This is a genomic window from bacterium (assembly GCA_020444065.1).
Lineage (GTDB): Bacteria > Sumerlaeota > Sumerlaeia > SLMS01 > JAHLLQ01 > JAHLLQ01.
Genome location: JAHLLQ010000009.1, coordinates 1 through 57,671 on the forward strand (window position 1 = coordinate 1; position 57,671 = coordinate 57,671).

The window sequence follows — 57,671 nt, forward strand, 5'->3', positions numbered from 1 at the left end:
TTGGTGGATGTGGGGACGTTTTGGGCGTTTGGCTGGGAGGCTGAGGCGCGGGGTGTTTACTCCAAACCGATCTGGCGATACGCCTCTTCCAGGACTTCCGCGCTTTCCATGAGTTTCTCGTGCTCGGGTTCGGCGAGTGTGAGTTCGAGGTGTTCGACGGCCCCGGCGCGGCTGATGAGCGTGGGGATCGAGAGGCAGACTTCGTGCAGTCCGTACAGGCCGTGAAACTGGCGGCTGACGGTGTAGAGAGAATGCTGCGAGTGCGAGAGGGATTCGGCCAGGCGCACCGTGGCGAGGCCGATTGCGAAGTGCGTGGCGCCTTTGCGTTCGATGATTTCGTAGGCGGCGCGGCGCACGTCTTTGCTGATCTCGCGCTTCTGATCATCGCCGAATGGAATGCCGTGCAGGCGACAGTATTCTTCGACGTGAAAGGCGCCTATCATAGCGCGGCTCCAGACCATGACTTCGCTGTCGCCGTGCTCGCCGATGACGTAGCCGTGCACGTTGCGCGGTGCGATGCGGCAGTGCTGGCTGATCAGTTGGCGGAATCGTGCGGTGTCGAGCACCGTGCCCGAGCCGAACACGCGCGAGGGCGGCAGGCAGGAGAGCTTCAGCGCGACGCGCGTCATGATGTCGACGGGATTCGTGACGATCAGGAAGAGCGCTTCGGGGTTGTTGACGGCCAGCCTTGGGAAGAACGTTCGATAGATGTCGACGTTGCGGCGAACGAGATCGAGGCGGGACTCGCCGGGCTTCTGGGCCACGCCGGCGGTGATCACGACCAGGTCGCAATCGGTGAGGTCGGGGAGATCGATAACGCTCAGCGAAACGTTTTTGGAGAACGGGACGCAGTGCTGGAGGTCCATCAATTCGCCTTCGGCGCGACGGCGATCCATATCGACCAGCAGGATCTCGTTCGCGACGCCGGCCTGGATCATCGCATAGGCGGTGGTGGAACCCACGGCGCCGACGCCGACGATGGCAATGCGTTCGATTCCACGACTTGGTTTGGCGAGCATTCACGCCTCCTGACACCGGAATGCCGCCCTCACCCAATTCCCAAAAACGTTGATAGCAATTCCCTCGCCCGCACGGCAAGCGTAAGGCTGAGATCGGTTATTGCTCTTCGGTCGTGCGGATGGATTCGAGTCCGAAGAATTCGGCGCAGGCGGTGTTGCGCCAGTGCTCGGGGTCTTCGGTGATATCGTCGAAGTGAATCGTCTCCGGCTCGTCTTCGATGGGCGCGACGACGAGGTTCATTTCGCCGTTGGCGAGCGCTTCCTCGATACGGGCGTAGCGTGCTTCGAGCAGTTCATCGTACGGGGTGGCCTTGCCGAGCGATTTCGCCGCTTCGATCGGATTGTCCGCCGTGCCGAGCAGACCCGCCAACAGGATCAGTCGTCCCGCCAACTGCACGTGCTTCCAGTGAGGGATTTCTTCGAGGGCGGAACGACGGCGCCACAATTCAGCTCCGGCTGCGAGCGATGCAAACGCACCCAGCAGGAAGAAGAAATAGATCACGCCGAGTGTACGATCCGGCGGATCGTCGCCAATGCTCCACGCCGCGGGGAAGAAACCCGCGTACCCGATTCCAACCGCAACGACCGGCATTGCCCAGAGCATCCAGCGCGGGCAGTTTGCGAGATACTGCGCCGACCAGCGGATCGCAAACGGCAGGGCCAGGATGCATGTGCCGATCAGAACGGGCTCGAACAACCAGGCGAGGATGTACTCCGTACCAAACGAAAAGGTCATACCCAGTGCACCGAAGATTCCGGGGTGGGACTCGACGGCTTCCATGCGTTGCGAATTACCCGGCGCGAGGATGACGATCGCTGCGCCCATGCCTGCTGCGAGCAATGCGGCAAGCCAATGGTATCGCGACTCGGCCCGCAGATAGAACTGCGCCGCGGTTCCGAGGGTCAGGATTCCACAGAGCAGGAACATGGTGGTTTCGTTCATTCCCGCCGTCAGGATTGCCAGGACGATGATCGGGATCGGCAGCCACTTCGGCGGCGAGTTAGCGGCTCGCACGAGCGTGGCGAGAAGCAGAAGCACGAGGATGCTGGCGGCGGTGTATGTTCCGGCGCCTTCGACCCAGTAGAAGGCCTGCGGAGGACCTGGGACGCTTGCCAGGAAAATGACCAGCGCTCCGGCGGCGGCGATGAGGATTTCGCGGCGGGACGCGAGGTTCCCGGCAAGTGTGCGAATCAGCACCCAGATCCCCCCGAACATCCCGAGCAGGTGACCGACCGGGACGATCCAGTAGAGATCGGGATCAAGCTTCGTGATTCCGAGGAATGCTGTGATCAGGATCGTCGAGGCCCATCGTCCGGACCATTCGAGGTACCAGTATTTCTGGACGGCCAGGAAGCCGTGCTCGCGGACACTGGCCGCGTAGGCGAAGTCGTCCGCCATCGGGTGACAGAAGAACGCCAGGATCAGGAACATCGCCGGAATGATCACGTACAGCGCCAGAATCACGGTGCGTGGGAGCTTTCGGGCGAAGAACTCGGCTGTCGGATTCGGCGCGGCCATTCGGTTTCCTTTCGTTGAGGAAAGGAGTAGGTGGGCCGCCGTACCGCCACAAGGAAAAGACGGCGGGGGAGGAGGGCCTCCTCGATGGGGTGCTTACTCTTGCGTCGCGATGCTCTTCTGTTCCTAATGGAGGTACGAACGGAACCCGAAGCGAAAGGACGGCAGGTCGGCCGGGCCCGCCGGTGAGAGCACGATGCACCGAAACTACCGAGTCAGCGATCTGGATCCGCGGCGGCTGTACGTCCTGCCGCTGGGGGTCGGGGATGCCTTCACGAGCCTGTTCTTCCACACGAGCTTCCTGCTGATCGCCGAGGGGAGGGTGGTGCTGGTGGACTGCCCCGCGCCGCTGCGGCGGATGGTGCACGATGCCGCACGGAAGGCTCGTCTGGACCTGCAGGTGCGGGACATCGATCACGTGATCCTGACGCATATGCACGGCGACCATTGCAACGGGCTGGAGGAGTTTGCGTTCTATAAGCGCTTTGTTCTCAATGCCCCAAAGCCGCATGTCTACATGCTTCCGGAGGTCGAAAAACCTCTGTGGGAGAAGCGGCTGTCGGGCGTCCTGGAGGAGATATCGATTCCCGGCACCGATGTGCCTGCTCGTCGGAAGATGGACGACTACTTCCAGATCCACCATTGGGAAGAGGATGAGTACCAGCACCTCGCCGAGATCGGGTCCGAGCTTGAGTTCGTGATCCGCCGAACGAAGCACTTCATCCCGTGCTTCGGGATGCGCGTCCGGCTGCACGATTTTTCCGTCGGGTACAGCGCCGACACGGCTTACGACCCGGAGCACATTGACTTCCTGAAGAGCGCCAACCTGATCGTCCACGAGACGGGGCATGGCTCCGGACATACGCCGTTGGACAAGCTGGCTGCTCTGCCCCACGATATCCGTTCAAAGATGTCCCTGATTCATGTGCCCGACGATTTGAACGTCTTCGATTGCAGCATACCCGTGATGAGCGAGGGATCGCTGTACGAAGTTGGCTCCGGACGCGATCCAAAGATTATCAACGAGGTCGCACAGCCTACCTGAGGCTGTCGACGATTGAGGAGAGGTAGTGGTCATGACTCGTCAAGTTCAGCAGACTTTCTACGTGGTGTTGCCCCATCAGCCGCCCGATGTCGGTGGGTCGGTGCGCCCGATCTCGCGCCTGGTGAAGGAAGAGGAAGAGCAGATCCGGCAGCGTTTGCTGATCCCGACGTTTCAGATCTTCCGACGCTATGCGAATCGCTCGAACGCCGAAGGTTTCCGGAATCAGCTGCACGCGCTCGGCGTAGAGACCTTCATCGTGTCGGACACGGAGTTGAAAGGGCACCTGTTCCTGTGGGCGAAGCGCGCCGACCAGGGCGCGGGCGGGCTGGCCATTCGCGACTTCAGCGATCAGCCGCTGTACTGTCCGTTCGAGGACTTGCGCGCGATCACGATCGGAACGGTGCAGCGCGAGGATGGCTCGAAGGTTCAGGTCATCGATTTGCAGAGGAAGTCCACACCGATCACACCGCGTATCGATACGTCGCTGTTCGATTTCGGCGCGATGATGAACCGCCAGGACGCCGGTGTGGAGCAGTTCCTGGAAGTGATCGAGACGGCCGCCGACATCAAGGTGGATCGGGACTTCGATGCCATCGCCGACCACATGCCCCAAGTGCGGGAAGCGTTGGCCTCGCATCCGGGCGAGTTTCCACCGGCGGCCGATGCTATCGAGGTCGCTTATGATCGGCCGTACATGAAGAGCTACAATCTGTACAGCTTCCTGTACCGCGCGCGGCTGATCAAGATGGACGAGTTGCAAGCGGGCGACGATCCTACGGGGAAGCACCGTCAACCCTAGCACATCGGAAAATGGAATCTATTCAATCAACTCCCGGTGCCTCTTCCCTCCTGATTTTGGCCGCGGCCGCCGGGCTGCTTTTCCTGCTGATCGTGGTGGTGGCGCTGGCGGTGTTGCTGCGTCCGAAACCACGCGAGGAATTTCCCTATGTGACCCAGCCGGTCATGACGGATGCCGAGCTGGCGTTCCACCTGGCGCTGGCGGACTGCGTGCCGACGGATACGATTCTGCTGTCCAAGGTGAGACTGGCGGATTTCCTGGAGGTGAAGGCTCAGCCCGGGGAGCACCTACGTTACTTCGGCCGGATCTCACAGAAGCACGCGGACTTTCTGCTGATCGATGCGGCGAGTTCGGACCCGCTGCTGGTGATCGAACTGGACGATGCATCGCATCGGCGATCGCAGCGCACGATCGACAGCGATGCATTCAAGGACAAGGCCTACGCCGCGGCAGGCATACCGATCCTAAGAGTGCCGGCGGCGCGACGGTACGACCGGGCCGATCTGGAAGAGAAGATCGCCGAAGCGCTGGAGGCGTGAAGGTCGTTAGCGGGGAACGCGTAGAAAGCCCATCCTAAGCAGGAAGAGGTTCCCATGAGCGAGCACGATGCCGGCGTTCCGTCACCGCCGCCGACGCCCTTCGAGCAGGAGCCTGACGGACCGGTTCCCCCTCTCGTAAGGGAGGATGCGCCGGTTGCGGAAAGTCAGCGCATCGACAGCCTCGATCTTGTGCGCGGCGCCGCGGTTCTCGGTATTCTGATCGTTAACGGGCTGAGCTTTGGAATGCCAACAATGTCCTTCTCGATTCCGGGCATCTGGGAACCGGCGGGTGGGATACACGCGATCGCATTCGCCTTTGTCTACCTCTTCGCGCTCGGGAAGTTCTTCTCGCTCTTCTCGATGTTGTTTGGCGCGGGCTTGTGGCTACAGACGAACAAGACGCTGCGAACGGGTCATTCGCCGGCGCCGATTTACTTGAAGCGCCTCGCCGTTCTGCTCTTCATCGGACTCATACATGCCTTTCTGATCTGGCACGGCGATATTCTCGTCGTGTACGCCGTGGTGGGCCTGATCGTGTTCCTGTTACGGAAGCGCTCGAACAAGTTTCTGCTTTGGACGGCGGCGATTCTGCTCATCGCGCCGATCTTCTGCTGCAGCGGTCCGCTCAGCCTTGGAGGGGCGGTCAATACAGAGGCCCAGCGTCTCAACATCCGCCACAAGGTCGCCGATATGGACGATCCGCCGCTGGAGTGGAAGGTTTTCCTGGAGGAGCACTTCCCTTCGAACTGGTCGGTGGCGGAGCCTTTCCTGGATGAACCCTTCAAAGAGCGAGTGGCATTGTATGGCCAGTATTACATGACGCCGCTTGGCGCCTCGCTGGAGGCGCACACTTTCGCCGATGGCCCCTGGGGAGAGATCATGGCGTTTCGAGGAATCTCGACCGTTTTCTTCTGGGTCGCCGGCGTTCTGATGTTCGGCTACTCGGTGCTGGCTTACATGCTGTTGGGGATTGTCCTGATGCGGAGTGGCATCTTCTCCAATCCGGCCGCCCATAAGCGCCTTCTCGAGCGGCTTGTGGTGTGGGGGCTTCCGATCGGATTCGGCATTCAGCTCGGTGCGCTTTACCTGGCCTACACGGACGATCCTGGATTCCACGCGCTGGCCGGCGCAATCCAGCCTCTCGGGGCAATCGGCATGACCGGCGCGTATTTCGGGATTCTGATGCTTGCCTGCCGGAGTGAGAAGTTCCTGCGCGTCATGGCGCCGCTGCGGGCCTGTGGGCGGATGGCATTGACGAACTACCTGATGGATTCCGTTGTCTTCACCCTGATCTTCTATTCGTATGGCCTTGGGTACTTCGGGCAGTTCGGTCCGGCGACGATCCTGCTGTTTGTGCTGGGAATGTGGATCGTTCAACTGACCCTGAGTCCACTGTGGCTGAAGGTGTTCCGCTTCGGTCCGATCGAGTGGCTGTGGCGCACGATCACCTACGGCCACTTCCAGCCGATGCTCCGTTGAGTCAGTAAGTCAGCAGGCCTGACGGTGCGGGTTCGGGCACGAATTCCAGATCGGCGATCGCGGGCACGTGATCGGACGCGACGGAATCGCTTGAATACAGGCCGTATTCAGTCAGGACATCGTTCGGAATATCCCGTGTGTAGAGACAATAGCTCTTCTTCAATGTCGCGGCATCTTCGCCAACGAGGATGAAATCCAGCTTCCCAGGGGCAAAGGATCCGTTCGGGTTCTGCCATGTGAACGCCTCTCGGGTGTGCGTGTGGCGCAGGGGAGCCGAAGTCAGAGAACCACGTTCGCGGGCGGGGGAGAAGTTCGGCCCATACGTAGCTTCGTTGATGAACGTGCCGTCTCGCAGAGTCTCCAACTGCCGCACGTAGCCGACCATATTAAAATCCCCGACCATCACGACGGCCTCATCTCCGGAGGTTGTGAATGGTCCTGTGTTCTCCATTGCATTACGCCAAACTTGAGACATTCGATCGTGTTCGCGGTCCCTGCCCGAATTGTCCTCGCAGCACGGTGTGTGTGCGTTGATCACAACGAGATCGCGGTTCGAGATCCCCGGCGGAAGGTCGATCAGGCTGACGAGGTTTCCATCCGAAGCCACCGAAGCTGCGATCGGCCACCGACTGACCGTGATGCAATCACTTACCTCGGCTGCGTACCAGTTGCCCTCGAGGGCATCGGCGACGAAATCGCGCGTTGTGGCAGCGGACCACCGGTAGACCTCTTGGAAGTTCACGATGTCCGGTTGCGTGGCCTGCAGGATTCGAGTGAAAGGTGCGGGATTCGAGTCCGGCGAGTCGCTGTGGACATTCCAACTCAGGATTCGGACGTCCGTGGCATCGATGCGGTCGATCGTGATTGGCTCGGCATCCGGCGCCCCTGTCGCAAATGAGTAGGAGACCGTGCCGGTATCCGGCGCGTAGTCACTCGAGCCAATCGCGAAGTAGAAGGAAACTGAGTCCGAGCCCTGAAGCGGCATTCGATCCCGTTCGAAGGCGATCTCGAATTGTGAGGCGGAATGGGTCGGGGCGCTGCGCACGCCGAAATCATTCTGCGAGGACCACACGGGCGATGTCGGTGTCTGGTAGTAGTAGATTCCCCGGTATCCGAAATAAGCGATCAGATCCGCCCCGATGCCTCGGGTTTGGAATCCCGTTTCGGCAGAGCCATCCGCATCGAGGAAGAGTTTCAGTTCATTTCCGGCCTCGGAACTGGGGTCGTTTTGGAGGATCGTCTCTCGGGTCACATCGACCCGGAAGTAGAGGAAGTCATCGTCGTTTGCTACGTAGATGGTGCCAAGATCCTGACCGGTGGATTCCAGGGCGTCGTCGACGACGGGAGTAGCGGCTCCCCAATCGTCGAACTGACCATCAACGATGATCGGAAGCGCTTCGGCGTGGAGTAGTAGCGGTTGGCAAGCGAACAGGCAGAAAAAGGTCAGCGCGATCCGGTTTGGTAGTGCCAATATGTACTCCTGTCTGTGTGGAACTCGTTCGCAGGAATTCTGTTCCGGCTTGGCGCCAAACAATTGTTTTGCTTGAATTCAGTGCGGCGGATTCTTCCTAATCACGAGGAACGAGAGAAGTATATACCCGTGTCGCACTTTGTGAAGCGGAATATTTGGGTGAATCGGATCATCGGGGCGGCGAAACCAAGATGAGAGGATCTCGCATTGTCTGGGTGTTGAGGTGGATGGCGGTGCTTATGGCACTCGTCTTCGTGGGGTGGGGTGCGGCTTTGCTGCGAGGAGCCCAGCGTGAGAAAGCCCAGGTTGCAGAGGGGGCTTTACTCGCGAGCCGCCTCGACTCCGTTCAGAGTAGCGTTCGGAATCTGAACCGCGCGCTGCGTCCTGCCTCAGGTCTTAATTCATCAAATATCGACGAGACCTGGGACCGCGCGCACGGGGAGTACGCTGCGGCCGTCGAATCTCTCGCGTCCGACTCGTCTTTCTTTCCGGCAATCTCGGAAACGGTCGGTGAGATGAACGACCATGTGGTCGCCATGTCCGATCTCTATCCCGAGGCGGCGGCCTTCCGCTTGGGAGATGCTTCTGAGCGAGAATCGGAGGAGAATTTCCTGCTGGAAAGCGCACTGGCGCTCGATCGCGTGAACGACGCTACCAGTGAGGTCCGTCATCAGATGGGGCTTCTGTCGGTCAGTCTCGATCGGCGTTGGAGTCGACTGCGCACCATCGTCATCGTCTCATGTCTTCTGGCGCTTTGCCTGGGCATTATGCTGCTGATTCACCAGCGGGATCTCGATCGACGCATGCGAGTGGAGCACGATCTGCGAAGCGCGCTCGATTTCAGCGAGGAAATTGAACGGCTCGGGCACGCCATCAACGGCAACACCGAGATTGAGAAGATTCTGGATCACGTTTGCCAGGCCGTGCTGCGGCACTGCGGCATTCCCCACGCTTCGATCATCTACCGTTCGCCGTCTACACACCAACTTACAGAAAGCGTGACGACCGTTCCAGAGCAGCAGGCCGCCGGCGTGACTGTCCACAAGGAAGTGCGAAGCGAAGGCGGGCGCACGCAGCACATTCTGAAGAATCGCGAACGCATCGTGATGGAAGACATTGCGAACGATCCGTTCGAGCAGACCGATCATCTCTCGAATCGATTTGGCATGCGCTCCTACGTTGGGATGCCGGTCGAAGCAGGCGGCGAAGTGCTTGGCGTCATGTACGCCATGTCGCGGGAACCGAGGTCGTATGACAGCCGTGTGCTGCGGCGACTCGAGCAACTGGCGACGCAGGCCGGTGCCGCGTTGAGCAACGCACATCTCTTCTGGGAAGCGAAGCAGCAGAACCTGAATCTCGAAGAAACCGTTCGGCAGAGGACGCAAGACCTGGAGCAGGCGAACGTCGACTTGCGCAATGAGATTACCGAGCGAACGCGCACTGAGCAGGAACTGGAGTCGTCGCTCTCGATCCTGCGTGGTACCCTGGAATCCACTGCCGACGGCATCATGGTCGCCGATAAGAACGGCGATGTCGTGACGTTCAATCGGAAATTCCTGGATATGTGGCAACTCCCCCGCGACCTGGTAGAAGAGGGCGGTCACTTGAAGGGAATGGAGATTGCCAAGGATCGATTGGCCGATCCCGAGGGGTTCATAAAGCGCGTTCAGGAATTGTACGAGAATCCCGAGAAGGAAGCGTGGGATACGCTGACCTTCGCGGACGGGCGGATCATCGAGCGCTACTCGCTGCCGCAACGCAGCGGAGGCCAGATTGTCGGGCGCGTGTGGAGCTTCCGCGATATCACGCAGCGCCGCCGGGCCGAGGAGCGTTTGGCCTTCCTGGCCTATCACGATGCGCTGACGGAGCTTCCGAACAAGGCGGCGTTCGTCGAGCGCCTCGAAAAGGCGGTGCGCTCTGTGCGCGCCGGCGAGGAAGCGGATTTTGCCGTCCTGTTCCTCGATCTCGATCGCTTCAAGCTGATCAACGACGCGATGGGGCACATCACAGGCGACAAGTACCTGATCGCGGTTTCGCGCCGGTTGGAACGTTGCGTTCGCCCAGGGATCGATATCGTGGCGCGCTTCGGCGGGGATGAGTACACGTTCTTCCTCGACGGCGTTCGCGATTCGATCCAGGCCGGACAACGGGCGGATGAAGTGCTCGAGATTCTCTCCGAGCCGCTCGACCTGGAAGGTCACGAAGTCTATCCCACGGCGTGCATTGGGATTGCATTGGCAACGATGGGTCACAATACGGCCGAAGATATTCTGCGCGATGCGGACACGGCAATGTATCGCGCGAAGGCGCTCGGGAAAAACCGTTACGCGATCTTCGATCGTCAGATGCACGATCACCTGCTCCAGATGTTGGCAGTCGAAACCGAATTGCGGCGCGCCATCAGTGGCGGCGAGTTGCGGACTCACTACCAGCCGATCGTCGATCTTGAGGAACGACGCGTTGCCGGCTTCGAAGCGTTGGTGCGTTGGGAGCATCCCGAGCGCGGCGTGATTGCACCGACGGATTTCATTCCAATGGCCGAGGAATCCGGGCTCGTGATCGAAATCGGCGAGTGGATGCTCTCCCAGGCCAGTCGCCATCTGGCGCACTGGCACAGCGGCCGAAACGGAAAACCGCTGCCGTACGTGACCGTGAATATTTCCGGGATTCATTTCATGCAGCGGGACTTGCTCGACGTGATCGAGCGTTCGCTTGAAGAAAGCCGCATCCCGCCGAACTTCCTTCGTATCGAGTTGACGGAGAGCGTCTTCATGGAAAGTGCCGAGTGGACGAGCGACATGATCGGGCGCCTGAAGGCGATGGATCTGAAGATCCTGATCGATGACTTCGGCACGGGCTACTCATCGTTGAACTATTTGTATCGCTTCCCAATCGATGCGTTGAAGATCGATCGCAGTTTTGTCAGCAGCCTCGGGCGCGACAACGATGCGTACGAGATTGTTCTCGCGATCGCGACGCTGGCGAGAGCGCTCGGTATGGATGTGATTGCAGAAGGTGTCGAGACGCCGGAGCAGATGAACATCATCCGCGAACTGGGCATTCGTTACGTGCAGGGATTCCTGATTTCGCGTGCCGTCCCGATGGATGAAGCCGAAGCGCTCCTCGACAACTTGCCGGCGTTGTACTGACGTTACGAGCCGGAGGCCGGCACCTCTTCTTCCAACGGCGGGAGTTCCTGACGTTTCGCGACCGCGAGCCCGCCCTTCGGATCGATGCGATAGATGCGCACCATGTCGTCCATATAGATCAGAACCGGCGCATCGATGGACTTCTGATACATCCAGACTTCCGGCGTTTCGAGGGCGCGCAGGACTTCCCGGCGAAGTCGTGGATCGTGGCGCAGCAGTGCTTCGTGAACCACGATGTACCGCACATTGAGTCGTCTGAGCGATGGGCCGATGTGCAGCGGCGACCAGTCATGTACCCATTTCATCTTCACAAGCGACACGCCGGGGAAGTACGTTGCGACTTCGATCAGCTTGAGATTCTGCATCGACATGCGCGAGTCCCAACCCCAGAGCACGCCCTTCTGGTGCTGGGTCCCGTAGTACATCGACCAGTGCTGGCCGCGGATGTATGGAATGTCCATGACGCCAAAGAGCCCGGGTTGTTTCGCAATCTGCTGGAGGGCGGGGATCTCGGCGGGATACATGAAGCGCTCCGGCCAGTTTCTGGGTGTGATCTCGATGCAGTGGGCCATGATTGCGAGCATCGCCAGGAGGGCGCGCTCCCAGCGGCGTTTCAGAAGTCGGCAGGCGAACAGGATTCCGTAGCCGGAAAGGAATGAGGTCGCGAGTTGCCCCGTGATGGCAAAGCGGCGGATCTCGCGCATGGCGCCGAAGATCGGCAACTTCATGAAGGCCATGAACGGTCCGGGAATGAATGCATGATCGGGCCGAGGATCCGTCCAGGACATTAGCGGTCCCATGGCAAGCAGATGCGCCGTGATTGCCAGCGCCAGAAGGAAGCGCGTTTCCGGTCGTTTTGTACACAGCCCGAGAAGAGACAGGATCAGCGCGACCCATCCGATGTACGATGCGTACCGGAATCGCAGCTCCGGCGGCGGCTCCTCGTCATTCGGTTCGTAAGCCGGTTGGGACTCGCGATATTCCTTTGCGAGTTCCTTTGTCAGATTGCCGACATAGGGATTGAACGTTGGCGGTAGGATCATTTCGGACAGGGTCGCGCTGCCGTATGGAGCATGTTCGACGAGGTTGCCTTGGCCCGAGATCAGATCGCCTTTGAATGCGTTGTAGTTCTCGGCCAGTAGAGGGCCGGTCAGTAGTGCGGCGATGGCAGCGGCGGCAAAGACCTGGCCGATGGGGCGCCACTTGCGCGCAATGGCCCGGTCGCACAGGAAGACGAAGCTGATCGTTCCGACGTGTGCCAGATTCTGGACGGACAGCCAGGTCGAGAAGCCGGCAGCCAGCCCGGCGAACAGCGTCCATCCCCAGGCGCGGCGACGGTCTTCTTCGCCGCGAAGTCGAAGGATCGCGAAGAGGAAAAGGACGTTGCCTTCCATAGCCGACAGCCAGGGGACGGCGTGCAACTCGGCGTATCCGCCGCTCCATCCGGCCATCCAGCCGAGGACGACGGCCGGAGCGAAGCGCTTGTCGAAGAGCCGACGCCCGACGAAGAATCCAAAAAGTCCCACCGTCACGGGCGTTGAGAGGACGATCAGGTTGTTCGCGAACCAGGGCTTCGCGCCGCCGCCCAGAAGCGCCGCCAGCATTTCCTTCAGCAGGCCGTTAGACATGTGGGCGAGGGGCATCCCAAAGGGGTAGAGCAGGCGAGGGAAGAACCAGATGGAATCGGCCCGGCCGGCCAGGACCTCTCCGAACCACCAGATGCGGTAGGCGGCGTAGGAGCCTTCCATCGGGACAAGGTTGTGAGCCAGGAAACCGGTGGCCTGGGGCAGGAAAAACAGGACCAGGACGGAGTAGATCACCGCGACCGCCGGGTACTGAAACCAGGCGCGATCGTACCAGCGGAGTTTGGACACCGTCTCATCCATAGGCTAGTCGATTCAGCCCGCGGGCGTGCGGGTGTCAAGCCCCCCAACCGGCAATTGACCCCCGGGACGGGTCGTGCATAGGATTTGCTCAACAATGGGCAGCCCCCTCTCAGGGGCATGCGGGACTGCTCCTAGCGCGCCTGAGACCCAGGCCTGGAGCACTGAAGAGAGGATACTTATGTCGGATTTTCGATCCATCCCGGAGGTCTTGGAGACCCTGAAGGCCGGGCGGATGGTGATCATAGTAGATGACGAGAATCGCGAGAACGAAGGCGACTTCGCGGTCGCGGCGGAGTTCGTGACTCCGGAAGTCATCAATTTCATGGCGAAGCACGGCCGCGGGTTGATCTGCGTGGCGGCTCCTTCGGAGCGCCTGGAGGAGCTTGATCTGCCTCCGATGGTACCGCGGAACACCTCGAGCATGCGGACGAACTTCACGATCTCCGTCGATGCGACAGACGCCGGCACCGGGATCAGCGCCGCCGATCGGGCGAAGACGGTTCGCGTGTTCACGAATCCTGACGCTCGGCCCCAGGATCTGCTTCGCCCCGGGCACATTTTCCCGCTGGGCGCGCGCGATGGCGGAGTGCTGGTTCGCGCCGGACACACGGAAGCCATCGTGGACCTGTGCCGACTGGCGGGGGTCTCGCCGATCGGTGTGATCTGCGAGATCATGAACGACGACGGGACGATGGCGCGCCTGCCGAATCTGCGCGAGATCGCTCACAAGTATGACATTCCCCTCGTTGCGATCCGTGATCTGATTTCGTATCGTTCGCAAAACGAGACACTGGTTAATCGCGTCGTGACGACCCAGATTCCGAATCCGTACGGGCTCTGGAACGTGCACATGTACGAGAATCTGCTGAACGGCGAGGAGCACATCGTTCTCGAGCTGGGCGAGCCGGCCAAGCAGGAGAGCGCCCTGATCCGCGTGCACAGCAAGTGCTTCACGGGCGACACGCTGTTCTCGTATCGGTGTGACTGCGGCCCGCAGCTCGAGGCTGCCATGGCGCGCATTGCCGACGAAGGCCACGGCGTGATCATTTACATGGATCAGGAAGGCCGCGGGATCGGCTTGCGTCACAAACTGATGGCTTACAATCTGCAGCAAAAGGGCCTGGATACCGTTGATGCGAACCTGCACCTGGGCTTCAAGCCGGACATGCGGGAGTACGGTATTGGCGCGCAGATTCTGCGCGACCTGGGCCTGGAACGCATTCGCATCATGACGAATAACCCGACGAAGATCGTCGGCATCAATGGGTTTGGCCTGGAGGTTGTCGGGCGCGTTCCGCTGACCGTCGGCCATCATCGTTTCAACGAGGAATACATGCGGACGAAGAAGGAGCGGATGGGGCACATGCTTGACCTCAGCCTCGATACCTGTTCCAACACGATTCCGGACCCGATGCGCGAGATCGAGCAGGGCGAGAAGTTCAGCTCTGAGGACGCGCCGCATCCTGAGACTTCGAATCCTCAATAATCAAAGGAACCAGTCATGCCCAAAGAACTGCACGGCGATCTGAATGCCACGGGAATGCGCTTCGCGCTCGTGGTCAGCCGCTTCAACTCACTGGTGACGGATGAATTGCTGAAAGGCGCGATGGATTCGCTGACTCGTCATGGGGCGAATCCGGACGACCAGCTTGTCGTCTGGGCCCCGGGCGGATGGGAACTTCCCCTGACGGTGCGCACCGTGCTTGCCAATCAGGAAGGCCTCGACGGCGTGATCGTTCTCGGTTGCGTAATGAAGGGCGCGACGACTCACAATGAGTATATCGCCGCGGAAGTTGCGAAGGGCCTTGCCCAGGTTGGGCTCGAATCGAAGTTGCCTGTGACGTTTGGCGTGCTGACGCCGAACTCGCTGGAGCAGGCGCTGGAACGCTCCGGCCTGAAGATGGGCAACAAGGGTTCGGAAGCCGCCGACGCCGCGATTGAGATGGTCAGCCTGATTCGCAAGATGGCTTAGGATTCACTTCAACCCACATATTCACAAGTTTGACAGAATGCCAACTCCGTCCCTACTTTATGGTAGGGACGGAATGTGTTTCATGCACTTCTTGCAATGCTCCGGATGGTTTCGCCGATTTTGCCGCTTTAACCTTGCGGGAGGGGTGGTTTCTGTCTTAAGAACTACAGACAGAGCGACAGAAACAACGAAACTTCCCACGCGGCCTCTGACCTTTCGAGCATGGTGCGCGCGTAGAGCCATTGGCCGTGGCAATTTTCTCAGGGTGAATGCATGAGAATACCAAAAATCTTTGGTAGGCTCGGGATGCTATTGCTTCTCGGGCTTGCTTGTCATTCTGGGGCGCGTGCTCAGGACATGATCCGAGTCCTCGACGCCCTCACAGTGGATCAATCGGTCTTTCCCGACTTCACGGGCTACAATCAGCTGTTGATGGTCTCGTCGATCGATAGCGATAAGCCGAAGGCGTTGCCGGATCAGATTGAGATCAGCACGGAAATCTGGAATCTGGCCGCCACGAAGATGCTTCATCAGGATCTGCGTGTTTACGATACGAGCGCGCTGACGACCGATACGCTGTTCCTGACGCGATTGGAACTGAGTCCGGGAACGTGCCTCACTGCCGGTAGCTACCTGATGCGTGTGCATTGGGATCCGAATAATGTGTTGGGAGACGACACACCGGCGAACAACGCAGCATTCACAGCAGCACTGACCGTTCAGGTCTATGGCGACAGAATGCTGTTTGGCCCGATCGAAGTCGATATCACCGATGTCGCGTCCTACAACAGGACGACTGGGGAGTTCAGCGGCACGATCGCGTGGGGAAACATCAAGGACATCCCGACTGGCACGATTGTGATCTCGCCCGTCGGAGCACCGGACTGTGAAGCCAGCGTGGTTTCCGGCACAGTGCCTATCTCGTTGCCTCAGCCGTACAAACCGATCGCTGGGGATTGGGAGTACTTCTCCTCGAATGTTACTCTCGATTCCACGGGATGCGAGGGCGACTTCCAACTGCCGCTTCCGGCTGGAGTGTGGTACAAGACCACCTATGGGTTCCCGCTGTTCCTGGAGGAGCCGCTCGATCTTGGTACAGCGCGGCTGGATCAGAATCGCGTCATTGTTGGCAGTTTCGGTTTCTTTCCCGGCGAAATGGAAGTCGTGAAGATGGCGAACGAGCCGTTCTGGATTCGTTTCACCGAAGCGCGATGGGAGGACGCATCTGGTTTTGTGCTTCTTGACGCCGAACCAATCTACATTCACCAGGATGAATTCGATTATTCCGGTGACACCAGGGCGTCCAATGACGGTTTCCTGTACAATACATCCTCGATTCCGACCGGCAAAGCGTACATTAATCCGGATGGAGTGGAGGTCGCTCTGGAATCGACTGCACCTTCTACGTTCAGAATGGGTTTCCCGTTTGGTTGGGAACTTCAGGATGTCACGTGGTATCTGGCGTATGGAGCGAATAGACTGCAGGGTGGCCACGAGAATGTCGCCAAGCTGACGGTGACGCACAACACCGGGTCTTGCGATGGGGGAGCAGCAACCAACACCATCGTGTACAGTGGGCAGGACTTCGAGTTGGGCCTGGACGGGGCGATGCTGAAGAATGCAGTGCTGACTGGATCGGATCAGCAATTCGGCTTCGAGACCTTCAAGATCGGCCCAGTTACAGCGCCCGGCATGCTGTTCTTCCCTGGTTGGGTGGCAATGGGCGACAAGGATGTGAAGCAGATCCTTTCGCCGGCGGAGTACCTGCTGCAGGGGCGTTTGGACCTGGAACTCGATCCGGCGACGGTCGTTCTTCCCGGCGAACAAAAATATGCGATCGGTGAAGGTTACTACGCCGGCTTGACGCTGGAGCGCCCGGATCTGACCGGCGTTGAATTCTCAATGCTCCTGGCGTGCGCGGATGCTCCGTTCGTCGCGTCCGAGTTCAACAAGTTCTATCTGCGGCGCGGGGGATTCAGCGGGACGCTCGATGCTTCAAAGAACAGCCCCGCACTCGGTAATCCGTTGATGCTGTACGGCGCCTACGAGACGACACTGAAGAAATTCACATACTTGTTCCTGGATAACGAGCAGGCGTTGAGTAGCGATATCAACGGCTCGATCTACTTCCCGTTCCCGTCGGACGCGACGTTGGACTTCGATCGAATGAGTATCGAGAAGTGCGGCGGAGTGGGTGAGACACCGATTCGTCGGACAGAGAGCACGCTGGCTTACTGGGATGCGGACTTCGGCTTCTCCTACATGGAGTTCCGCGATGTGGATCCACCGAACACGATGAACTGTGGCGGCGTTACGATTGACGAGAAGACGTTGTGGACGCGCAGCTCGAACAGTATCCCGCAGCTCAATCGATCCGTGCTCGTTGAGACGAATCTCCTCGGCAACGGCGACATTGCCGACAACAAGATCATCGGTGAGGTCGCGAACACGCTGCAGGGCTGGAACTTCGCACTGCGCAAGGTTTACTACTCGGCGTGGGACGGCACGAGCAACTACAACGGCAAGACTGTTCTCGTGGGCGATATGAGATTGCCCTTCTGGGGGCTGCGCACGTTGCAGGCTGTGATCGATCTCGGCGGGCTGCCGGAGGTCTTCGATGGTCGGCCTTATGCCACTTCGCCTCCGGGCGATATCGATCCGAATCGCGACGCGTTCCCGGATTCGAAGCCCTCGATCGATACGATTGCGGAGTACCTGGACGATCCGGATTTCCGTCCGTTTGTGGATACAAGTTTCGCGGGCATCGTAGATCTTGGATATCCCGTGAAGTACAACACCATCGCGCGCGAGTTCGGAACCGTCACTGGCGAGGAACTGACCAAGGACCTCGTCGTTGTCGATGTCGACTCGAGCATTCGCTACATTTCGCAAGCACGGACGGAGATTCTCTTCGGCGTGCAGTACGATGGCCTGCCGATGCTGAATATCGGCAGCATGCTGAGCGACTTCACCGATCCGGTTGTGCAATCGCTCCTGTCCGAGATTCAGTCGGGCATGGACGATATCAATGACGCGCTGGGCGCGAACTTCACGGATGCGCTTCGGCCGGCGATGATGGACGTGACGCGTCCGTACGTTGTGCAGGCCGTCAACGAGATGAAGACCATCGCGGCGGACGTTGACGGCTACGTCAGCGATCCGGCCCTCGATACGACCGTCGACGACCTGGTCGCCGATGTGCGCACGAATCTTCAGGGACAGATTCGCAACGCGACCGGCCCCGTTCAGGCGCAGGCCACGATGGTCCTTGCGCGGCTCGATGAGTTGGAAGAGATCGTCGGGCGGTTGAACATCGAGCAGATTCGTTCGATCATGGAAACGCTCGTTGCCTACACCGGCGTGGACGCTTCCGGGATCGAATCGGTGCTCGACGATGTCGAGTCGGCCCGCGCTTACCTGGTTGAGGATGTCATCAACGCACAATTGCGACCGCGCATCGAGGAGTTGAATCAGATCCTCGACGACGCCGGGAACCTGACGTTCCTGGACGACATCATGGCAGATAACGCGGAGTACCTCGACGCGATCAATCGCGTTGACCAGAAGCTCCACGACTACCTGGCCTCTGTACGTGGGAATGCCGCGACGATCCGGAACCTGGATCCGGAAGTCGTCAATGCGCTGCTCGTGAACGAGTTCATGAACACGGTTCTCGTGCAGCAGCTTGAGAATGAAATGCAGAAGGTCTTTGAGCCGCTGCGCCAGCAGATCGAGAGCATCTTCAACTCGTTCTTCTCGTCGCTGAACGGCTACGTGCTGCAGTTCCTCGATTCGATCGAAGCCTCTATCAACGACGCGATCACCGATCTGAATGACGTGATCGGCGTGAAGGCCGCGGAGATGAACGGCTACGCAACGATTTCTGGCGAAGTGCTGGAACGTCTCCACATCGATGCGAAGTTCGAGATGTCGGAGCCCAATGATCTCTCGTACCGCGGTGCGCTGGACATGCAGCGCTTCGTGAACGACACCGGGGGTGCCGTCTGCGGTGTTCCGGCCGGGGGCTCGTCGATTCGTGTCGAGATCGCCGCTTACGGAATTCCAATTTCCTTCGGCTACGGCGATCTGACGGCAGACGAGATCGCGCTGTTACTGCGCCTGATCGACGAGGGAAGCGGGCCGTACCTGTCCGATATTGGCGGGCACATCAACACAACCGGCGAGATGGATTTCGAGGCTCTGAATATCTTCGATCCGAAGTTCGGTGCCGGCGTTGGCGCGAATGAGAACTACGTTTACTTCGCGACCGGCATGGAGTTCGAAGGTTACACCATCGAGGGCGGTATCTTCCTTGGGCGCAGTTGCGACGGGATGAAGATCCTCGAAGTCATCGATCCGGAAGTCGGCAATGTGTTGGAGGTCACGGAGATCTTCGGCATCTACGCGTTCGGCGAAGGACCGATTCCGATCGTCGACTTCGGGTGCGTGCTGCGCGCGAATGCGACGGTGGGCGCGGGCTTCTGGTACTTCATCAACGGCCCGATGTACGGTGGCAAGCTGACCGGCGGATTTACCGGGCGTCTGGCCTGTGTTGTGGGCTTGCGCGGCAAGTTGACGCTCGTCGGCGGCAAGGACGCGACCAGCTACTTCTTCAACGGAAACGCCTGGGTTGCCGGCGGTGTGGGCTGGTGCAGCCCGAGCAAGTGGAAGACGCCGCGCGACGTCCGAAAGGACGATTGGTGCTACACCTGCATTGCATACCTCGATCTGATCTACCGAAATGACTGGAGTGTGGACTATAGTGTCGACTGCGAATAAGACAACGATCCTGATGCGATCACTGATCGCTGCCGTGGCGTTGATCGCCGCACTGATTGCGGGCGCACCAACGCTGAAGGCCCAGCCTGCGCCCCCGACCGTGATGCCGCTGTTCTTCACCGCGGTTGTCGGTGGCGACTTGCCCTATGGCCGGCGTGTGCTGTTGCGCTGGTATACGATGGACAACGTGGGAGACCTGGAATCCGCCGTGATTTTCCGCACGGACGGTTCGGGCAATCGCGTGAAACTCTCCGTCGTGAAACCCGTGCGCAACGAAGCGGCTGTCCTCGGCCTGTTTGCGCGGCCGGGCGAACATCGTATTCGCCGCGATGCGAACGAAGTGCTGACGCGCATCTTCGGGCCCGACGCGGCGCTGGATGAGAATTTCGGTGCGCGCGTGATCGAGCTCCTGGAAGGCACTGACGATTCCGACTTTGGCGCTTCGCGGCGACTGTTCCTGGTGCAGGGCAACTACGGCTTCGCCCTGGCTGAGGGCCTCGGCTATCTCGACTTCGTCGATCCGGGCAATGGCCCGTATGAGTATGAACTATGGGAAGGCGACGCGGCCGGAAATCCGATGCGTGCGATCGGCGATATCAGTGTCGCCGTTTCCACTCCGGATGAATTGCCCGCTCCGACGAATCTCCGCGAGGTCCAGTTGGTCGCGCGCGATGGAGCGACGCCGGCCCTGGCAAATAATCAGCGCATCTACCTGAACTGGGATGTGCCGCCGGAACTGGAGTCGCTTGGGCCGATCAGCTTCGGTTACAATGTCTATCGTCTGGATCGTTTTCTCAATACTGGCGAGACATTCGATGACGTGGAGAACGAGGTTCACAAGATCAACGACGCGCCGATTCTGGCGCCGTCTCCGATCGAGGGCGAAGACCCCAGCCAGACCTACATCTACGTCGATGCCGGCGATTGGCTGGAAGGCGGCGACCTTCTTCCCGTCGGGGCAACGTACACATACTTCGTGCGTGCGCGGGACCTGCTCGGCCAGGAAGGCGTTCCGAGCGATCCACTCAAGACGACGGTGCGCGATACGGAAGGCCCCGGAACGCCGGATGGTCTTGCGATCATTTCCGATCTCGATGCGAACACCGAACCGATTCTGCAGGCCATGTGGAACCAGGTCGACGATGCAGCGGGCTATCGCCTGTATCGCTATCAGGACTACACGCACGTCAGTCGTCGCGGGCCGTTTGCCGATATCGGCGGCTTGACCGAAGGCTTGATTGCCGATGTCGCGCCGCCTGCGAATCCGGGCGACAAGGTTCGCTTCCTTGACATGGATGTGAATAACAGCCAGTTGGGCAAGACGTTCTGGTACTGCGTTTCCGCCGTCGATCTTGCCGGCAATGAGAGTCCACTCTCTCCGCCCAGCTATGGCGCGATCGACGATGTGACGGGTCCTTCGCTCAGCGACAACATCGGGTATTGCGTGACAGTTAACAATCTTGGCGTGGAAGCGAGCCGCGTCGACAAGACGGGCCTTCCATCGCCCGGCTACTGGGATCCGTCGCTGAAGTTCGTTCCCAACGATCCGATCGTCGTGATCGGTCGTGCGTATCGACTGTTCCCCGGCAATCCCGATGTGCTTGTTGCGGAGATTCACTTCGATGGCCGCGCGAATGAAGTGAAGTACGCGAGCGATCCGATGCCGTGGGTGACGACGCAGGCGGAATTGCCGACCTATCGTTTCGAGTTTGTTGCGATCGATGGGAAGACAGCGTCTGCGACCCAAGGTCCGCCAAGCGAGTGGCTTCCCGGCGACGAGCGCCCGGAGTTCGTGGGTGTTGCCTATCCGGGACCGGCTGAAGGCCAGGCCTGCGGCGATCTTGAAGTTCCCGACATGGTTTGGGTGACGCCCGGTGGCAATGAACCGCCGGTGGATTTTGATGTTCCCTGCGGCGAAGGTGTGGAATCGGTTCGCCTCTATCGCAGTCTCGATGGGTGCCAGACCTATGATTTTGTGGGCGAGTTCCCCTGCGAGGGCGGAACGATCAACATTCCGGATGACTTCCATATCGAGGGCATGGCGGAGGTGTGCTATCAGTTCCGCGGCGTGGACGAGCATGGCAACATCGGGCCGGCCTACACCAGCCCGATCACGTTCACGATCGCCGGCGAGATTCCGAATCCCACGATGATCGAAGTTGTCGCCACCGGCACGTGGGAGAATCCCGGAGTCGACCTGGTCTGGATGGGCCCGGAGGCTGGCGTGAATCACTACCGCGTGTTTTTCTCGCAGTTCAGTGAAGATCCCGAGCGACCTTTGGAATTCGCGGTTTACGATCTCAACTACGATCCCTCGACTTCCGAGTTCGTCCAGAAGACAAGCTTCATCGACCGCGACGGGACCATTCTGGATCCGGCCGCGGAGTATGAAGTGCGCGTCGAGGCTGTTCTTGGAAACGGCGTTTCGAAGGCCAGCAACGTGATCCCGTTCCAATGGGGAGCGGCGGCGTTGCAGGAGGGCGAGTTCAAGTGGCCGCCCCGTCCGTTGCCGCCAACCGTCATGCACCCGTACCCCTTGGCGTTCTTCTTTATGGAAGACAAGGGCATGCTGGTGCGGATCAATCGCGAGCCGTTGCGCTACGACAAGAACTACGTGATTGAAGCACTGGTCCCGCAACCGCCGTTTATGGTCTGGCGTCAGCGTACGGATGTGCCGGATCAGCCCTGGATTCCGGTTTCGCCAGTGATTGAATCGATCAAGACGAACTTCGGTGCGTTGGTGGATCCGTTCTTCCGCATTCGACCGGACTCAAATGGCTATCACCTGTTCTTCCTCGACAACTCCGGTCATGCAGTCAACGCGGAGTACGATTACCTGCTCCTCGATCTGAACGAGGAAACCTATGAAATCGACCGCATGATCGGACCGATACCATCGTCCACCGTGATGACGCCCTGATAACGAGATTAGTGTTATGAGAGATTCCATGCTTGAAAGAACATTGCTCTGCGGCGCGGCGATGCTGTTCGCCGGGGCGGTCGCCCTGGCGGATCAGCCAACCGCAATCGCCGCCGATCTGACCGGCGACATTTACGAGGACCTCGTCCTGATCGATCCGAGCGGTCCTTCGGTGCGCGGCGTCGCATTTACGTCCGGCGGGATGGATCCCTTCGACGATATCGACTTCCCGGTTCACGGACCGGGGGGGATCGGCGAGGTCTTCGGTGCGACGCCTCCACGATTCGCGGCCTATGATCGTGCGGAGAACGAGCTCTACGTCTATGAGGCGGACGGCAAGTTCGTCCTGATCGGTTCGGACGACGGATTCACCGGCGCAGGCGGCGCGCCCCACGCACCCGCAGGCGGTGCGTTTCCCGGCTTCGTGACGGTCACATCACCAGCGTTCAGCACGGCTCAGTCCTTCGATGCCACCGGCGGATCAATCACGGCGATGGACTACACGAATATCGGCTCGACCGGTTTCGTTCACCGTGATGCGACGATGGGAACCTACGGCAATGCACCAGATGGCGACCTCGTTTCGCTCTATCTGAATCAGTACACGGGCGCCGGTCATGTTGTTTTCTGGCAGCAGGGTAATCCCGCTACCGAGCCCTGGGTTTACGTTGCCGATCGCGGGGGTCTTGCGCCCGCAACGCGCATCACGAATCTGACAAATCGACCGGCGAACTTTGCGACCTTTGCGTGTTGGACGCCCGGTAGCGACGACTTTCAGATCGTCTCGCCGAATTCGTCCTACATCCTGACTATTCAAAACTATGCGGCGAAGCGCCCGATCGTCGATCTGCGCGCTCCGGATCTGGATAGCGACGGCGCGGCGGACGTGGCGATTCTTCTCGAAGGCGGGCTTGCGATTTCCACCTACTTGCGCAGTGGCGTGACGTTGACGCACGCTCAGAGCTCGGAAGTCGCTCTGAAGTTTCCCGCCCGCGAAATTGTTCCCGGCGATTTCGCCGGAGATGGCTACGATAGCCTGATCACGATCAGTGATGTTGTTCCGCCCACACGTGCACCGGCCTCCATTCTCGTCGGGCTCTTGCACACCGATGGCTCGGGCCTTTTCTCCACGACGCCGGACAAGGAGCTTGGACTGCCTGCGTTTGGAACCGGACCCGCCGATACGAGCGACCCCAACGTCGTCTTCTACGAGGGCACGATGGATGGGACCGAGCCGGAACCACGTGTTGCGGCTGCGCACAAGATCCCGGGCTTCACTACCAAGCACGGTGGTTACGATGGAGTTTCCGTGGACGTTGAGGCCGCCCAGACGGATCCCGATCTTGGATTCTTCGATGTGTATCCGACGGAAACCGTCAATCAGACGTTACCTGGGGCGGCGGGGGACTACACGGTCGGCCTGAACCGGATTGGCAAACGCCAGTCGGCGTTCTACTTTGGCGACGCGGGACTGTACGATGAGTTAGGCGTGATCATCGATCCGCCGGCCGGCACTTACGAGACGCCTTTCGAGGCGACCTTCCTCCCGGAAACCGGTCCGACGATCTTCTATGCGATCGATGGCGGCGATTGGGGACGTTGGAACGGCGAGACGATTCCGATTCTGAAGTCCACGACGGTCGAGTATGTTGGGACTTCCGGCGGTGTTGTCGGACCGACGAAGTTGGCCGAGTACGTTCTGAACGTACCGGGTTGTCTGGATAGCGACGGCGATGGAATCCCGGATCTGATCGAAGTTCAATTGGGCATGAATCCGTTCCTGCCGGCCGACGATGAGAACGCAAACGGCATCATGGATCTTGCGGAGTTCCTTCGCGGGGCCGACACGATTCTTCCGGAAGTACCGGCCCCGTTGCTGGCCGACGCGGATGGCGATGGTTGGGGCGACTACGATGAAGGTTTGCGAGGCACATTGCCCGGCAATTCTTCAGACTATCCCGTGGCTCCGAACCTGTTCACGCCGGAGGCCCTCGTGCAGGGGGCGATTCTCGATCTTTCTGCGCTGGGCGATCCACCGGCGGGTACTCCCGCCCCAGGCAAGCCTTACCCCTCAAGTTACAACGTGACTGCATTGACTCCGAGTGGCGCGCCGATCGGCGGCGAATCCGCCGGCGGGACGTCCTATGCGACGCGCGTGAGCGGCGAGCACTTCCACATTGTGCGGGCACGGGCCAACGACGCGAGCGGACGACTTCTGATGCGGGTCGAGCCGCCGACGTCTCTCTGCATCGATCCTGGCGATTTCTGTCGTTATGCCGACGATGCCGATGCATGGCGGACCGCCTATCGATCGGATTATGAAGCGGTTACCTTCAGCATTCTCAATGGCCACGACATTGAGCCCCAAAGCACGGTCGTCGCCTACCTGCTGAATCGCTATTACGAGGTGCAATCGCCGATGGTCGGCGAGGAGTTTGCGCCCGGAATCGACGGGGCCGGCCCGCCGCCGGAGCTGGTGGACGCACTGCGGACGACGCGCAACGAGGCCGAGCTGTTCGTGGATCTCGAGTTCGGCGTGACGGCGGAGATGGTGGAGCTTGTGGCCGACTATCACAAGTTTGCCACGTCGCCGTTGCCGCGCCCGACGCCGGTTGTGCTGGCGGACCTGTTCGCCGGCCGCTCGGTGGCTCCGGAAGAAGTTCCCGACGGCGTTCGTCTGGACAATATCCCCGTCGTAGCGGCGCAGGTCGCCCTCCTGATGGATGGGCTCGGCGATGGGACGACGGACTTGACCGGGACGATTCAATACGACGAGTTCGGCTTCTATCTGGAAACGACCGGCACCTACACGACGATTCGACTGTCCGGCCTGGCGGAAAGCTTCATCCCGGGCACGACGGTGACGCTGCGCGCGATCCTCGATGTCGACGATTGCGACCCGTCCGTTCCGACGGCGCGGGTAGTGGGTGTGCTCAATCGTGAGGTTCCGCCCGTGCCGCCGTCGCTCGACAGCGATCACGACGGCTTGCCGGACGAGTGGGAGTACTACTACTTCGGTAACCTGGACCAGGACGGGAACGACAACCCGGACGGCGACAATTCGGACAATGCGAAGGAGTACGCCGACGGGACGAATCCGACGGTTCGGGATGGGGATCTGGACGGCGACGGGGTGCTGGACATTTGCGAGAGCTTCTCGCCGCCGGTTGTTCCCGAGCCGGGGCAGACGAACGCCATGCTCGCGGATACGGACAGCGACGGCCTCGACGATCTGGACGAGAACGTGACGGGATGCCCAGGCTTCGAGGGAATCTACCCCACGGATCCGCGCGACTTTGACAGCGACGACGACTTCTATGGCGATGGCATCGAGGTCCTGATGCTCGGTTCGGACCCAATGGATCCCTCTTCGCCGGCGGAAGCGTTCTCCGACCTGGATGGGGATCGTTTGCCCGACTCGATCGATCCGGACCCGACCTCGCCGGATTCGGATGGCGATGGATTCTCGGATTACGCCGAGGAACTCGGCGGCAGCGATGCGCTCGATCCAGACAGTATTCCGTCACCGCCGCCGGGCGACGCGGATGGCAATGGCACGACGAACATGTCGGATGCCTTCTGGCTGGCCCGCTTGATCAGCGGCATGGAACCGCAGGATGTGAACGGAGACGGAATTGTCGACGAGAAGGATGCCGAGTTGATCTACCTCTGGTCGATCGGCGACGCGTCGGTTCCGTACCTGCCGTACTTCGACTGATTGAGATCGACTGCAAGATAGAGCAGCGGCCCCTCCCGTGACCGAGAGGGGCCGCCGTCGTTTCCTGGAGAACAACTCCGTCCCCCTTTTCCAACGAGAGCCTATGACTCACGCAGAATGCCTGGTCTGGCTTCTTTGCGCGTGGCGGCTCGGAAGGCGGTCGGAATAAGGGGCAGCGAGGGGCGCCCGAACATTTGTAAAATGGGGTTAGGAAGCGTGCTTTCCCCCTCCCCCTCTTGCTTGGACCGCAAAAAACAATTGTGGCGCCTGTGCCGCCACGGGCATCGTAGGCACATCCAAACCTGACTGGAAGAAGTTGCCTGTGGTTTGGCATCTCTTTTGTGGAGGTACGTCAATGGCTGCGAACAGCGACGACGCGCTGCAGAAACAGCTCGAACGAATCGATGCGAAGATAGATCAGATGGAGCAGGCCTCGGCCCGATCCAAGATCATTAGCCGTCTGATGACGGTGCTTATCGCACTGACAGCGATTATCATGGTTCTGCTTCTGGTGAAGCCGATTCTCCAGGGCACTCTGAGCAAGGAGGGCCGCGAGCCCTATCGCGCGGAGTTCGAGAGGACATTCAAAGAACAGATCCAGCCCATGGTCCAGGACGAAGCCAAGCAACTGGCAAAGGAAGTTCTGCCGGTTTACCAAGAGGCGGCAATGAAGGCTTCCGAGACCAAGCTGCCGAAGGCGATCAGCACATTCGAATCCGAGTGGCAGATCCTCTACGGCGATCTGCAGACGGATCTGCAGGACCGGATTCAGGTGGCTCAGGAAGATATCGTCGAGCACCAGCACAAACGTCTGCTTGAGGAATTTCCCGATCTGAAGGACGAGGCGAAGACCGAGGTCGTCCTTGGAAATCTGGCCGACGCCTCATCGCGCGTTTCCGATCGGATCATCACCGAACTCTTCACCTCGCACTATCGTGCAATCGATCGGTTGGAGCTCAACTTCAACAGCATCGAGGTTCCGGATCATATTCATTCCATGAACGATGACGAGCTGGGCAATCATGTAAAGGACCTTGTGGCTGAAATGGTCGCCCTGAAGCTGCACCCGGACACGCAGCGCGCTGAACTCCAGATGCAGATGGAGAATCAGTGAGGCCCAGGTGATTTCTCACCCTAACCTGCTCTCATCTCTCAATAACTGCCCACAAGGAGCGTAAAAAGATGGCAGACGCAAAAGCGAATGCAGATCGGATAGAAAAACGCCTCGATGAAACCATTTCAAAACTCGAGCGCGGACAAAGGATAAACACCATTCTCGGAATCGTCCTGATCGTTGTGATCATGGGCTACTTCGGATGGTTGATCAGCAAGGTGAACGACCTGACCACCCCGGAGAGTGTTTCCGAGCTTGTCATGGGGATGGCCCGTGAGCAGATCCCGGATGCCCGCAAGGGACTCTCCGAGCAGTTGACGGAGAACGCCGAAGGCTACATCAACGACGCCTTCGACGAAGTCCTGTCCTCTGCACCGGACCTGCGCCGCGAAGCTCACAAGTTCGCCCTGCAGCAGGCCGACAAGTACATGAAGCAAATCCGGACGGAACTGGAATCGATGATGGATCAAGCCATCGAGATGCACTCCGAGGAAATCTCGTTGCTGATTGCAGAGCTCCAGACCGTCGAAGGTACCCAAGAGTTTGAGGACACGCTGTATCAGATTCTGATGGCGCCGATTCAGGAAGAAAACGTCCACGTCGACATCCAGGCCTACGGTGTGGCTTTGGAAGAGCTGGCCAATAAGATGCAGCGCCTGGCCGAGGCGAAGGACTTGACCGAATCGGAGCGTATCGAGCGCGATATCCTGATCGCCCTCAAGGAGTTCAGCGATCGTAGCGGCTGATCCGGCACGGTTCTTTCTCTTTCAACTCGGGGCATCCCAAAGCGGATGCCCCGAGTTTCTTTTTACGGATTGCCGATGTCTTTTGACGACCCCATCGAGTTCCCCGCCGAGTATCTGGCATACTTCGATCGATTCAATGACCGCGACTTCTTCGAGGCCCACGAGGTCCTCGAAGATCTTTGGGTCGTGGAGGTTGGGGAACTGCGCGATTACTACAAGGGACTGATCATGATCGCGGCTGCGTTTCATCAATGGCGGCGCGGGCGGTGTCGTGGGGCGTACAAGCTGTTTCGGGATGGTCGTGCTTATCTGGCCACATATCCGGCGCTGTACCAGGGATTTGAGTTGAAGGGATTCCTTGCCGAAATGGATAAGGTCTTTCGGCCGCTCGTGAGCCGCCACGGCCAGGATTGCCCTGCTCCGTCGGACGAGCAGCTTCCGTGGCTTGCGCTTGTTCATACCGCGGAGTAGCGGCCCCTCGAGGCAATCTGATGCCCGCACGGCTTGAACTTTTGCGCGACAACCCGGTGCTTCGCCTCGAGCTGAAACGCTACGGACGGCGCGTTGCCACGGTACTGCTGCTTGTACTCTGCCTGTGGCTGCCTGTTGCGCTGCTGCGTAGGACGCTGATGATGTATCCTGCGCTGCTCGCCGGCGGGTGGGCGCGGGAAGCGCTGATCGAGCTCCTGAACTTCATCATTCGCCCGGACATGCTGCTCGGGTTCTTCCTCGTGCACCAGGCGCTTGCACATCGACGTTGGCGATCGATCCTGCCGGAACTGCGGACAACATTCATTCAACCCGGAACCATTATCGCGGGCAAGCTCTTCGCCCCCCTTGTATTGTTGTTTGCCCTGAATGTGATCAGCGCCCCGTATCGGTATGGCGACCTGGTCTTCGATCGTGGGCTCTGGTTCTATCCGAAGGGGTTTCCGATCGCGGCGGGGGGGATGGTCGCGGCATTTGCGCTCTTGGAGGATGTTCTCTTCTTGCTCGCACTGCTGCTGATTGCCGCGAACGCTTACATGTCGCGGCGCGACGAGTTGATGGCCACGATTCTGGCGCTGTTGCAGGTCTTCGGGCTGGGGGTTGTGATTACCGTGTGCGGGTTTGCCCCGGTGATGATTCCGTTCAATTGGTACCGGGTCGTGCGGTTCGATCTCGGGATCATGGACATGACGGCGCACACCGTGTTTTTCGCGCTCGTCATTCCGGTGGAGTGGTTGGTGATTCGATACTATATCCGGCGCATCGGCGAGCGGCTCGACCAGGATCTTGGGCCGGAAGAGGACGGCGGAGTTCTTTCGTGAGGTTGTTTCGATGTTGCACGCTGACAGCGTGCAGTGCCTCATTTGCCAAACCCGGGGCGGCGCTCGCGAAGAGCCGCGAGCTTGCCCTGGGCTATCTTTGTTGAATCCCTGTCAGGGATTCTCTTCATGTTCAAGATAGCTGCGGAACGACCTCGAATTATCCCGCCCATTCTACGACTTTGTTTACAGCCTTCTCGATGCCGGCGTAGATCTTCTGCAGGCGGTCCGGCAGCATGTAGGCCGGGGACGTCGCGACGCGATTGCGTTCGTCGAAGTGCGCTTCATCGACGGCGCAGTTGATGTGCCTGGCGCCCATTTTCTCGATGGCTTGCGCGGTTCCTTCATCGTTGCCGATCGTGACTTCGACGCCATTACCAATGACCCTTGCAGCCACTGCCGGGGCGATGCAGACGAAACCCAGCGGCTTGCGCGCTTCGTGTATTTCGCGCACGAGACGTTCAACTTCCGGATGGACGACGCAGTTGGGGCCTTCTGTCGCGAAGTTGCACAAGTTCTTCGCGGCGCCGAATCCGCCGGGGAAGAATAACCCGTCGAGTTCCGCGCCCTGCACATTGGCGCAGTCCTTCACGGCGCCGCGCGCGATGCGCGCTGATTCTACGAAGACGTTGCGTGCTTCATCCGCTGCCGGTTCGCCTTTTGAATGATCGATGACGTGCATCTGGTTGACGTTCGGAGCGATGTAAACGATCTCCGCGTTGGCGCGATCCAGCGCCAGAATTGTCAACACTGCCTCGTGGATTTCGCTGCCGTCGTAAACGCCGCAGCCGGAAAGCATCACGCCGATTTTCTTTGCCATGGTAAATCCTTTCGTCGTGGGAGTCAGGCCAGCGATTCGACCGTGCTGTCGATCACCAGTTCGATCTGTTTTTCTGTCATGGATGGACTGAGCGGAAGCGTGACCAGGCGCTTCTCCACGGATTCAAGAATGGGAAGATGCGGTTCGCGCGGCCAGATGCCCTGCACGTGTGTGAAGCGATGCAGTGGCTTGTAGTGCACGCTCGTCTGAATGCCGCGATCCGCCATGCGGCGCATGAACATGTTGCGATCGACTTCCTTTGGCAGCAGCGCCACCAGCAGATGATAGCTGGCGCCTTTGCCGCGCGCACCGGATGATGGGAATCGAATATCCGTTGTGCGGTCCAGGATCCCGGTCTTGATAAGTTCCGCCGTCTCGCGCCGTCGCCGTGTCGTGTCGTGCAGACGACGAAGTTGCTCGCGTCCGATCGCCCCGCGCATGTCGTCCATCCGGAAATTATGACCGGCCACGATGATGTCGTAATCGCTGGGGCCGTGGTGGAAGAAATCGTAGCTCGAGCGCGTCATGCCGTGATTGCGGATCAGGCGGAGACGCTCGGCGATCGCGCGATCGCTGGTCACGATCATGCCGCCTTCGCCGGTCGTGAGGTTTTCGCTCGCGAAGAATGAAAACACACCGGCGGCACCGTTCGTGCCAAGAAAGCGATCATTGTAATTCGCAAGAATTCCGTGTCCGGCGTCTTCCAGCACCGGCACGCGATAGCGTCGTCCCAGCTCCAGGATGGGCTGGATGTCGCATGGGAAGCCGCCGTAGGGCATCGTCACGATCAGGTGCACGTCCGGACTCATCTTCTCCTGCAGGTCCTTCACGGAGAGAGTCAGGTCGTCTTCGCTTGTGATGTCGATCAGCAGGGGAATCTGCCCGCGGCGGAGGGCCACATTCATCGACGCGACAAACGTCAGTCCCGACATGGCGACCTGGTTGCCCGGCGCGACGCCCAGCGCATCGTAGCACATCGCCAGCCCATCGGTCCCATTGGATGTCGCAATTGCGTGGGGGACGCCGAGCGTCTCCGCAAACTCGCGCTCGAATGCTTCAACCTCGGGGCCCATCGGCAGCCAGCCGCCGTCGAGCACGCGCATCAGGGCGCGCTTCTCTTCTTCGCCGATCGTCGGAGTTGTGAGCGGAACCTTCCAGGTCATCCAGCCAGTCCTCCTGCCCCATGGGTAGACTTGTGCAGCCCTCAACGGCTACTACGCGCTTACTCCGTCCGCAAGGCTTCGATGGGATCCAATTGGGCGGCCTTCAATGACGGATAAAGGCCAAACAAGAATCCAACCCCTGCAGCGACGCCGTTCGCAATCAAAACCGCCTGCAGCGGAATGATGGTTTCCCAATCCGCATATTGGCCGATCAGATTGGCGAGTCCGTACCCCAATCCGATGCCCAGGATGCCGCCCAGCAGGCTGATGATGAGCGATTCGATGATGAATTGCCCGAGAATATCGCGCCGCGTCGCGCCGAGGGCGCGTCGCACGCCAATCTCGCGCGTTCGCTGCGTCACGGTTGCCAGCATGATGTTCATGATGCCGATGCCGCCGACGAGAAGCGAAATCGCCGCGACGAACATCAGCACGTTCGAGAGAATCGACTCGGTTTCCTGCTGCTGGCGGATCAGTTCCTCCGGGACGACGATTTCAAAGTCGGTAATCTGGCTGTGGCGGCGTTCGAGAATATCGCCAACGACCTGGGATGTCTCGCGCAGTGTCGCCGCGTCCCGCACTTTCAGAACAATCTCGTCAAGTTTATCGGCCTGCGCTTCGCCTTGGCCCAGGCGACGGATCAGCGAGTTGATCGGCAGGTAGATACAACGATCCACGTTGCCGACATCGATGACCGTTTTGACGCCGCCCATGCTGCGCGGCTGCAGCACCCCGACAACCGTGTAGTACTGCCCCGAAATCAGCAGACGTTGTCCGAGTGGATCGACCAGAGGGAAGGCCTCGCGCCGCACCTCCTCGCCGATCACGCAAACCTGTTTACTTTCTTCTGTATCGATGGATGTCAGGAAGCGCCCCTCGGCGACTTCGTACCCCATGATACCGGGCAGGTCTTCGTTGGTGCCGAAGATCTCGGCCGGCAGGCTGCGGCCACTCGAGAAGGCCTCCAGTTCCGCCTTCTTCAGCGGCGCGATGTAGGTGACATTCTGCCCGAGAATCTCGCGGATCGAGGCGGCATCTCCGCGAGTCAGTCCATTTGGCGAGCGTCGCATTGCGGCCAGCGCCTCCGCGCCTTTCAGTTCGAGCGCACGCACGCGAATCGTATTCGTTCCCAACATGGCCAACTGGCGGTTCAGTTCTTCCGCGGCGCCGGCGCCGATAGCCGACGTTGCAATCACCGCCGCGATGCCGAAGATCACTCCCATCATCGTCAGCAGCGACCGCATCTTGTGCATGCGGATTTCCGTCAGACCGATTCGTACAGACTCACCAATGTGCATAATCCCGTGACTTTCTCCCTTTCAGGCTCCACTCGGTTCCGCCATCGTTCCCAAACTCAATCGCCCGGCCTCCACTTCCATTACGAAGAGATCGTCCCGCGCTTCATCTCTCCAGCGCAGCACATGGCGCCCCGCGGGTAAATCACCGATTACAAGCCACCCCGATCCCGGCGTATCGTTTTGCAGGCTCTCGTCGGGCGTCTGCGCCTCCAGGAACGGCGTGCAGAAGGGGAATGGCTTCACCGGGCCACGTACCGTGGCGGAGGGCAGTCGCTGTCCCCTTGGCGATCGGAGGGCCAGCGCGCCGAAGCCCGGCTCCGCGGGTTCCAGCCAGAGCTCCGGGTTCGAGGGCTTCGCCAGGTCCAGGCTTTCGCCGGTCCGACGCCATTCGACCTCGAAATGGAGGTGGCTGTTTGTCGCCCGACCGACGGCGCCGGCGTCGGCGATGTGCTTGCCAGCCTTCACCTCCATGCCTTCGCGAACGTACAATGCCCGTCCGTGGACGTAAACCGTCGTCATGATCCAGCCGGGGATGACCTCGCCGTGGTCGATGAAGACACGATTCCCATCCTCCGGGGCCGTTACCCGCACCACTTGCCCCGCGGCGCAGGCGACAATCGGTGTCCCCGGCGGCGCGTTGAACTCGACTCCGCGGTGGGGGCGGAATTCGCCCTCGCACGTCGTTGCGAAGAGGTATGTCTGGTCCAGGTAAGGCTGCTGGGTGCGGTCGATCGGCCGCCGCAGCGATAAGAATGGCCACGGCTCGGGCTTTTCGAGGCGAATCTCTTGTGGCTCTTCCCAGGACTTCTGCGGCTTGCGCTCAGCGTACTCGAAGAGGCCCGCGCTGGTGCCGATTAGTTGCACGTCATCCGGTCGCAGCAGCGCGTGGGCGTCGCTGGCGGGCTCCCAGGCGGCGTTCGAGATGAGTTCCGCCTTTGTCTTCTCGGTCAGCCCTGTGCCGATTTCGCTGAACCGGACGATGCCGTCCGGTGTCGCCACGGCCAGGCTCGAGGCCGGCCAACTGCTGAAGTGCCGGGCGGGAAGTGTCCCGGGGCCTTTCTCGAAGAAGTGCCACGAGCTGCCCGAATCGTTCGACCATCCGACGCCGCCGTCCGTTGCCAGCAACCACTGCCGGTGCAGGAGGCGAATGTCGCGCACGCGGCGGCGTTTTGGGTCCTCCGGCAGGCGCGGCATCAGTGGATGCCAGGTTTCGCCCTCGTCGTAGCTGACCGACCCGCCGGCCAGATGCCCGACGATCAGGATTGGTCCGCCGGTTCGCAGGGCCGTCGCGTAGACGTTTTCCAGGTGAGCGTCGCCGAATTGATCCTCCAGTTCGCCACCGGGATCGAAGCGCAGCAGCCCATCCGTCGTCGCCACCCAGATGGCGCGCTCGGTGGCGCTGATGGCGGAGACGTAGCGGTGCACGCGGTCGCCCTGGCTGATTGTCCGGATCTCCGGCTCGCGATCGTTGAGGCCTTCGAGCAGGGCGAGCGCGCCGCCCGCCGTGCCAATCCACAGTTTCTCGCCGCTGAATGCCAGTGCCGAGACATGCCGCCAGGGTAGGCCGGACTCCTTGGTCCACCGCCGCCACCGTCCGTTGGCGCCGGGATCGCGCACCAGCAGGCCCTGGCCCTGGGTACCGACCGCCAGCCGGCCTGCGGGGGACACGGCAAGCGCCCGAACCGCCGGGACGAGCGGCTCGCCCTCCGGCGTGCAGTTGAGACGGCGCCATTGGAAGGTTGCGTCAGCTTGCATCACAGCCCCCAGGCACTGCGAGCGGACGTGTCGGGAACAGCGGAGGTTGTGCGGATCAGTCGGGATGGGAGGCCGACCATGCTTGGCCTCCTTCGGTGGGGTAGATCGCCTCCACCTCGGCGTTGCCGCTGATTTTCCAGGACATCGCCTCGGAGAACGGTCTCGGATTGAAGTCCAGATCGTCGCGGGCCCGATCGATGCCGACGTTCTTGTCTTCCTGCATGCGGCGGATGACGTCGGGGGTAACGCCCAGCGGACGGAGGAAGTTCGGCATCACGGTGGCCGACCACATCGCGAGCTTCAGTGGAACATGCACGAGGCGAATTGCCCGACCCTGGGCCTCGGCGATCTGCCGGATGAAGTCGTTGTACTCGATCGCCTCCGGCCCGCCCAGGGTGTAATCGTGATGCGACGTGTCCGGGCGGCGCAGCGTTTCCACGAGCGCATCCACCAGGTCCTCCACGAACACGGGCTGGACGAGGTTGTTGCCTTTGCCGAAGACGGGGAACCACGTGTGGCGGCTGGTCCATTTGACCAGTCTCGTGATGTTGTCATCGCGACGGCCGCCGAAGATCATCGTGGGACGAATGATCGTCCACTCGCGGTCGCATTCGGTCAGCAGCGCCTCGGCTGCCATGACTTCGTTCACGTCGGGTGTCTTGAAGGTCGAGAAACGGCGCGTGGATGACATGCAGACCAGGCGTTCGACGCCGACGCGGTGACAGGCCTGGATGCAGACCTCGGCGTGGCGGATGTGCGAGCACGACACCATGGCGTCGCAACCTTCGAGCGCTTCCCAGATCTTCCAGCGGCGATTCGCGTCGCCCTCGACGATCTCGCAGCGTGCGGCGGCCAGTCCCTGGGCGATTGGCGACTTCGTGTCGCGGGTCATCGCGCGCACATGCACGCCGTGTCGAGCAAGGCGGCGCGCGACACGCTCGCCCGTGTGGCTCGAGGCGCCCAGCAGCAGGATTCGGCGGGGGAGCGGGACTACCAGCATTTGACGCGCTCCCGGATGATTCTCTCGTAAACGCTCCACTGCGCGCTCAGAACGGGCTCCAGCCCATAAATATCCAGCGCGCGCCGCCGGCCCGAGGCCCCCATCTTTGTTGCCGTGTCGGGATGGCGAAGCAGGTACTTCACGGCGTCGGCCAGTTCATCGGCCTTGCCGACATCGACCAGGAAACCGGAGGCGCCGTCCTGGATTTCCTCGCGGCAGCCGCGAATCCGCGTCGCCACAACCGGCAGGCCCATCATCATGGCCTCGATGATCGAGACGGGAAGGCCTTCGCGGTGCGAGGGCAATGTAAAGACCGTCGAGGCTGCCAGGAGATCGGGCACGTCGCTGCGCAGGCCAACCATGTGGACGTGGCCCTGCAGTTCCGGCACCTCGGCCAGTTTTTGGAGCTTGCGCTTAATTCGGTCGCGTTCGCTGGACAGCGTATCGCCGATGATCAGGAAATGCGCGTCGGGAAATTCTTCGCGAATGATCGGTGCGGCCTGCAGGAATTCGAAGAAGCCCTTCTCTGCGGTCATGCGACCGATGATCGTGATGACCGGCGCTTCCTCCGGGATGCCCAATTCCTTGCGGCGTTCCGGGCCTTTCCATTTCACGAGGTTGCGGTCGTACTTCGCCACATCGACGCCGTTGCGGATTGTGTAGATATGCGAGGGGGCATCGATCTTCAGGCGCTCAGCGGCCAAGGCGTCCTCGCCACTGACGCAGAACAGGTAATCGTGAAACTTCGCGGCGAGCTTCTCCAGCAGGATGTGGAAGAAGCGTTTTCTCTTCGGCATCCGATCGTGGAAGTAGAATCCGTGGGCCGTGTAGATGATCGTGTTCACGCCTGCCAGGCGCGCCACCGGGCGCGCGATGTACGAGGCGATCGGCGTATGCACGTGCACGATGTCGTACTTTTTCTTCTTTAGGAGGAAGAAGAGGCGGAAGGCGCTGAAGATGTGGCTGATGAGATTCCGGGAACGCGCGATCTTGAGCGGGATCATATTGAGGCCCCAGGACTTCAGCTCGTCCCAATGGGGACCCGGGGTACAGGCGACATCGACCTCGCATTTGTGCTGATTCTGCAGGTCCAGAGCTAGGGGCGCAAGAAACTGCCGCACCGTGAAGTCCACGGCGCACAGTTGCAGAATCCTGGGCGCCCTGGTTTCGCGCGCCTTCTTCTTCGCCTGTTTCGCTTCAGCCATCCCGAGCAATCCTTGCCGGACCCGTTGTCGACTCGATCAAATATGAAGAGCGGCGGCCAGCGGGTCAAGCGCGGGAAGCGTTGTCCGCCGGGACATTCTCCAAAGCCGCCGCGAGGCGGTCGTGTTAAACAAAACCCCGTCCGCTCCTGGAGAGGGAGAGCGGACGGGGGTTGGAATCGTACTCAGACTCGCCGTGGCGAGAAGACGTCTTACCAGCGGTAGTGGGCGAAGGCCTTGTTGGCTTCGGCCATGCGCAGGACGTCTTCCTTCTTCTTCACGGCGCCGCCGGTGTTGTTGAAGGCGTCCATGAGTTCGTTGGCGAGACGCTGAGCCATCGTCTTCTCGTTGCGGCCGCGGGCATTGGTGATGATCCAGCGGATCGCAAGGGCCTGGCGACGGTTCGGCTTCACCTCGACGGGCACCTGGTAGTTGGCACCGCCGACGCGCCGGCTCTTGACTTCGAGCACCGGCTTGACGTTTTCCATTGCCTGGTTGAAGACCTCGAGGGGCTCCTGGCCTTCCATCTTTTCGGCGATCTTGTCCATCGCGCCGTAGAAGATGTGCTCGGAGGTCAGCTTCTTGCCGTCCCACATGAGGCAGTTGATGAACTTCGCGACGAGCAGGCTGTTATAGCGAACGTCGGGGAATAGGCCGCGACCCGGCTGGATTGTCCGGCGACCCATCTTGCGCTGGCTTCTGCTCCGTCCGTCTTTTTTCTTACGTTTTGCCACAGTGCACCTCTAAAGAAATCGTCAGAATCTGGTCGTGCTATTACTTCGGCCGCTTGGTTCCGTACTTGGAACGGCTCTTCTTGCGGTTGGGAACGCCCTGCGTGTCGCCCTTCTTGGCGCCACGAACGATGTGATAGCGCACACCCGGGAGGTCCTTCACACGGCCGCCGCGGATCAGCACAATCGAGTGCTCCTGCAGGTTGTGGCCTTCGCCGGGGATGTAGGCGGTCACTTCGTAGCCATTCGTCAGACGCACACGGGCGATCTTACGAAGGGCGGAGTTGGGCTTCTTGGGTGTCGCTGTCGAAACACGCGTACACACGCCACGACGTTGCGGACAGCCCTGCAGCGCAGGCACTTTGTTCTTCTTCTTCGAGACCTTGCGACCGCGTCGAATCAACTGATTAATCGTCGGCATAAACCTTCTTCACTCTCCATAATCTTACCGTCGGCAGGGCGCACGGCTCCTCCGCAACGGGCCCGCTATAAAGGCCAGAGGGTGCCGCGCGGTCAAGCGCTAATTGCGGCACCCGCGATTTCTAGTCTCCCAGCACCGTCCACTGCCAGGGTCCCAGGGTTACCTTGTTGCCCGGAAGCAGCTCGTGCTCGAGCTCGACAGTCGTTTCTTCGCCCTTCAGGTTGGCAATCACAAGCACATTGCCGCTCGAATGAGTTCGAGTAAAGGCCAGGGCCTTGTCCGCCGGCTCCGGGTTCAAAAGCTGGAAGTCGCCATATTTCAATGCTTCATGCTGCTCGCGCAGGGCCAGAATGGAGGTCCAGAAGGCCCGCATTCCGTGCGGATCGCTGGTGAAGTCCACGACCTTGCGGTCAAAGAAGCCATCGTTGCGCAGATCTGTACAGCCCACCTCGGTGCCTGTGTAGAGCAGTGGCATGCCGGGTATGGTCACGCTCAGTACAGCCCCCAGCTTGGCCTGGTCCGGGCCGCCATAGACGTTCAGAGCGCGCTCGCGGTCGTGATTTTCCACGAAATTCATATGCACCGAGTACCGCGGATAGCCGTATTGCTGGGAAAGGATGGCGGAACGGAGCTGCTTGGCGGACAGCTCGCCATTGATGACATCGTGGCCAACATCCAGCAGCGGCCAATTGTATGTCAGGTCGAACGCCTTGACGTGCAGGTCGGCCGCTTCGCTTTCTGCCAGCATAACGATTTCTCCCGGCTTAATCCGGTCGAGCCGGGCGCGGGCCATCTCCCAGAACGGCGTCGGCATCAGCGACGCCACGTCGCAGCGATAGCCATCGATGTCCAGGTCCCGCACCCAATACTCCATCATCTCGGCGCAGTACTCCCAGACTTCGTGGTTATCCCAGTCGAGATCGACGATATCGTACCAGTCGGGATTGCTGGCCGTCATCTTCCCTTCCTCGTTGCGGATGAACCAGTCGGGGTGCTCGCGGGTCAGGACGCTGTCTGGCGACGTGTGGTTCAGAACCAGGTCGATGATGACCTTCATGCCGTGGGCGTGGGCCTCGTCGACCAGGCGCTGGAAGTCTTCCTTGGTGCCGAAGTCGGGGTTCACGGCATAGTAGTCGGAGATTGCGTAGGGGCTGCCGAGCGTGCCTTTGCGTTCCTGCTCGCCGATCGGGTGGATCGGGAGCAGCCACAGGATGTTGACGCCCATGGCTTCGAGCTCGGGGAGGCGCTCGCGCAGGCCCTCGAAGTCGCCGGATTCGGAGAAATTGCGAATGTAAACGGAATACATCACGAGGTCGCCCAGGTCGGCCAGCGTCGACCGCGCCGGGATCTCGCTCCATTCCGTCAGGTACAAATCCATCTCGTCGACGACGCTGACCACTTCGACGGGCTTCAGAATGCCGCCGGGTCCGCCTACGTCATTAACGCGCACCGCCAGGTTCAGCGTGGTCGGCTCGCCCTTCTTCAGGTACGGCCCCAGATCGAGCCAGAACGGTGTGTTCCACGAATGGTGCGAGGTCGCCAGTTCGCCATCGATGTAAACCCAGGCCTCGTCGTCGACCTGGCCGAAGCGCAGCACCGTCTTGGCTTCAGCGTCTTCGGGGGCTTCGACCATGATCGTGCGGCGATACCAGCCGACGCCGTCGTACTCTTCATCCCATTCGGCGGGGACTGCCATGTCGTTCCACTCTGCGTCGTCGTGATCGGGCGCAAACCAGCCCTCATCCACGCCGATATCTTCCGTGTCGTATTTGAACTTCCATTCGCCTTCGATCTTCGCCGACTGACCACGGACGGGAGAGAGAACCGACATCATCACCACCACCACAAACAAAGGAATCCAGGCCGCCCCAGGGCAGCCGAACCGACCGGACTTGGGAGTGCTCATCAAAAAAAACCTCCGGGTTTCTCGGGGGAAGAAGAGTCGTTGACTGATCCCCTACCTAAGTGCCGGCCCGGGGCGAGTCAATGCGATGCGTACGGGATGACGAATAAATGACGGAACGGTTTCATTCGGCCTCGAAATGCTCCTTGAGGCGCTTCGCGATTCGGGCGAGTTCTGCTTCAGACAAGACATCACCGGGCTTCGCGCCGAGATCCATGTCGAGCTTCTCCCCAAGGGCGGCGGCCAACTCCGTACGGAGGGAAGGGCTTTCGGTTCGTTGAAAGACGATCCACAGAGAATCCGGCTTCTCCTCCACGAGCTCCCGAAAGGCTTGTCGATATTGATCTCGCTCCTGCTCGGTGTCGGCCTCTTCCCAGCCATCGTTAATCATTGTCGTGAGCTCTGTCAGGAGTTCGTCGACTTGTCCGTGAACGACTTCCATCTGCTGTCGCAGTTGTTCGAGTTGCCCCGAAGTCATGAGCACTCCGGATTCCTCAAGTCGCTTGACTGCTTCCTCAGTTTGTTTGTTGCTCGAACTCTGGAGCCACAGGGGTACCAAGATCAGAAAAAGGGTCGGCAGAACCATCAGCAAGAACTTCCAGAATGGAGGGCGCTTTCCCTCATCTTCCGCTTTCTGCACCATCTGCAAGATGTTGCCGAGGTAGACCATTATGAAGATGATGGCGCCCAATGTGAACGCGATTGCGCCTATCATGAGCACGATGAACCAGAGATCCATGTCAGCCGCTTGCCCCCCCATACAGTTTGTGTATCCGAATGTAATCCAGCACCGGCGCGGCGATCAGTTCTGCGGCGTCCTCGCGGCCGGCGGCGAGGCGTTCGCGCACTTCGGTCGATGAGACCATCGGGAGGGCGCCCGGGCGCAGTCCGCGGGCCGGGTCGCCGGAGTCGGTGACGATGCGGGGGATCTCCAGCGGGGGAGCGAGCTCGACTACCGCCTCGCCTTCGCGCCACTTGGGCAAGTCGTCGATGATGTCCGTTCCGACAAGCAGGCGGCAGGAGTCGTCGGGGTGGCGGTCGCGCAGAATCCGGATCGTATCCACCATGAAGGACTTGCCTTCGCGTTCGCCCTCGAGCGGATCGACGGTCGCCAGTCCATCCGCCAGCGGCTCGATGGCGATTCGGCACATGGCCACGCGATGGGCGAAGGATGCGCCGGGTTCTTTCCCGAAAGCATGGCGCGCCGCCGGAATGACCAGCACGCGATCGACCTCGCCGGTTTGCAGAGCCCAGACGATAGCCATCGTGTGCGCCCGATGGGGCGGGTCGAACGTGCCGCCGAAGATTCCGATTCGCATGTCCAGGCTCCTTGGGGAAATGTTGCGAACTGTTGTCGTTTGGATGCAACCGGAACAGGGCGTGTTCCGCGTGGAAGCGCCCGCAGCCCTTATCTCTTGCGTTGAGCGACGGTTCGATTCAGGCTCCAGCACAGTCGTATCGATCCGCCATCCGGGCAAAGAGGGGTGCCGATGACATCGGACCGTGAGCCACTCCGTTGGCAATTTGAAGAGCTGATGATTCTGAAAGAGCAAGGCCAGGATCAGGAGGCTGCGGAGCTTTTTCAGAAGTTCCTGCAGCTCGGGCCGGAGCTCTTCGATCCCCTCGCCAGTTTCCTGATCAAGCAACCCAATCATCCGCGCATTGCCGTCCTGATCGAGCTCCTCGGAAAACTCGGCGATAACCGCGCTCAGCCGATCTTGATTCGCTTTCTGGATATCGAAGTGAAAGAGTTGCGTCTGAACGCCGCGATCGGCCTCGGGTGGATGCGAGCGCGCGCAGCGCTGGAGAAACTCGATGTCATCGAGGGGTTCGATCCCGACCAGGACGTTCGGCGCGAAGCGCAAATCGCCGTCGAGGAAATCCTGCGCGACTTCCCGACGTTGCGCGGCCAGTTGAAGCACCACAGCCGCGTGAGTTTGCCGCGCAAGGCGATTCATATCGACGATGAAACGGCGATCGCGCTGACGCGCACGCCGGAGGGCGAAGAGCGCCGCCGACTGGTGGGAATGCTGCCGCGGTTGTTGGCGATGAGACACCGCGCCGTGCCGCTCGGAATTGGGCCGGGCGGAGTCGTATCAGTCGCGGTGCGGTCGGATTTACCGGAGGATCCCTCCGAGCTGTTGACGAAGTTGATCGGCCACGAGGTGGAACTGCACGGCTGGCCGCTGCCACGCATCTACGAGCGCATCCTGACGTTCTATGCGTGGGGCGACGACGACTGGGTGCAGTGCTCCGAGACGCTGACCGAAGCCTCGCGTCATGAAATTTGCCACGTCATTCTGGACAACATCGTTCCGGATGAGCCGCACCCGCCGCTGGAGGATTGCAGCGACTGCATCGAGGCGATCCAGTCGTTCCTTTCCATTGCCGCGCAGTGCAATTACAAGGCGGCCTACGTCGCGCAGGGCCCGGCGGACGACGAGTTCGAAGTCGTGATGCTGGATGCCGATGGAAATCGCACGGATCTCGGCGCACCGCCGGAGGAACTGCGCGAACGCTTCATGAAAGGCATTCGCATTCTGGCGAATCTGAACATCCCCGGCGCTCACCATGGAAGTCGCGGTGCAATCCACTGCGTGAATCCGCGCGAAGACGAGCGCTTCGGCGTTGTCGTGACCGGCAAGCGCGAAGGCGCGCGCGAGATCCTGGCGTTCGAGTTCGTTCAGCCGGAGAATAACTGAGAGAAAGCTGCGAATGGCGAACGGTCTGCTGCCGATTGCCAGGTCTTTCCATCGATCATGCCCAAGAAACTTCGCCTGTTAGTCATTGCCCACTCCACCGAGAAATCCGGCGCGCCGAAGATTGCCACGCAGATGGCGGAGGGCTTTGCGGCGTTGGGCCATGACGTCGTGGCGTGCTATCCCGAGAGCGGCGGTTGCGAAGAGGAAGCGCGCGCGGCTGGTTTGAAGACGGCGATCGTGCCCAATCCCGTGCGTCCGGTTGCCGACGCGTCCGGCGCCGAGCGCATTCGCCTGATGCTGACGCGGCTGCGCGCGATCTGGCTCTATCGGCGGCTCGTGCGCGAAGGTCGCTTCGATGCCGTGTGGATCGGCAGCTACATCGCCGTGCTGGCCGGCCTGGGGGCTTGGCTGGCGCGTGTTCCCGTCGTATACTGTGTGCAGGAAGATCCCATCCCGACGTTCGTGAATCGTCAGCGCGTTCGCGTGATCCGCCGCACGGCGGCGGCGCTTGCGTTTGTTGCCCGGCGCAGCCAGCGCGTGTTCAAGCCGCGCCCCAAGCGGCAGCCTTGGATCATGTTGCCGAACTTCGCCGACTCGACGCGATACTCGCACGAAGGGCGTGATGAAGATTTGCGCGCGAAACTGGGTGCCGCGCCGGAAGATGTTGTCTTCACGACGCTCGCGTTCATTCACCATCGCAAAGGCATCGATGTGCTGCTGCGCGCGTTCCGCCAGGTCGTTGCCGAGCAGCCGCAAGCGCGCCTCTGGATCGCGGGCGATAACGTAGCAACAATGATGGATTATCGCCGCGAGCAGGAAGCCTACATCGCCGAACACAATCTGGGCGATCGCGTGACGTTCCTCGGCCACCGTGACGACGTGCCGGCGGTGCTGCACGCGAGCGATGTGTTTGTGCTGGCATCGCGCAACGAGGCACTGCCCGTGACGATCATCGAATCGATGATGGCCGCGCGGCCCGTCGTGGCGACGGATGTGGGGTCGGTGAACGACATGATCGTGCCGGACGAGACGGGCGCCATTGTCCCGCCGGAGGACCCGGATGCCTTTGCCGTGGCGATGATGCCGTATGCGGCCGAAGCGGAACTTCGCGCTCAGCACGGCGCGGCGGGACGTGCCCGAGCGCTGGACCTTTACGACAGGCCACGCGTGGTCGAACGCGGAGTGAATCTGATTCGAAAAGTCCTCGCCGCGCGCAGCTGAGTCCTATCTCCAGACCTTCCAGAGCTTGCGGAATCGATTGCCGATGGCCTTCGGCGATTCGGCGTAGAGGCGCTTCGCGAGCGGCCGCGCTTTGTCCTGCAACTCCTTGCGACGTTCGGCGATCAATGCCTCGAACATGGCGAGGACATCCTCGTTCCCGAAGGACTCGCGTTCGTCCTTAAGCAGCTGCGCCAGCAAGGCAAGGTCGTGGTCGTCGCCGATGAGTTCGCCGAGCACCATCGCGCCATGGCGGCGCCGATCGACCATGTCGGGCCAGAGCCCGCGCAGTGTGCTGACCTGGTAGCGATGGTACTTCGCGCGCTTGCGCCAATCGTGAAAGTCTTCGAGCCGGCCAGTCTTGTAGGAACGCTTCAGCCCCGCGCGACCGCGTTCGTACGTCCGTTGCAGGCCGGCGCGAATCGTCGAGAATCCCGAGCTCTTGATCTTCCACTTATCAATGTCCGCGCGAGCCTGCTCCAGGTCCTTGAGCGTCTCTGCCAGCAGCGCCTCGAGCGCGCCCTCGTCGATGGCCAGTCGCTTGCGGCGGCGCGTGAGAGCGGCGCGAATCGAACCGAATGCCTTGCGATCGATGCGGTCCTGGAAGCGTGCCATCAGAGCATCGTAGGTGTTGATGGCCGTCTGGGCGTCGCGCATTCCGGAAAGGCGTTTGGACAGATCGCGGAAGCGCGCGTTTTCGCGATCGTGAAGCTTGCCGTTCTCCATTCGGACCAGGCGCAGCGCGGCGCGGATTTTCTTGCAGCGTTTCCGCACCTGGTGGACGGCGGTGTGGCGATCCAGCTCAGGATCGCGGATTTCCGCAATCGCGCGATCGACCTGTTCGCCGACCATGCGTTTCAACGCCTCACCCACATCCTCTTTTCGTTTGAAGCGGAACGGCATGCTTCGCTCCTCGGCTATCGGATAGACGACAGTTCTTCTTTCCATCTGACGTACCTATGCCACACCCCGAGGCCGCGCCCCAAGAAGAACCGCTGCGGAATCGAAGGCCCTCCGACGATCTAACACTTCCTTCGCAAGACGTTCGCTCGACGCTCGTCTTGGCTTGCCACGCAGCCGCCCGCCCGCCGACGCTGCGGTACTCTGCCCGTCAATCCGCTGGAGACGACGATGACCGAATCTGCCGCGCCGGTGAAACTGAATCGCCGCACCGTGTTGTCCTGGGCCCTGTACGACTGGGCGAACTCGGCGTTTGCGCTGGTGGTTCTGTCGTCGTTCTTTCCCATCTTCTACAAGAACGTCCTGCGCGACGGGATCGACGTGGCCCATAGTTCCTTCGAACTGGGCATGGCCAATTCCATCGCCAGCATCGTCGTGGCGGCGCTCGCGCCGATTTTGGGCGCGGTCTCGGACAAGAGCAGCGCGCGGAAGCGCTTTCTGTCCGCATTCGCCACTCTCGGCGTGCTCTCGACGGCCTGTCTTGTGATTTCCACGCAAGGTCTCTGGGTTGTTGCGCTGGCTCTGTTCGTCCTCGGAAACATCGGATTCGCCGCGGGCAATATCTTCTACGATTCGCTGCTGATCAGCGTGGCGCCTGAGGAGAAGTCGGACCAGATCTCCGCCCTGGGTTTCTCGCTGGGGTACATTGGCAGCGCGCTCCTCTTCGTCGCCCTGCTGGTGCTGGTCGAGCACCCCGAACTGGCTGGGCTGGCAGACGCCAAGATGGCGACGCGGATCTCTTTCATTGTCGTCGCCGCCTGGTGGGCGGTCTTCACGATTCCGTTGCTCCTGTGGGTGCCGGAACCCAAGGCGGACAAGAGCCTCCCGATCCTGAAGTCTGCCGGTGAAGGACTGATCCAGGTCTTTCGCACTATATTCGCGCTGAGGACACACCGGAACGCGGCGACTTTCCTGCTGGCGTACTGGCTGTACATCGATGGCGTGGACACGATCATCCGTATGGCGGCGGACTACGGCCTGTCTCTCGGCTTCGATGGAAGCGTTTTGCTGAAGGCGTTGCTGGTCACGCAGTTCGTTGCCTTTCCGGCGGCGCTGGCCTTCGGGTGGCTCGGCGGCAAGATCGGCACAAAGCGCGCCCTCTTCATCGGCATCGGAGTGTATGCGCTGGTGACGATCTGGGGCTTCCGGATGAAGGAGCAGTGGGAATTCTACGTGCTGGCGATCACGGTTGGTCTTGTCCAGGGCGGCGTCCAGGCGCTGAGTCGGTCTTTCTACTCGCGGCTGATTCCGCGGCATCTTGCCGGCGAGTTCTTCGGCTTCTACAACATGCTCGGCAAGGCCGCCGCGGTGATCGGTCCGGCCCTGATGGGCTTCGTTGGGCTCCTGACCGGCAGCACTCGATTTGGAATTCTCGCGATCATCCTGCTGTTCATCGGCGGCGCGTTCCTGCTGACGCGGGTCGAAGACAAGCCGGCCGATTCTCCCGAAACAGCATGACGCAAAACATTGCCATTATTTGACTTGACTTCGCAATCAAATCGACTAGACTAAACTTAGTCGATAAGGAGCCCCAGGACATGCGCCAAGTCAATATGCACGAAGCGAAGACGCACTTCTCGAAACTCGTCCGCCTGGTGGAGCAGGGCGAGGAGGTGATCATTGCCCGGGCCGGGGAGCCGGTCGCTCGACTCGTGGCGCCGGCCAGGGCGACGCAGGATCGCAAGCCGGGTGTCCTGCGAGGTGGCTTGACAAATCGTGCGGATTTTGAGGCACCGGCGCCGGAAGTCGAGCGCGCGTTCCGCGATCGACCGATGCTGCCCGAGTTCGAGTAGGGGGGCGCTCGCCATGAAGTTGCTACTCGACATGTCTGTCCTGCTTTGGTGGTTGACGGACTCGCTGAAATTGTCTCCGAACCACCGCCGCGCCATTGCCGATCACGCCAACGAGGTCTTCATCAGCGCCGCCACGCTCTGGGAGATCTCGATAAGAATGGCCGAGAGTCAAGTGGAACTGCCTGACGGCTTCTTGGAGCTCTGCGAGGCGCAGGGTTTTCGGACTCTTCCGATCACGCCGGAGCATGCCTGGGAGCTTCGGCAGCTTCCGGCTGGGCCCACCGACCCCTTCGACCGAATGCTGATCACACAGGCGAAGTCGGAAGGACTCCTCCTTGTCACCTCGGACCGTGCTATTCTCGACTACTATGTTGGGGTGTTGGCGGGGTAGGGGAATTCTGACGGCCTAATTCTCGCCAGCCGAGAATCCTTGGTCGATCCAGCCGCCGCCGAGGACGCGGTCCTCGTCGTCGTAGAAGACGACTGCCTGGCCGGGGGAGACGGCGCGTTGGGGTGTAGCGAAGTTCACACGAACGCAGTCCCGGTCGTCGGTAGGCGAGAGAGTCGCCGGTGCCGGCTCATGTCGGTGGCGAATCTGGACTCGAACGCGACGCGGTCCCTCGAGTCCGGCCAGGCCCATCCAGTTCAACCCACTCGCCGTCAAGCTGTCGAACAGGACGGAGCCCTTCGGGCCGACGATGATGTTGTTCTCTGACGTGTCGATCGCGACCACATAGAGCGGTTCGCGGTCCGCGATGCCGAGACCACGCCGCTGGCCGACTGTATAGAAAGGGATGCCTTCGTGCTCGCCCAGGTCGCGGCCGTCAACGTGCAGGAATCGGCCGCGGGGCATTTCAACCCCGTCGCGGGCGAAGCGCTGGCGAAGAAACCGGCGGTAATCGTTGTCGGGGATGAAGCAGATCTCCTGGCTCTCCGGCTTCTCGGCGGTCGGCAGGCCCTCCGTCGCGGCCAGGGCGCGCACTTCAGCCTTCGTCAGCTCACCCAGCGGAAAGACTATGGCGGCGAGCTGCTTCTGCGTCAGGCCGTAGAGGTAGTAGCACTGGTCCTTCGCTCGATCGGCGGCCCGGCGCAGGACCCAGCGGCCCGTTTCCGGGTGGCGTTCCTTGCGCGCGTAGTGGCCGGTGGCGACCTGCTCGCAGCCGTACATCCGGGCTTTTTCCAGCAGCAACCCCAGCTTGACCAGGTTGTTGCAGAGCACGCAGGGGTTCGGCGTGCGGCCGCCCATGTAGGCGCGGACGAAGGGATCGATCACGTCACGCTCGAACGCCGGCTCAACATCCAGCACGTAGAACGGGAAGTCGCCGCGATCAGCGCACGCGCGGGCATCCTTGGCGTCGGTGGGAGAGCAGCACGTCTTGATCTGCGGGCCGCGAGCGATTTCCTCCGGCGTCAGGCGGTGCGTGCGCATGTTGACGCCGACGATGTCGTAGCCATCGCGGCGCAGCAGCACCGCCGCCAACGACGAGTCCACGCCGCCGCTCATGGCGACGAGAACGCGGGGGTTCGACTGGATCGTTGGGGTCATCGATCGGGCCCTTGGACGGCATCTGCGGGCTTGGTGCCCACGGGTTTGCTCGGAAACAAGTTCGGTGCCGGTGCTACTGCTCGGGGCGGCGTCGCTGCAGAGCGATCTGAAGGACCATGCCGAGCCCGCCCACCAGCAGAACCCACCCGGTGGCGCCGGCGGCGGCGTACGGAAAGCCTTCCTCCGGCGGCACATCGACCTTCACGTCGCGCGCGGCCTCCGGATCCCCAAGGACCAGAAAGGGGAAAACCATGACGCGCGAGATCCCGCGGTGCATCTGTCCGCTGATGGCCCAGGGACCCTCGGCGCCGTAGGAGTAAACACGTTCCAGCCCGGTCAACAGGAAGAGAAAGACGAGGATCCAGGCAATCAGGAAGCCCGCGGCGACCTTGATGAGGGATGTATTCATGACGTCCAGCGCGACAAGTTAGTCCACTTGCCTGCGACTGCCCGGCTCGCGCGGTTCCGGACTGCCGAATACGAACTGATTCCATTCCCGTTCGAGGGCCTCACTGGCCGCCTCGGGCATGCGGACTGTCAGGTCTATGTTGAGTAATGACAGCGACGCACATCCTTCGTCGATCAGGAGGTCATCGCTGTTCTCGGGCTCGGGAGAGCGCTGCAGGCGCTCGCCCACATTCTTGTAGTAGGCCATGTTTCCTTCTTCGCGATCGAGCGCAAATTCGTCGACGAAAAAGGACGTTCCTTGCTCTGCCAAGCGAATATTACTGACATCATCCAGCGGCAGGTTGGGGACATTGAGATTCCAAAAAGTCCGCGGCTGCCAGGATTGCTGAATCAGCCAGGGAATGAGCTGGCGTGTCAAGGTCGCGGCCGTGTCAAAGCGTCTCTCCGGGTTGCGGAAGACGGCCAGCGACACCGCCATGGCACGCAAGCCGAAGAATGTGGACTCCACGGCCCCCGCGGCCGTGCCGGAATACCAGATCGAGTTGCCGACGTTGCGCCCGCGATTGATGCCGCTCAGGACGAGGTCCGGCCGATATCCGTTCAGCGCGGTGAGGGCGAACTTGACGCAATCGGTTGGGGTGCCGTCCACGGCGTAGCCCCAGATGCGGCCGTTTTCCTCGCGCTTCTCGACGGCCATCTCGGCGTTCAGAGACAGCGAGCAGCCGGCGCCGGAGCGCTCGGACATGGGCGCGACGACCAGGAGGTCGCACACATCCTTGATTTCGCCGCGCAGGGCCTGCAGCCCGGGGGCATCGATCCCGTCATCGTTGACGAGCAGAACTTTGACGCTTTTCAAATCCATCGCGGGGAACCTCCCGAAACGTTCAAACAAACCGGGGAAGGTACGCGCGGCGGTGAGGCGCTTCAAGCGGGAAAGCAATCATTCCGTTGTCAGATACGGATCGGGGACCTGGTCCGGGCCGGAAATACAGCAGTCCAGGTCGCGCAGCAGGCCGTCCTCCAGGTTATAGACCCACCCGTGGACGGAAAGCTTCTCGCCGCGGTTCCACGCATTCTGGATAATGGTCGTATGGCAGACGTTGCTGACCTGATGGAGGACGTTGAGTTCGACCAGGCGGTGGTATCGGGCCGTCTCAGCCAGCTTGTCCAATTCGCGTGCGTGGGCGGCGTAGACGTCCCGGATGTGGCGGAGCCAATTGTCCGCCAGGCCAACCTGAGCTTTACCCATGGCGGCCTTCACGCCGCCGCATCCCAGGTGCCCGCAGACGATGATGTGCTTCACCTTCAAATACTCGACGGCGTACTGGATGACGGACAGGGCATTGAAGTCCGTATGCACGACCAGGTTGGCCACGTTTCGATGGACGAAGAGTTCGCCGGGATCGAGGCCGACAATCTCGTTGGCGGGCACACGGCTGTCCGCGCATCCGATCCAGAGGTAGTCGGGGTTCTGCTCGCTGGCGAGACGCGGGAAGTACGATGCATCCTGTGCCGCGCGGTTCTCGGCCCACTGGCGGTTGTTGTCGAAGAGCTGCTTGAGTTCGCGCATCGGGTCACTCCGTCGATGTGTTGGGTTCCGTGTTGCGGAAACCGCTCGGGGGAAGCTAGCGAGAAGTGCGCCTTTGGATTCTGGACACGCGCCGCAAGAAGAAGGACGGATGGCCCACGAGCAAACACAACTGCGACGTGCACTCGCCGGCTGCCTCCTCGGTGCGGCGGTGGGGGATTCGGTATGTCTGCCGCGGGAGGGGATGTCGGCGCGGCGGTCGGTGCGGCTGTTTGGGCACGAGCCGCATCAGTGTCTGCTGCCGCGCACGGGATTGCTGAGCGACGACACGGAGCACCTTTGCATGACGGCGCAAGCCTTGGCCGGTGGCGGAATTAGTGACGTGGAGAAGTTCGCGCGACGCCTCGCGTGGAAGTTGCGCTGGTGGATGGCGGCTTTGCCACCCGGCACGGGAAAGGCCACGGCGCTGGCGTGTATTCGATTGTGGCTTGGCTTTGGGGCAACTCGCGCGGGCATGTGGTCGGCGGGAAATGGTCCAATGATGCGTGCGCCGGTTCTCGGGCTCGCGTTTGCGAACGAACCGGAGGCGATGCGCGCGTTCGCCGTAGCGTCCACGTGCATGACGCATCGCGATCCGAAAGCGCTCGATGCGGCACTGGCCATTGCCGTCGCAACGCGAGTTTCCTTCCAACAAGCAGGCGAGCCGTTCGACTGGAGGGCGGCTTTCGATGAGGTCGCCGCGTGCTACTCGGAAGACGATCCCGATGCGAGATGGTGGCTGCCAATTGTGCGAGCGGCCGTCGAGGAGGAGTGGGATGCGGAGCGGTTTCTGGAAGAGATGAAAACGCCAGAGGGCCCGAGCGGATACGTTCATCAAACGGCGCCGGCGGTGCTGTACACCTGGCTGCGTCATCCGCGCGACTTCCGCGGGGCCATGCACACGATCGTTGCCCTGGGAGGAGACGCCGACACGACAGGCGCTGTCGCCGGTGCGATCATCGGAGCGGCGGTTGGCAAGGAAGGCATTCCGGCGGAATGGTTGCGCGGCATGCGCGATTGGCCGCGATCAGTGGCTTGGATCGAGCGCGTCGCGGGGCGATTGGCGACGGCGATCGAGGATGGCAAGTTCGTCGAGGAACCTCTCTTCTGGCCGGCGATTCCCGTGCGCAACCTGGCGATGCTGATTGTCGTGTTGGCCCATGGGTTGTATAGACTGCGGCCGTGGTGATCGGACAAGGACTGCGTGGAGGGCAAGGATCGTGGAGCCTCTTGTTGCTTATGTCGATATCGACGACACACTGATTCGGACGACTGGCGGTAAGCGCCTCCCTGTGGAGTCGACGGTTGACTGTGTGCGCCGGCTGCATTCGGAAGGCGCGGCACTGTACTGCTGGAGTGCCGGTGGCGCAGCGTATGCGCGCGAGGTGGCGGAGGAGATCGGCATCGCGAATGTCTTTGCGGCCTTTCTGCCCAAGCCGGAAGTCTTGATCGATGACATGCGTCTGGACGAGTGGTGGTTGTTGGAGCTTCGTCCGGACGAGTGCGGGAGAGACGTCGGGATGCAGGAGCTTCTGGAGCGGCTTCGCGGCGAAGCGTAGCAAGACAATCGGCTTGCCCTTGTTCTGGATCGACTGGTTCTTGAATCAATACAACAGATTCAAAACAGATATTCGATCGGGAGCAGTGCGATGAGTCTCGATTCCTACTTCGGCATTTCGAGCAACAAGACGAACATGCGCGTCGAGGTGCTGGGCGGCATGACGACGTTCATCACGATGGCGTATATCATCGTGGTGAATCCGGCGATTTTGGCCGGGGCAGGGTTCCCTATTCCGGCCAGCACGGTTGCGACGATCCTGGCGGCGATCTTTGGCACGCTGCTGATGGGTGTCTATGCGCGCCGGCCGATTGCAGTCGCTCCATACATGGGCGAGAATGCCTTCATTGCATTTGGCATGCTGGCGATTGGATTGAATGTTACGGTCGAGCAACGACTCACCGTTGTTTTGCTCTCCGGCGTGGCCTTTTTGATTCTGACATTGCTGAAACTGCGCATTTGGCTGGCGGAATCGATTTCAACCAGTTTGAAGCATTCCTTCGCCGTAGGCATCGGATTGTTTCTGGCATTTCTGGGTTTGTATGAAACGGGGATTGTGCAGAACTTCGTCGCGGGGAATCCCGCCGCAATGTTTCTCGATTCCAGTGGCGAAATGCTGACAAACCCCTCCGTGCCTATCAAGATTGGCGATATTACAAACGGCCAGGTTCTTCTTTCGATCGCGACATTCTTCGTTATGATCGTTTTGATACAATGCAAGATCCGCGGTGCGATTCTGATCGGGATTGTGCTGTCGGCTGCGGCGGGCATATCGCTCGGTTACGGCAACATGCCGACGGAGTTCGTGGCTCTTCCGTTCACTGGCGAATACACGGTTGCCCCGATCGCGATGAAGTTCGATTTTGCCGGCGTGCTGAATATGGCATTTCTGCCCGTTCTGCTGACGTTGTTTCTTATGGGATTTCTGGATACATTGGGCACGCTGGTTGGTTTGGGCGCGGCGGCGGATATGCTGGACGAGAAGGGGAACTTCCCAGAAATTCAGAAACCAATGATGGTGGACGCGCTGTCTTGCATTTTCGCTCCGCTTGTTGGCACCAGCACCAGCGGTGCATACATCGAGAGTGCCACGGGCATTCGCGACGGTGCACGCACGGGCATCGCGAGTATTGTGACAGCGGGTTTCTTTGCGATTTCTCTGTTCTTTCTGCCGATGATTTCGTCGCTTGCGAGTCTACAGTTTGCCTACGCGCCGGCGCTGATAGTCGTAGGCATTATGATGGTGGGGGCGATTCGTCATATCGACTTCGATGATTTGACGGAACTCGCCCCTGCGTGCGTGACGATCGGCATGATGGTGTTTACGTACAATATTGCAAACGGACTGACCGCGGGGCTGGTTGTGTGGCCGGCGTTGAAACTTGCGACTGGTCGGTGGCACGAGATTCGTCCGGGCGCGTGGGCATTGGGCGCGATGTGCCTGGCCTACTATGTCTTTGGAATACCGCACTGACGGACAATTGAATCAGAATAGAAAAGCGGCCCGGCGCCAAGGATGGCCGGGCCGCTTTCCTTCTGGAGGTCGCCCCCCTGCGGGGGTAGAGTCTGGATCAGTCTTCTATTTCGGTTTCGAACTTCGAGTGCTTGATGGCGATTTTGGTCAGGGATTCCTGGACCTTCTTCTGATCGGCATTGGTCAGTTCGATGTCGTAGTCGTCGAATGCTTCCTGGACGCGGTCGCGGAGCAAATCTGCAACATCGTTCCAGTCGGCCGCGATCTCGACACGACGCTTGCCTTTGCGGTCATTGATCGAGATCTGCTCGAAATCGACGTCCTCGGCTACATCCAGCGCGATGATTTCCACTTCGTCGGCCAGAGACTTGAATCCGGCTTTTCCGACGAGCGCCTTCTCGAGATCCGCGGACAGGGAAGCCGCGTAGGCAACGCGGGCCTTCTCGACCTTGGCTTCGAGTTCCTCGCTCATCAGTTCGAGTTGCTCTTCGAGTTCCATCTGCTGCTGTTCGAGCTTCTCGGTCATCTCGTGGAGGCGTTCCTCCATCTCGTTCATCCGGTCCTCAAAGCCCACCAGTGCATCTTCCATATCGACGAGTGAGTCTTCGAACTCCGGGTGATCTTCGAGGGGCTGGAGCGACTGGAGCGTGTGTTCCGAGTACTTCTCTCCCAATTCGGCCATGCGTTCAGCGATTTCCTCGATGCGGTCGGCAGTCTCTTCATCCATGGACCACTTGCGGGCCTGCATTTCGATGGCCATCTGCTTGGCCAGCTCTTTCATTTCGGCATCATTGCGCTCCGATGCCTCTTCAAGGCGAGAGCGGAGTTCCTTTGCCATGGCCTCGGCGTACTCGGCTTTGCCTTCGGCCAGATCGCGAATTCGATGTTCTTCGATCTGAGGCAGGTTCATCTCAAAGGACTTCATCGCCTTTTCGAAGCGCTTCGCCCACTGCTCGGAGGCCTTGCCATCGTCGGAGAAGAAGACCATCGGGCTGTCGCCGGTCGTCATGGTCCACGTCATCGCATCGGACTGAGGAGGAACGCGGGGCTCCTCGATTGTGATCGTCAACTTCATCGGGCGTCCTTCGCGCAGGAGATCGAACTGAACGGTATCGCCCACATCTGCCTTCTTGAGGGCGTTGCTCAGGTTTGAGGCGGAGGCTTCTTCGCCGTTGATCTTGGTGACGATGTCGTACTTCTGGATGCCGCCCTTTGCGGCTGGGAAATCGTCGTACACCTTGGTGATGATAAACGAGTTCCGCGGATGGACGCCCAACTGCGCGGACAAGGCCTCGCCGCTCTGCTCGTAGACGATGCCCAGGCGTAGTGGCCTTTGAAACTGCGGGAGGACCAGGTCAATGTCCTGGACGCCCGACGCTTCGGCCGTGGTCTGGACTTTGATCGTGCGTCCGTCGTCGGTCACGAAGGTTTGTCCGCCCTCGGCCAATTCGATCGTCGTGCCCCCCTCAGTCGTCCACTCCCCGCTGTCCCCACTGAGGACCTGGACTTTGCCGTCGTCGCCGGTGAAAACGATCGTCTTCCCGGTCATCTCAACAGTCTTGCCATCGCTGGTCGTCCACAGGTTGGTGCTGCTGGAAACCGGTTCGCCGTCGGCGGTTGCGCTGACCCAGACTTGTCCATTCGAGCCATCCGCCTTCGACATTTTGATGATGACTTGCCCTTCCTTGTCAGTGCTGTCGGAGGAATCGTCGGTACCGATCGTGATTCCGGGAGCGGCGATCACCATGGCGGCGAGCAGTCCGCCGGCCAGCGCGAAGCGGTACTGTGGCGATGCGATGCGCGGGATGGGGGCCTTCTGGTCGAGCAGGCGTTCGACACGCTGGACGAGGGGCGAGCCTTTCTCGGCCATCCCGGCCACGGGCAGCGGACGCCCCGGCGCCGGGCTGACCCAGGAGGCGATCTCCGCCAGGCAACGCGCCATGGTCAGGCTTTGGCCGGTGTGATGCGCGGCGAAGTCGTCGCACAGGAACTCGGCGATGGCCTGCATGCGGCGGCGGGCGAAGCGATTTAGCGGCTGGAAGAAGACGACGCGTTCGAGCACGCAGCAGAATCGGAGCCACGACGGGTCGCGGCGGACGAGGTGTGAGAGCTCGTGGGCGAGCATGCAGCGTTGCTCGTCGCGGCCAAGAACCCGAAGAGCCTTCTCCGGCAGACAGATCTCGTCCGAGCCAAGGGCGATCGGGCTGCTCAGTGCCGGCGACATCGTCAGGCGGATCGGGCGCTTGTGGTCGGCCTGCCGGCGAAGGTCTTCGAGCATCTTCGGCAACGGACCGCCGACGATCTCGCGGCGATTCGCCAGTTGATCCTCAAACCTCATCCGCATGACGAACAGGCGGACGATCCCAAAGACTGCCCCGAGGGCCCACAATCCCAGGAGAATCGCGGGGAATCCGCCCCCGCCGAATGGGCCGCCGTCGGACAGGCTGCCGAGGATCGTGGCGCCCTTGTCGTCATCCATGCCGCGGCGGTCGGGGACCACGCGATAGCTGGTGACCGGGGACGGCATCTGAACCAGGCGCATGTCCTGGCCGCCTGGCGGCTCGACCAGCGGCATCGGCAGCAGGGACTGCGTGACTTCCAGGTTCGCCTGGGCCTTTTCGTCGTCTGTGAAGAGCGACTCGGGCTCCAGCTCGGCGGTGGTCGTCAGCGCAATGGTTTGAGGAGCCGGCCCTGGGTTGTTCTCCGCCACCCAGGTGGCGGCCGGGGCCGGCTCAGACTTCTGGGAGATCAAATCGTAATGCCCGCCGAAGGGCTGGATGCCGGCTGTGACCTGGATCGTCGCGGTGACGAGACCGCCGACGAGGGCCACTTTCCACATGGTATCGGCCAGCGGGCTCCAGCGCGGCTTCAGCCAGCGCGTTGCCAGGAATGCGACCACGATCAGCAGGGTGCTGTGCACCATGTAGGTCAGTACCCAGGCCATGAAGGCGGGGGAGAGGACCTGGAAGAGCTGGTCGTGAAGGAAGTTCTGGATGGCATGCATATTACTGCCCTCCTTCGCGGGAGTCGGCTTCTTTGCGTTCGATGAGAGCTTTGACCTGGGCGAGGTCGCCGGGTGTGATTTCCTGTTCGGAGAGAAGGTGGCTGACGAGCGCCGTGACGTCGCCGCTGAAGAGCTGCTCGGTGAGATCCGAGAGGACCGACCCGCGGACCTCGGCCTCGCTGACTTCTGCCCGGTAGACGTACTGACGTCCTTCGGTGCGGTGCGAGACGAGACCCTTCTTGTCGATCCGGGTCAGCACGGTGGCGACGGTGGTCAAGGCGAGCGAGCGTTCCGCAGCCAGATCCTCCTGGACCTGGTTGACGGTTGCCTCCCCCCGCGCCCAGAGCACGCGAAGGATCGCGAGCTGTAGATCACTGAGTTGGTGCAGGGAGTTCATGATATTGCTCCTGTTGGTTTTTCAGGTATGCCGGCAAAACTACGCTCGTAGTATTACGGCTGTAGTGGGCCGTCAAGTGGAAAAACTACATTCGTAGTAGAAAACCTCATTCGCGGCATTGGGGGGATCGCTCAGTCTCAGTGTATTCTATGCACTTCGGGCAAAATCCTTTCATCCGATGACAAAAAATCTGCATGGCCCGGGTTGCGCCGGGCTGATAAGCGGTGGCTACTGAGTGGTGAAACGTGTCTATGTTGGGGTCTGATCCATCGGGATCTTCCCTTCAATCCCTCTCTGGGGGTGATTCTCATGGCTACTCGAGTAGCGGTACTGGCTTCCGGAACCGGATCGAACTTCGTGGCGCTGGTGGAAGCGCAGCGCGCGGGCCGGATGGATCCGGCGCAGATTGTGGTTATGGTCTGTAATCGTCCCGGCGCGGCAGTGATCGAGCGCGCCCGCGGGCTGGGGGTAGAGGCGCTGGTCCTTCCCGACGAAGACTACGATTCTCGCGAGGCGTTTGAGGCGGAGTTGATCGAGGCTCTTCGGGATCGAGGCGTCGATATGATCGTGCTTGCGGGATTTATGCGGATTCTCTCGCCGAAGTTTCTTGAGGCCTTTCCCCGCATCATCAATGTGCACCCTGCGCTGCTGCCAGCCTTCCCCGGCAAGGATGGGATCGGCGACGCCCTGGCGTATGGCGTGCACGTGACCGGTGTGACGGTACACTACGTCGACGCAGGAATCGATACGGGGCCGATCATCATGCAGGAAGCGGTGGAAATAACACCGGGCGAGATTCGCGAGACCCTGGCTCCGCGAATTCATGCAGTTGAGCACCGGTTGCTGCCGCGTGCCGTGCAATTGGAGGCTGGCGGACGTTTGCGTGTGAAGGGACGTCGCGTTGTTCTCTTTGATCCGGAGGAGACTCTGTGAACGTTCTTGTCCTGGGTGGGGGAGGGCGCGAACATGCGCTCGTTTGGAAGTTGAAGCAGAGTCCGCGTGTTGCGCGTATCTTCTGTGCACCGGGCAATGCCGGCATTGCACAGGATGCCGAATGCGTCTCCGTCCCCCTTTCTCCGCCTTTCATTGAACTGATCGATTTCTGCCGTGAAAGCCACATTGATCTCGTGGTTGTTGGGCCGGAGGCGCCGTTGGTCGTGGGAGTGGTGGACGCGCTGAAAGACGCTGGGATTGCGGCCTTTGGCGCTTCGCGCGAAGCCGCACAGTTGGAAGGCTCGAAGGCATTCACGCGCGAGATCACCCAGGCCGCCGGCGTGCCGACGCACGAATGG

General features: G+C 60.7%; 45 protein-coding genes and 1 pseudogene (1 of these 46 running past the window's edge). 24 read left to right on the forward strand and 22 right to left on the reverse strand.

Features of this window, described 5'->3' with window-relative positions:
• Nucleotides 1–56: 56 nt before the first annotated feature.
• Both KQI84_17445 and KQI84_17450 read right to left on the reverse strand, forming a co-directional pair.
• The gene (locus tag KQI84_17445; GenBank protein ID MCB2156664.1) at nt 57–1,019 is read right to left on the reverse strand and encodes an L-lactate dehydrogenase; all 963 of its coding nucleotides are present in this window, start codon (nt 1,017–1,019) and stop codon (nt 57–59) included.
• 97 nt (nt 1,020–1,116) lie between these two features.
• A complete protein-coding gene (locus KQI84_17450; protein ID MCB2156665.1) occupies nt 1,117–2,538 on the reverse strand; it encodes a hypothetical protein in 1,422 nt (473 codons plus the stop codon).
• A 193-nt stretch (nt 2,539–2,731) separates the two neighbouring features.
• Between KQI84_17450 and KQI84_17455 the strand changes: the two genes are divergently transcribed.
• The 4 genes from KQI84_17455 to KQI84_17470 are packed head-to-tail and all read left to right on the forward strand — an operon-like array spanning nt 2,732 to nt 6,397.
• Nucleotides 2,732–3,580 carry an MBL fold metallo-hydrolase gene (locus KQI84_17455; protein MCB2156666.1) on the forward strand — a complete coding sequence of 283 codons (849 nt, stop codon included), beginning with the start codon at nt 2,732–2,734 and terminating at the stop codon, nt 3,578–3,580.
• A 31-nt stretch (nt 3,581–3,611) separates the two neighbouring features.
• Nucleotides 3,612–4,379 carry a hypothetical protein gene (locus KQI84_17460; GenBank protein ID MCB2156667.1) on the forward strand — a complete coding sequence of 256 codons (768 nt, stop codon included), beginning with the start codon at nt 3,612–3,614 and terminating at the stop codon, nt 4,377–4,379.
• A gap of 11 nt (nt 4,380–4,390) precedes the next feature.
• Nucleotides 4,391–4,918, forward strand: coding sequence for a DUF2726 domain-containing protein (locus tag KQI84_17465; protein MCB2156668.1), 528 nt, complete (start codon nt 4,391–4,393; stop codon nt 4,916–4,918).
• A 54-nt stretch (nt 4,919–4,972) separates the two neighbouring features.
• Nucleotides 4,973–6,397: a DUF418 domain-containing protein gene (locus KQI84_17470; protein ID MCB2156669.1), complete on the forward strand. Its 1,425-nt coding sequence runs from the start codon at nt 4,973–4,975 to the stop codon at nt 6,395–6,397.
• A 1-nt stretch (nt 6,398) separates the two neighbouring features.
• Here KQI84_17470 and KQI84_17475 read toward each other — a convergent pair whose 3' ends face one another.
• On the reverse strand, nt 6,399–7,868 hold the full coding sequence (locus KQI84_17475) for an endonuclease/exonuclease/phosphatase family protein (protein MCB2156670.1): 1,470 nt from the start codon (nt 7,866–7,868) through the stop codon (nt 6,399–6,401).
• 239 nt (nt 7,869–8,107) lie between these two features.
• On the opposite strand from KQI84_17475, the gene KQI84_17480 reads away from it, so the two are divergent.
• Nucleotides 8,108–11,017, forward strand: a complete 2,910-nt coding sequence (locus tag KQI84_17480; GenBank protein ID MCB2156671.1) for an EAL domain-containing protein — start codon at nt 8,108–8,110, stop codon at nt 11,015–11,017.
• A gap of 2 nt (nt 11,018–11,019) precedes the next feature.
• Here the strand turns inward: KQI84_17480 and KQI84_17485 are convergent, their stop codons facing one another.
• Nucleotides 11,020–12,891 (reverse strand): hypothetical protein, encoded by a 1,872-nt coding sequence (locus KQI84_17485; protein MCB2156672.1) that lies wholly within the window; start codon nt 12,889–12,891, stop codon nt 11,020–11,022.
• 190 nt (nt 12,892–13,081) lie between these two features.
• On the opposite strand from KQI84_17485, the gene KQI84_17490 reads away from it, so the two are divergent.
• From KQI84_17490 to KQI84_17530, 9 genes are all read left to right on the forward strand, one after another.
• A complete protein-coding gene (locus tag KQI84_17490) occupies nt 13,082–14,389 on the forward strand; it encodes a bifunctional 3,4-dihydroxy-2-butanone-4-phosphate synthase/GTP cyclohydrolase II (protein MCB2156673.1) in 1,308 nt (435 codons plus the stop codon).
• Between the two features lie 15 nt (nt 14,390–14,404).
• On the forward strand, nt 14,405–14,875 hold the full coding sequence (gene ribH, locus KQI84_17495; GenBank protein ID MCB2156674.1) for a 6,7-dimethyl-8-ribityllumazine synthase: 471 nt from the start codon (nt 14,405–14,407) through the stop codon (nt 14,873–14,875).
• Between the two features lie 357 nt (nt 14,876–15,232).
• Nucleotides 15,233–19,654 (forward strand): hypothetical protein, encoded by a 4,422-nt coding sequence (locus tag KQI84_17500; protein ID MCB2156675.1) that lies wholly within the window; start codon nt 15,233–15,235, stop codon nt 19,652–19,654.
• Nucleotides 19,638–22,574, forward strand: coding sequence for a fibronectin type III domain-containing protein (locus tag KQI84_17505; protein ID MCB2156676.1), 2,937 nt, complete (start codon nt 19,638–19,640; stop codon nt 22,572–22,574). Before KQI84_17500 ends, KQI84_17505 begins: the two co-directional genes overlap by 17 nt.
• 28 nt (nt 22,575–22,602) lie before the next feature.
• Complete coding sequence (locus KQI84_17510) at nt 22,603–26,292, forward strand: hypothetical protein (protein MCB2156677.1); 3,690 nt, start codon at nt 22,603–22,605, stop codon at nt 26,290–26,292.
• A 355-nt stretch (nt 26,293–26,647) separates the two neighbouring features.
• Complete coding sequence (locus KQI84_17515) at nt 26,648–27,406, forward strand: hypothetical protein (GenBank protein ID MCB2156678.1); 759 nt, start codon at nt 26,648–26,650, stop codon at nt 27,404–27,406.
• 68 nt (nt 27,407–27,474) lie between these two features.
• Entirely contained in the window at nt 27,475–28,152 is a 678-nt protein-coding gene (locus KQI84_17520) for a hypothetical protein (GenBank protein ID MCB2156679.1), read from the forward strand.
• 75 nt (nt 28,153–28,227) lie between these two features.
• Nucleotides 28,228–28,623 carry a DUF309 domain-containing protein gene (locus KQI84_17525; GenBank protein ID MCB2156680.1) on the forward strand — a complete coding sequence of 132 codons (396 nt, stop codon included), beginning with the start codon at nt 28,228–28,230 and terminating at the stop codon, nt 28,621–28,623.
• 20 nt (nt 28,624–28,643) lie between these two features.
• A complete protein-coding gene (locus KQI84_17530) occupies nt 28,644–29,462 on the forward strand; it encodes a hypothetical protein (protein MCB2156681.1) in 819 nt (272 codons plus the stop codon).
• Nucleotides 29,463–29,619: 157 nt separating this feature from the next.
• Here the strand turns inward: KQI84_17530 and elbB are convergent, their stop codons facing one another.
• The 11 genes from elbB to KQI84_17585 form a co-directional block, all read right to left on the reverse strand.
• Nucleotides 29,620–30,279, reverse strand: a complete 660-nt coding sequence (gene elbB, locus KQI84_17535; protein ID MCB2156682.1) for an isoprenoid biosynthesis glyoxalase ElbB — start codon at nt 30,277–30,279, stop codon at nt 29,620–29,622.
• 23 nt (nt 30,280–30,302) lie between these two features.
• Nucleotides 30,303–31,442 (reverse strand): DegT/DnrJ/EryC1/StrS family aminotransferase, encoded by a 1,140-nt coding sequence (locus KQI84_17540; GenBank protein MCB2156683.1) that lies wholly within the window; start codon nt 31,440–31,442, stop codon nt 30,303–30,305.
• A gap of 59 nt (nt 31,443–31,501) precedes the next feature.
• Nucleotides 31,502–32,695, reverse strand: a complete 1,194-nt coding sequence (locus tag KQI84_17545; protein MCB2156684.1) for an ABC transporter permease — start codon at nt 32,693–32,695, stop codon at nt 31,502–31,504.
• Between the two features lie 66 nt (nt 32,696–32,761).
• Entirely contained in the window at nt 32,762–34,495 is a 1,734-nt protein-coding gene (locus KQI84_17550) for a M23 family metallopeptidase (protein MCB2156685.1), read from the reverse strand.
• A 55-nt stretch (nt 34,496–34,550) separates the two neighbouring features.
• Entirely contained in the window at nt 34,551–35,495 is a 945-nt protein-coding gene (locus KQI84_17555) for an NAD(P)H-binding protein (protein ID MCB2156686.1), read from the reverse strand.
• Complete coding sequence (locus KQI84_17560; GenBank protein MCB2156687.1) at nt 35,486–36,700, reverse strand: glycosyltransferase family 4 protein; 1,215 nt, start codon at nt 36,698–36,700, stop codon at nt 35,486–35,488. The genes KQI84_17555 and KQI84_17560 overlap by 10 nt, the downstream gene beginning before the upstream one ends.
• Nucleotides 36,701–36,909: 209 nt before the next feature.
• A complete protein-coding gene (rpsG, locus tag KQI84_17565) occupies nt 36,910–37,383 on the reverse strand; it encodes a 30S ribosomal protein S7 (protein ID MCB2156688.1) in 474 nt (157 codons plus the stop codon).
• 88 nt (nt 37,384–37,471) lie between these two features.
• A complete protein-coding gene (gene rpsL / locus KQI84_17570) occupies nt 37,472–37,849 on the reverse strand; it encodes a 30S ribosomal protein S12 (protein ID MCB2156689.1) in 378 nt (125 codons plus the stop codon).
• A 121-nt stretch (nt 37,850–37,970) separates the two neighbouring features.
• Nucleotides 37,971–39,755: an alpha-glucosidase C-terminal domain-containing protein gene (locus KQI84_17575; GenBank protein MCB2156690.1), complete on the reverse strand. Its 1,785-nt coding sequence runs from the start codon at nt 39,753–39,755 to the stop codon at nt 37,971–37,973.
• Nucleotides 39,756–39,876: 121 nt separating this feature from the next.
• Complete coding sequence (locus tag KQI84_17580) at nt 39,877–40,491, reverse strand: hypothetical protein (protein MCB2156691.1); 615 nt, start codon at nt 40,489–40,491, stop codon at nt 39,877–39,879.
• Nucleotide 40,492: 1 nt separating this feature from the next.
• Entirely contained in the window at nt 40,493–41,071 is a 579-nt protein-coding gene (locus KQI84_17585; GenBank protein MCB2156692.1) for a nicotinate-nicotinamide nucleotide adenylyltransferase, read from the reverse strand.
• Nucleotides 41,072–41,242: 171 nt separating this feature from the next.
• On the opposite strand from KQI84_17585, the gene KQI84_17590 reads away from it, so the two are divergent.
• Both KQI84_17590 and KQI84_17595 read left to right on the forward strand, forming a co-directional pair.
• On the forward strand, nt 41,243–42,454 hold the full coding sequence (locus KQI84_17590) for a HEAT repeat domain-containing protein (protein MCB2156693.1): 1,212 nt from the start codon (nt 41,243–41,245) through the stop codon (nt 42,452–42,454).
• Nucleotides 42,455–42,511: 57 nt separating this feature from the next.
• Complete coding sequence (locus KQI84_17595; GenBank protein MCB2156694.1) at nt 42,512–43,675, forward strand: glycosyltransferase; 1,164 nt, start codon at nt 42,512–42,514, stop codon at nt 43,673–43,675.
• Between the two features lie 3 nt (nt 43,676–43,678).
• On the opposite strand, the gene KQI84_17600 is transcribed toward KQI84_17595, so the two are convergent.
• Nucleotides 43,679–44,575, reverse strand: a complete 897-nt coding sequence (locus KQI84_17600; GenBank protein ID MCB2156695.1) for a CHAD domain-containing protein — start codon at nt 44,573–44,575, stop codon at nt 43,679–43,681.
• 249 nt (nt 44,576–44,824) lie between these two features.
• Between KQI84_17600 and KQI84_17605 the strand changes: the two genes are divergently transcribed.
• The 3 genes from KQI84_17605 (at nt 44,825) to KQI84_17615 (ending at nt 46,816) form a co-directional block, all read left to right on the forward strand.
• Nucleotides 44,825–46,090, forward strand: a complete 1,266-nt coding sequence (locus KQI84_17605; GenBank protein MCB2156696.1) for an MFS transporter — start codon at nt 44,825–44,827, stop codon at nt 46,088–46,090.
• An 80-nt stretch (nt 46,091–46,170) separates the two neighbouring features.
• A complete protein-coding gene (locus KQI84_17610; protein ID MCB2156697.1) occupies nt 46,171–46,425 on the forward strand; it encodes a type II toxin-antitoxin system Phd/YefM family antitoxin in 255 nt (84 codons plus the stop codon).
• Nucleotides 46,426–46,438: 13 nt separating this feature from the next.
• Nucleotides 46,439–46,816: a type II toxin-antitoxin system VapC family toxin gene (locus KQI84_17615; GenBank protein ID MCB2156698.1), complete on the forward strand. Its 378-nt coding sequence runs from the start codon at nt 46,439–46,441 to the stop codon at nt 46,814–46,816.
• Nucleotides 46,817–46,831: 15 nt separating this feature from the next.
• On the opposite strand, the gene mnmA is transcribed toward KQI84_17615, so the two are convergent.
• The 4 genes from mnmA to can all read right to left on the reverse strand — a co-directional run bounded on the left by mnmA (nt 46,832) and on the right by can (nt 49,949).
• Nucleotides 46,832–47,971 (reverse strand): tRNA 2-thiouridine(34) synthase MnmA, encoded by a 1,140-nt coding sequence (gene mnmA, locus KQI84_17620; protein MCB2156699.1) that lies wholly within the window; start codon nt 47,969–47,971, stop codon nt 46,832–46,834.
• A gap of 73 nt (nt 47,972–48,044) precedes the next feature.
• On the reverse strand, nt 48,045–48,380 hold the full coding sequence (locus KQI84_17625; protein ID MCB2156700.1) for a hypothetical protein: 336 nt from the start codon (nt 48,378–48,380) through the stop codon (nt 48,045–48,047).
• Nucleotides 48,381–48,398: 18 nt separating this feature from the next.
• Nucleotides 48,399–49,307, reverse strand: coding sequence for a 5'/3'-nucleotidase SurE (gene surE / locus KQI84_17630; protein MCB2156701.1), 909 nt, complete (start codon nt 49,305–49,307; stop codon nt 48,399–48,401).
• A gap of 12 nt (nt 49,308–49,319) precedes the next feature.
• Nucleotides 49,320–49,949, reverse strand: coding sequence for a carbonate dehydratase (can, locus tag KQI84_17635; protein MCB2156702.1), 630 nt, complete (start codon nt 49,947–49,949; stop codon nt 49,320–49,322).
• 109 nt (nt 49,950–50,058) lie between these two features.
• On the opposite strand from can, the gene KQI84_17640 reads away from it, so the two are divergent.
• From KQI84_17640 to KQI84_17650, 3 genes and pseudogenes are all read left to right on the forward strand, one after another.
• On the forward strand, nt 50,059–51,135 hold the full coding sequence (locus tag KQI84_17640) for an ADP-ribosylglycohydrolase family protein (GenBank protein ID MCB2156703.1): 1,077 nt from the start codon (nt 50,059–50,061) through the stop codon (nt 51,133–51,135).
• Between the two features lie 28 nt (nt 51,136–51,163).
• Nucleotides 51,164–51,421, forward strand: a pseudogene (locus KQI84_17645) (hypothetical protein).
• Between the two features lie 174 nt (nt 51,422–51,595).
• Nucleotides 51,596–52,978, forward strand: a complete 1,383-nt coding sequence (locus tag KQI84_17650) for an NCS2 family permease (protein MCB2156704.1) — start codon at nt 51,596–51,598, stop codon at nt 52,976–52,978.
• Between the two features lie 97 nt (nt 52,979–53,075).
• On the opposite strand, the gene KQI84_17655 is transcribed toward KQI84_17650, so the two are convergent.
• Both KQI84_17655 and KQI84_17660 read right to left on the reverse strand, forming a co-directional pair.
• Entirely contained in the window at nt 53,076–55,982 is a 2,907-nt protein-coding gene (locus KQI84_17655) for a PDZ domain-containing protein (protein ID MCB2156705.1), read from the reverse strand.
• 1 nt (nt 55,983) lies between these two features.
• Entirely contained in the window at nt 55,984–56,379 is a 396-nt protein-coding gene (locus KQI84_17660; protein ID MCB2156706.1) for a BlaI/MecI/CopY family transcriptional regulator, read from the reverse strand.
• Between the two features lie 309 nt (nt 56,380–56,688).
• Here KQI84_17660 and purN point away from each other — a divergent pair, with 309 nt between their 5' ends.
• Together purN and purD are read left to right on the forward strand one after the other, a co-directional pair.
• Entirely contained in the window at nt 56,689–57,312 is a 624-nt protein-coding gene (gene purN / locus KQI84_17665) for a phosphoribosylglycinamide formyltransferase (GenBank protein ID MCB2156707.1), read from the forward strand.
• Nucleotides 57,309–57,671, forward strand: the beginning of a protein-coding gene (purD, locus tag KQI84_17670) for a phosphoribosylamine--glycine ligase (protein ID MCB2156708.1). The gene runs 903 nt beyond the window's last position; only the first 363 of its 1,266 coding nucleotides appear in the window; its start codon is at nt 57,309–57,311; the stop codon falls past the right edge of the window. Before purN ends, purD begins: the two co-directional genes overlap by 4 nt.

Excerpts from the sequence above, each read along its gene's own strand:
- KQI84_17600 (MCB2156695.1), bottom strand. The coding sequence starts at position 44,575 with ATGCCGTTCCGCTTCAAACGAAAAGAGGATGTGGGTGAGGCGTTGAAA.
- KQI84_17460 (MCB2156667.1), top strand. The coding sequence starts at position 3,612 with ATGACTCGTCAAGTTCAGCAGACTTTCTACGTGGTGTTGCCCCATCAG.
- KQI84_17610 (MCB2156697.1), top strand. The coding sequence starts at position 46,171 with ATGCGCCAAGTCAATATGCACGAAGCGAAGACGCACTTCTCGAAACTC.
- KQI84_17555 (MCB2156686.1), bottom strand. The coding sequence starts at position 35,495 with ATGCTGGTAGTCCCGCTCCCCCGCCGAATCCTGCTGCTGGGCGCCTCG.
- KQI84_17560 (MCB2156687.1), bottom strand. The coding sequence starts at position 36,700 with ATGGCTGAAGCGAAACAGGCGAAGAAGAAGGCGCGCGAAACCAGGGCG.
- KQI84_17640 (MCB2156703.1), top strand. The coding sequence starts at position 50,059 with ATGGCCCACGAGCAAACACAACTGCGACGTGCACTCGCCGGCTGCCTC.
- KQI84_17465 (MCB2156668.1), top strand. The coding sequence starts at position 4,391 with ATGGAATCTATTCAATCAACTCCCGGTGCCTCTTCCCTCCTGATTTTG.
- KQI84_17480 (MCB2156671.1), top strand. The coding sequence starts at position 8,108 with ATGGCACTCGTCTTCGTGGGGTGGGGTGCGGCTTTGCTGCGAGGAGCC.
- KQI84_17515 (MCB2156678.1), top strand. The coding sequence starts at position 26,648 with ATGGCTGCGAACAGCGACGACGCGCTGCAGAAACAGCTCGAACGAATC.
- KQI84_17500 (MCB2156675.1), top strand. The coding sequence starts at position 15,233 with ATGATCCGAGTCCTCGACGCCCTCACAGTGGATCAATCGGTCTTTCCC.
- KQI84_17510 (MCB2156677.1), top strand. The coding sequence starts at position 22,603 with ATGCTTGAAAGAACATTGCTCTGCGGCGCGGCGATGCTGTTCGCCGGG.
- KQI84_17580 (MCB2156691.1), bottom strand. The coding sequence starts at position 40,491 with ATGGATCTCTGGTTCATCGTGCTCATGATAGGCGCAATCGCGTTCACA.
- mnmA (MCB2156699.1), bottom strand. The coding sequence starts at position 47,971 with ATGACCCCAACGATCCAGTCGAACCCCCGCGTTCTCGTCGCCATGAGC.
- KQI84_17585 (MCB2156692.1), bottom strand. The coding sequence starts at position 41,071 with ATGCGAATCGGAATCTTCGGCGGCACGTTCGACCCGCCCCATCGGGCG.
- can (MCB2156702.1), bottom strand. The coding sequence starts at position 49,949 with ATGCGCGAACTCAAGCAGCTCTTCGACAACAACCGCCAGTGGGCCGAG.
- KQI84_17595 (MCB2156694.1), top strand. The coding sequence starts at position 42,512 with ATGCCCAAGAAACTTCGCCTGTTAGTCATTGCCCACTCCACCGAGAAA.
- KQI84_17550 (MCB2156685.1), bottom strand. The coding sequence starts at position 34,495 with ATGCAAGCTGACGCAACCTTCCAATGGCGCCGTCTCAACTGCACGCCG.
- rpsG (MCB2156688.1), bottom strand. The coding sequence starts at position 37,383 with ATGGGTCGCCGGACAATCCAGCCGGGTCGCGGCCTATTCCCCGACGTT.
- KQI84_17540 (MCB2156683.1), bottom strand. The coding sequence starts at position 31,442 with ATGACCTGGAAGGTTCCGCTCACAACTCCGACGATCGGCGAAGAAGAG.
- rpsL (MCB2156689.1), bottom strand. The coding sequence starts at position 37,849 with ATGCCGACGATTAATCAGTTGATTCGACGCGGTCGCAAGGTCTCGAAG.
- KQI84_17655 (MCB2156705.1), bottom strand. The coding sequence starts at position 55,982 with ATGCATGCCATCCAGAACTTCCTTCACGACCAGCTCTTCCAGGTCCTC.
- KQI84_17450 (MCB2156665.1), bottom strand. The coding sequence starts at position 2,538 with ATGGCCGCGCCGAATCCGACAGCCGAGTTCTTCGCCCGAAAGCTCCCA.
- KQI84_17445 (MCB2156664.1), bottom strand. The coding sequence starts at position 1,019 with ATGCTCGCCAAACCAAGTCGTGGAATCGAACGCATTGCCATCGTCGGC.
- KQI84_17530 (MCB2156681.1), top strand. The coding sequence starts at position 28,644 with ATGCCCGCACGGCTTGAACTTTTGCGCGACAACCCGGTGCTTCGCCTC.
- ribH (MCB2156674.1), top strand. The coding sequence starts at position 14,405 with ATGCCCAAAGAACTGCACGGCGATCTGAATGCCACGGGAATGCGCTTC.
- KQI84_17545 (MCB2156684.1), bottom strand. The coding sequence starts at position 32,695 with ATGCACAAGATGCGGTCGCTGCTGACGATGATGGGAGTGATCTTCGGC.
- KQI84_17470 (MCB2156669.1), top strand. The coding sequence starts at position 4,973 with ATGAGCGAGCACGATGCCGGCGTTCCGTCACCGCCGCCGACGCCCTTC.
- KQI84_17490 (MCB2156673.1), top strand. The coding sequence starts at position 13,082 with ATGTCGGATTTTCGATCCATCCCGGAGGTCTTGGAGACCCTGAAGGCC.
- KQI84_17650 (MCB2156704.1), top strand. The coding sequence starts at position 51,596 with ATGAGTCTCGATTCCTACTTCGGCATTTCGAGCAACAAGACGAACATG.
- KQI84_17525 (MCB2156680.1), top strand. The coding sequence starts at position 28,228 with ATGTCTTTTGACGACCCCATCGAGTTCCCCGCCGAGTATCTGGCATAC.
- KQI84_17615 (MCB2156698.1), top strand. The coding sequence starts at position 46,439 with ATGAAGTTGCTACTCGACATGTCTGTCCTGCTTTGGTGGTTGACGGAC.
- KQI84_17625 (MCB2156700.1), bottom strand. The coding sequence starts at position 48,380 with ATGAATACATCCCTCATCAAGGTCGCCGCGGGCTTCCTGATTGCCTGG.
- KQI84_17660 (MCB2156706.1), bottom strand. The coding sequence starts at position 56,379 with ATGAACTCCCTGCACCAACTCAGTGATCTACAGCTCGCGATCCTTCGC.
- KQI84_17520 (MCB2156679.1), top strand. The coding sequence starts at position 27,475 with ATGGCAGACGCAAAAGCGAATGCAGATCGGATAGAAAAACGCCTCGAT.
- KQI84_17455 (MCB2156666.1), top strand. The coding sequence starts at position 2,732 with ATGCACCGAAACTACCGAGTCAGCGATCTGGATCCGCGGCGGCTGTAC.
- KQI84_17575 (MCB2156690.1), bottom strand. The coding sequence starts at position 39,755 with ATGAGCACTCCCAAGTCCGGTCGGTTCGGCTGCCCTGGGGCGGCCTGG.
- elbB (MCB2156682.1), bottom strand. The coding sequence starts at position 30,279 with ATGGCAAAGAAAATCGGCGTGATGCTTTCCGGCTGCGGCGTTTACGAC.
- KQI84_17590 (MCB2156693.1), top strand. The coding sequence starts at position 41,243 with ATGACATCGGACCGTGAGCCACTCCGTTGGCAATTTGAAGAGCTGATG.
- purN (MCB2156707.1), top strand. The coding sequence starts at position 56,689 with ATGGCTACTCGAGTAGCGGTACTGGCTTCCGGAACCGGATCGAACTTC.